The 56,327-nt window shown below is 72.8% G+C and carries 55 protein-coding genes and 1 pseudogene (1 of these 56 running past the window's edge); 26 read left to right on the forward strand and 30 right to left on the reverse strand.

Features of this window, described 5'->3' with window-relative positions; all coding sequences use genetic code 11:
* A pseudogene (locus ACFO60_RS34860) lies at positions 1 to 195 on the forward strand (IS110 family transposase); the annotation flags it as partial.
* Between the two features lie 519 nt (positions 196 to 714).
* Here the strand turns inward: ACFO60_RS34860 and ACFO60_RS34865 are convergent.
* The 5 genes from ACFO60_RS34865 to ACFO60_RS34885 form a co-directional block, all read right to left on the reverse strand.
* Entirely contained in the window at positions 715 to 843 is a 129-nt protein-coding gene (locus tag ACFO60_RS34865) for a hypothetical protein (protein WP_380849575.1), read from the reverse strand.
* A gap of 1,210 nt (positions 844 to 2,053) precedes the next feature.
* The gene (locus ACFO60_RS34870) at positions 2,054 to 2,182 is read right to left on the reverse strand and encodes a hypothetical protein (protein ID WP_380849575.1); all 129 of its coding nucleotides are present in this window, start codon (positions 2,180 to 2,182) and stop codon (positions 2,054 to 2,056) included.
* A gap of 384 nt (positions 2,183 to 2,566) precedes the next feature.
* Positions 2,567 to 2,794, reverse strand: coding sequence for a hypothetical protein (locus ACFO60_RS34875; protein ID WP_380849578.1), 228 nt, complete (start codon positions 2,792 to 2,794; stop codon positions 2,567 to 2,569).
* Positions 2,795 to 3,264: 470 nt separating this feature from the next.
* Positions 3,265 to 3,675, reverse strand: coding sequence for a VOC family protein (locus tag ACFO60_RS34880; protein ID WP_380849581.1), 411 nt, complete (start codon positions 3,673 to 3,675; stop codon positions 3,265 to 3,267).
* Positions 3,676 to 3,680: 5 nt separating this feature from the next.
* Positions 3,681 to 4,130: a helix-turn-helix transcriptional regulator gene (locus ACFO60_RS34885; RefSeq protein ID WP_380849583.1), complete on the reverse strand. Its 450-nt coding sequence runs from the start codon at positions 4,128 to 4,130 to the stop codon at positions 3,681 to 3,683.
* A 298-nt stretch (positions 4,131 to 4,428) separates the two neighbouring features.
* Here ACFO60_RS34885 and ACFO60_RS34890 point away from each other — a divergent pair, with 298 nt between their 5' ends.
* From ACFO60_RS34890 to ACFO60_RS34905, 4 genes are all read left to right on the forward strand, one after another.
* Positions 4,429 to 4,809 carry a hypothetical protein gene (locus ACFO60_RS34890; protein WP_380849585.1) on the forward strand — a complete coding sequence of 127 codons (381 nt, stop codon included), beginning with the start codon at positions 4,429 to 4,431 and terminating at the stop codon, positions 4,807 to 4,809.
* A 112-nt stretch (positions 4,810 to 4,921) separates the two neighbouring features.
* Positions 4,922 to 5,374: an Lrp/AsnC family transcriptional regulator gene (locus ACFO60_RS34895; protein ID WP_380849588.1), complete on the forward strand. Its 453-nt coding sequence runs from the start codon at positions 4,922 to 4,924 to the stop codon at positions 5,372 to 5,374.
* 124 nt (positions 5,375 to 5,498) lie between these two features.
* Complete coding sequence (locus ACFO60_RS34900) at positions 5,499 to 6,554, forward strand: amidohydrolase family protein (RefSeq protein ID WP_380849591.1); 1,056 nt, start codon at positions 5,499 to 5,501, stop codon at positions 6,552 to 6,554.
* A 64-nt stretch (positions 6,555 to 6,618) separates the two neighbouring features.
* Complete coding sequence (locus ACFO60_RS34905) at positions 6,619 to 7,575, forward strand: LysR family transcriptional regulator (protein WP_380849594.1); 957 nt, start codon at positions 6,619 to 6,621, stop codon at positions 7,573 to 7,575.
* 127 nt (positions 7,576 to 7,702) lie between these two features.
* Here ACFO60_RS34905 and ACFO60_RS34910 read toward each other — a convergent pair whose 3' ends face one another.
* The 6 genes from ACFO60_RS34910 to ACFO60_RS34935 form a co-directional block, all read right to left on the reverse strand.
* Positions 7,703 to 8,710 carry an N-acetylglucosamine kinase gene (locus ACFO60_RS34910; protein ID WP_380849597.1) on the reverse strand — a complete coding sequence of 336 codons (1,008 nt, stop codon included), beginning with the start codon at positions 8,708 to 8,710 and terminating at the stop codon, positions 7,703 to 7,705.
* Positions 8,707 to 9,981, reverse strand: a complete 1,275-nt coding sequence (locus ACFO60_RS34915) for a family 4 glycosyl hydrolase (protein ID WP_380849765.1) — start codon at positions 9,979 to 9,981, stop codon at positions 8,707 to 8,709. Before ACFO60_RS34915 ends, ACFO60_RS34910 begins: the two co-directional genes overlap by 4 nt.
* Positions 9,981 to 10,868, reverse strand: a complete 888-nt coding sequence (locus tag ACFO60_RS34920; protein ID WP_380849600.1) for a carbohydrate ABC transporter permease — start codon at positions 10,866 to 10,868, stop codon at positions 9,981 to 9,983. Before ACFO60_RS34920 ends, ACFO60_RS34915 begins: the two co-directional genes overlap by 1 nt.
* A complete protein-coding gene (locus tag ACFO60_RS34925) occupies positions 10,865 to 11,830 on the reverse strand; it encodes a carbohydrate ABC transporter permease (protein WP_380849603.1) in 966 nt (321 codons plus the stop codon). The genes ACFO60_RS34920 and ACFO60_RS34925 overlap by 4 nt, the downstream gene beginning before the upstream one ends.
* 4 nt (positions 11,831 to 11,834) lie before the next feature.
* A complete protein-coding gene (locus tag ACFO60_RS34930; protein ID WP_380849606.1) occupies positions 11,835 to 13,163 on the reverse strand; it encodes an extracellular solute-binding protein in 1,329 nt (442 codons plus the stop codon).
* Positions 13,164 to 13,355: 192 nt separating this feature from the next.
* The gene (locus ACFO60_RS34935) at positions 13,356 to 14,591 is read right to left on the reverse strand and encodes an ROK family transcriptional regulator (protein ID WP_380849609.1); all 1,236 of its coding nucleotides are present in this window, start codon (positions 14,589 to 14,591) and stop codon (positions 13,356 to 13,358) included.
* Between the two features lie 289 nt (positions 14,592 to 14,880).
* Between ACFO60_RS34935 and ACFO60_RS34940 the strand changes: the two genes are divergently transcribed.
* The 10 genes from ACFO60_RS34940 (at position 14,881) to ACFO60_RS34985 (ending at position 27,659) form a co-directional block, all read left to right on the forward strand.
* Positions 14,881 to 17,178, forward strand: coding sequence for a HelD family protein (locus tag ACFO60_RS34940; RefSeq protein ID WP_380849768.1), 2,298 nt, complete (start codon positions 14,881 to 14,883; stop codon positions 17,176 to 17,178).
* 1,014 nt (positions 17,179 to 18,192) lie between these two features.
* Positions 18,193 to 19,908 (forward strand): apolipoprotein N-acyltransferase, encoded by a 1,716-nt coding sequence (gene lnt / locus ACFO60_RS34945; RefSeq protein WP_380849612.1) that lies wholly within the window; start codon positions 18,193 to 18,195, stop codon positions 19,906 to 19,908.
* Positions 19,908 to 20,654 carry a polyprenol monophosphomannose synthase gene (locus ACFO60_RS34950; protein ID WP_380849615.1) on the forward strand — a complete coding sequence of 249 codons (747 nt, stop codon included), beginning with the start codon at positions 19,908 to 19,910 and terminating at the stop codon, positions 20,652 to 20,654. The genes lnt and ACFO60_RS34950 overlap by 1 nt, the downstream gene beginning before the upstream one ends.
* A gap of 76 nt (positions 20,655 to 20,730) precedes the next feature.
* Positions 20,731 to 21,357, forward strand: a complete 627-nt coding sequence (locus tag ACFO60_RS34955) for an ABC transporter ATP-binding protein (RefSeq protein ID WP_380849618.1) — start codon at positions 20,731 to 20,733, stop codon at positions 21,355 to 21,357.
* The gene (locus tag ACFO60_RS34960; protein WP_380849621.1) at positions 21,354 to 22,868 is read left to right on the forward strand and encodes a DUF6297 family protein; all 1,515 of its coding nucleotides are present in this window, start codon (positions 21,354 to 21,356) and stop codon (positions 22,866 to 22,868) included. Before ACFO60_RS34955 ends, ACFO60_RS34960 begins: the two co-directional genes overlap by 4 nt.
* Positions 22,869 to 22,929: 61 nt before the next feature.
* Positions 22,930 to 23,499 carry an FxsA family protein gene (locus tag ACFO60_RS34965; protein ID WP_380849624.1) on the forward strand — a complete coding sequence of 190 codons (570 nt, stop codon included), beginning with the start codon at positions 22,930 to 22,932 and terminating at the stop codon, positions 23,497 to 23,499.
* Positions 23,500 to 23,814: 315 nt separating this feature from the next.
* Positions 23,815 to 24,480, forward strand: coding sequence for a hypothetical protein (locus ACFO60_RS34970; protein ID WP_380849627.1), 666 nt, complete (start codon positions 23,815 to 23,817; stop codon positions 24,478 to 24,480).
* Between the two features lie 107 nt (positions 24,481 to 24,587).
* Complete coding sequence (locus tag ACFO60_RS34975) at positions 24,588 to 25,376, forward strand: DinB family protein (protein WP_380849630.1); 789 nt, start codon at positions 24,588 to 24,590, stop codon at positions 25,374 to 25,376.
* The gene (locus ACFO60_RS34980) at positions 25,376 to 26,674 is read left to right on the forward strand and encodes an MFS transporter (protein ID WP_380849633.1); all 1,299 of its coding nucleotides are present in this window, start codon (positions 25,376 to 25,378) and stop codon (positions 26,672 to 26,674) included. Before ACFO60_RS34975 ends, ACFO60_RS34980 begins: the two co-directional genes overlap by 1 nt.
* A gap of 46 nt (positions 26,675 to 26,720) precedes the next feature.
* Entirely contained in the window at positions 26,721 to 27,659 is a 939-nt protein-coding gene (locus ACFO60_RS34985) for a GNAT family N-acetyltransferase (RefSeq protein WP_380849636.1), read from the forward strand.
* 151 nt (positions 27,660 to 27,810) lie between these two features.
* On the opposite strand, the gene ACFO60_RS34990 is transcribed toward ACFO60_RS34985, so the two are convergent.
* The 8 genes from ACFO60_RS34990 to ACFO60_RS35025 all read right to left on the reverse strand — a co-directional run bounded on the left by ACFO60_RS34990 (position 27,811) and on the right by ACFO60_RS35025 (position 34,983).
* The gene (locus tag ACFO60_RS34990; RefSeq protein ID WP_184981820.1) at positions 27,811 to 28,155 is read right to left on the reverse strand and encodes an RNA polymerase-binding protein RbpA; all 345 of its coding nucleotides are present in this window, start codon (positions 28,153 to 28,155) and stop codon (positions 27,811 to 27,813) included.
* A 183-nt stretch (positions 28,156 to 28,338) separates the two neighbouring features.
* Positions 28,339 to 29,682, reverse strand: coding sequence for an MFS transporter (locus ACFO60_RS34995; RefSeq protein ID WP_380849639.1), 1,344 nt, complete (start codon positions 29,680 to 29,682; stop codon positions 28,339 to 28,341).
* Between the two features lie 69 nt (positions 29,683 to 29,751).
* Entirely contained in the window at positions 29,752 to 30,555 is an 804-nt protein-coding gene (locus ACFO60_RS35000) for a glycerophosphodiester phosphodiesterase family protein (RefSeq protein ID WP_380849642.1), read from the reverse strand.
* A gap of 145 nt (positions 30,556 to 30,700) precedes the next feature.
* Complete coding sequence (locus ACFO60_RS35005; protein WP_380849645.1) at positions 30,701 to 31,285, reverse strand: TrmH family RNA methyltransferase; 585 nt, start codon at positions 31,283 to 31,285, stop codon at positions 30,701 to 30,703.
* A gap of 7 nt (positions 31,286 to 31,292) precedes the next feature.
* On the reverse strand, positions 31,293 to 31,892 hold the full coding sequence (locus tag ACFO60_RS35010) for a class I SAM-dependent methyltransferase (protein WP_380849771.1): 600 nt from the start codon (positions 31,890 to 31,892) through the stop codon (positions 31,293 to 31,295).
* A 120-nt stretch (positions 31,893 to 32,012) separates the two neighbouring features.
* Entirely contained in the window at positions 32,013 to 32,960 is a 948-nt protein-coding gene (locus ACFO60_RS35015; RefSeq protein ID WP_380849648.1) for a VWA domain-containing protein, read from the reverse strand.
* On the reverse strand, positions 32,957 to 33,958 hold the full coding sequence (locus ACFO60_RS35020; protein WP_380849774.1) for a DUF58 domain-containing protein: 1,002 nt from the start codon (positions 33,956 to 33,958) through the stop codon (positions 32,957 to 32,959). The genes ACFO60_RS35015 and ACFO60_RS35020 overlap by 4 nt, the downstream gene beginning before the upstream one ends.
* On the reverse strand, positions 33,955 to 34,983 hold the full coding sequence (locus ACFO60_RS35025; RefSeq protein WP_380849651.1) for an AAA family ATPase: 1,029 nt from the start codon (positions 34,981 to 34,983) through the stop codon (positions 33,955 to 33,957). Before ACFO60_RS35025 ends, ACFO60_RS35020 begins: the two co-directional genes overlap by 4 nt.
* 82 nt (positions 34,984 to 35,065) lie before the next feature.
* On the opposite strand from ACFO60_RS35025, the gene ACFO60_RS35030 reads away from it, so the two are divergent.
* Positions 35,066 to 35,809 carry a hypothetical protein gene (locus tag ACFO60_RS35030; protein WP_380849654.1) on the forward strand — a complete coding sequence of 248 codons (744 nt, stop codon included), beginning with the start codon at positions 35,066 to 35,068 and terminating at the stop codon, positions 35,807 to 35,809.
* A 196-nt stretch (positions 35,810 to 36,005) separates the two neighbouring features.
* Here ACFO60_RS35030 and ACFO60_RS35035 read toward each other — a convergent pair whose 3' ends face one another.
* Entirely contained in the window at positions 36,006 to 37,220 is a 1,215-nt protein-coding gene (locus ACFO60_RS35035; RefSeq protein WP_380849657.1) for an MFS transporter, read from the reverse strand.
* A complete protein-coding gene (locus ACFO60_RS35040; protein ID WP_380849659.1) occupies positions 37,217 to 37,969 on the reverse strand; it encodes a DeoR/GlpR family DNA-binding transcription regulator in 753 nt (250 codons plus the stop codon). Before ACFO60_RS35040 ends, ACFO60_RS35035 begins: the two co-directional genes overlap by 4 nt.
* Before the next feature lie 54 nt (positions 37,970 to 38,023).
* On the opposite strand from ACFO60_RS35040, the gene ACFO60_RS35045 reads away from it, so the two are divergent.
* The gene (locus tag ACFO60_RS35045; RefSeq protein WP_380849661.1) at positions 38,024 to 39,046 is read left to right on the forward strand and encodes a helix-turn-helix transcriptional regulator; all 1,023 of its coding nucleotides are present in this window, start codon (positions 38,024 to 38,026) and stop codon (positions 39,044 to 39,046) included.
* Here ACFO60_RS35045 and ACFO60_RS35050 read toward each other — a convergent pair.
* From ACFO60_RS35050 to ACFO60_RS35070, 5 genes are all read right to left on the reverse strand, one after another.
* Positions 39,024 to 39,614, reverse strand: a complete 591-nt coding sequence (locus ACFO60_RS35050; RefSeq protein WP_380849777.1) for a universal stress protein — start codon at positions 39,612 to 39,614, stop codon at positions 39,024 to 39,026. The genes ACFO60_RS35045 and ACFO60_RS35050 overlap by 23 nt on opposite strands.
* Positions 39,615 to 39,744: 130 nt before the next feature.
* Positions 39,745 to 40,200: a redox-sensitive transcriptional activator SoxR gene (gene soxR, locus ACFO60_RS35055; protein WP_380849662.1), complete on the reverse strand. Its 456-nt coding sequence runs from the start codon at positions 40,198 to 40,200 to the stop codon at positions 39,745 to 39,747.
* A 241-nt stretch (positions 40,201 to 40,441) separates the two neighbouring features.
* Entirely contained in the window at positions 40,442 to 40,807 is a 366-nt protein-coding gene (locus tag ACFO60_RS35060) for an STAS domain-containing protein (protein ID WP_380849664.1), read from the reverse strand.
* Between the two features lie 212 nt (positions 40,808 to 41,019).
* Entirely contained in the window at positions 41,020 to 41,427 is a 408-nt protein-coding gene (locus tag ACFO60_RS35065) for an ATP-binding protein (RefSeq protein WP_380849666.1), read from the reverse strand.
* 279 nt (positions 41,428 to 41,706) lie between these two features.
* The gene (locus ACFO60_RS35070; RefSeq protein ID WP_380849668.1) at positions 41,707 to 43,710 is read right to left on the reverse strand and encodes a cellulose binding domain-containing protein; all 2,004 of its coding nucleotides are present in this window, start codon (positions 43,708 to 43,710) and stop codon (positions 41,707 to 41,709) included.
* Positions 43,711 to 44,007: 297 nt separating this feature from the next.
* Between ACFO60_RS35070 and ACFO60_RS35075 the strand changes: the two genes are divergently transcribed.
* Positions 44,008 to 44,988: an ATP-binding cassette domain-containing protein gene (locus ACFO60_RS35075; protein WP_380849670.1), complete on the forward strand. Its 981-nt coding sequence runs from the start codon at positions 44,008 to 44,010 to the stop codon at positions 44,986 to 44,988.
* Between the two features lie 76 nt (positions 44,989 to 45,064).
* Positions 45,065 to 45,898 (forward strand): ABC transporter permease, encoded by an 834-nt coding sequence (locus ACFO60_RS35080; protein ID WP_380849673.1) that lies wholly within the window; start codon positions 45,065 to 45,067, stop codon positions 45,896 to 45,898.
* A 260-nt stretch (positions 45,899 to 46,158) separates the two neighbouring features.
* Here the strand turns inward: ACFO60_RS35080 and ACFO60_RS35085 are convergent, their stop codons facing one another.
* On the reverse strand, positions 46,159 to 46,500 hold the full coding sequence (locus tag ACFO60_RS35085; RefSeq protein WP_380849676.1) for a YciI family protein: 342 nt from the start codon (positions 46,498 to 46,500) through the stop codon (positions 46,159 to 46,161).
* 166 nt (positions 46,501 to 46,666) lie between these two features.
* On the opposite strand from ACFO60_RS35085, the gene ACFO60_RS35090 reads away from it, so the two are divergent.
* From ACFO60_RS35090 to ACFO60_RS35105, 4 genes are all read left to right on the forward strand, one after another.
* Complete coding sequence (locus ACFO60_RS35090; RefSeq protein WP_380849679.1) at positions 46,667 to 47,494, forward strand: alpha/beta fold hydrolase; 828 nt, start codon at positions 46,667 to 46,669, stop codon at positions 47,492 to 47,494.
* 158 nt (positions 47,495 to 47,652) lie between these two features.
* Positions 47,653 to 48,228, forward strand: coding sequence for an RNA polymerase sigma factor (locus ACFO60_RS35095; RefSeq protein ID WP_380849682.1), 576 nt, complete (start codon positions 47,653 to 47,655; stop codon positions 48,226 to 48,228).
* Positions 48,221 to 48,937, forward strand: a complete 717-nt coding sequence (locus ACFO60_RS35100) for a hypothetical protein (RefSeq protein ID WP_380849685.1) — start codon at positions 48,221 to 48,223, stop codon at positions 48,935 to 48,937. The genes ACFO60_RS35095 and ACFO60_RS35100 overlap by 8 nt, the downstream gene beginning before the upstream one ends.
* Before the next feature lie 198 nt (positions 48,938 to 49,135).
* Positions 49,136 to 49,504 carry a nuclear transport factor 2 family protein gene (locus ACFO60_RS35105; RefSeq protein ID WP_380849688.1) on the forward strand — a complete coding sequence of 123 codons (369 nt, stop codon included), beginning with the start codon at positions 49,136 to 49,138 and terminating at the stop codon, positions 49,502 to 49,504.
* 155 nt (positions 49,505 to 49,659) lie between these two features.
* On the opposite strand, the gene ACFO60_RS35110 is transcribed toward ACFO60_RS35105, so the two are convergent.
* The 3 genes from ACFO60_RS35110 to ACFO60_RS35120 all read right to left on the reverse strand — a co-directional run bounded on the left by ACFO60_RS35110 (position 49,660) and on the right by ACFO60_RS35120 (position 52,777).
* Positions 49,660 to 50,457 (reverse strand): TetR/AcrR family transcriptional regulator, encoded by a 798-nt coding sequence (locus ACFO60_RS35110; protein WP_380849691.1) that lies wholly within the window; start codon positions 50,455 to 50,457, stop codon positions 49,660 to 49,662.
* Positions 50,458 to 50,621: 164 nt separating this feature from the next.
* Entirely contained in the window at positions 50,622 to 51,287 is a 666-nt protein-coding gene (locus ACFO60_RS35115) for a response regulator (protein ID WP_380849780.1), read from the reverse strand.
* Positions 51,288 to 51,397: 110 nt separating this feature from the next.
* Entirely contained in the window at positions 51,398 to 52,777 is a 1,380-nt protein-coding gene (locus ACFO60_RS35120; protein ID WP_380849694.1) for a sensor histidine kinase, read from the reverse strand.
* A gap of 167 nt (positions 52,778 to 52,944) precedes the next feature.
* Here ACFO60_RS35120 and ACFO60_RS35125 point away from each other — a divergent pair, with 167 nt between their 5' ends.
* The 3 genes from ACFO60_RS35125 to ACFO60_RS35135 form a co-directional block, all read left to right on the forward strand.
* Complete coding sequence (locus ACFO60_RS35125; protein WP_380849697.1) at positions 52,945 to 53,862, forward strand: ABC transporter ATP-binding protein; 918 nt, start codon at positions 52,945 to 52,947, stop codon at positions 53,860 to 53,862.
* 333 nt (positions 53,863 to 54,195) lie between these two features.
* Complete coding sequence (locus ACFO60_RS35130) at positions 54,196 to 55,146, forward strand: GNAT family N-acetyltransferase (RefSeq protein WP_380849700.1); 951 nt, start codon at positions 54,196 to 54,198, stop codon at positions 55,144 to 55,146.
* 319 nt (positions 55,147 to 55,465) lie between these two features.
* Positions 55,466 to 56,327: the 5' portion of an anhydro-N-acetylmuramic acid kinase gene (locus ACFO60_RS35135; protein WP_380849703.1), read on the forward strand. It continues 320 nt past the right edge of the window; only the first 862 of its 1,182 coding nucleotides appear in the window; it begins with the start codon at positions 55,466 to 55,468; its stop codon lies beyond the right edge, outside the window.

The following is a 56,327-nucleotide window of genomic DNA, read 5'->3' on the forward strand; positions in this document are numbered from 1 at the left end:
TCGGTGGCATTGCGTGTCTCGCCCGGCGCCCGCGCCTACTACGACAGGCAACGCGCCCGCGGAGTCGGCTACAACACCGCCCTGCGCCAACTCGCCAACCGACTCGTCGGTATCCTGCACGGCTGCCCGAAGACCGGCACGCCCTACAGCGAAACGACCGCCTGGTCGCATCACGCTCAGAGTGCTACGGCTTGACATTCAAACTCCTGGGATGTCTTTCGGGCGGCCTGCGACGGGCGCGTGCGGGGTCGTGGCGGGCGGTTCTGCGATTGGGCGGATCCCCGGTCACGCCGTCAGGGCGGGTCCTTCTGGCCGGCTTCGGCGCCCGTGGATCAGCGAGGCGACTCCAGGCCGCGACGTCTGGGCATGGGGGGACGCGGTGCGTGGGGGTGCTTGGCGGAGAGGGGTCCTGGCGGGGCCGCGGGTGTGATGTGCGGCGGCGGGCCGGGGGAGGGAGCCTGGTGTGCGTCGGCCGGTGCTCACGATGGTCGCCGTCTCAGATTCCGGCGTTTCCATTATTCGTGGCTTCGACGCTGCCGTGGCCGTCGGCCGGGATTGTCGTTTCCGGTCCTGGGCGTTGGGCTCGGTGTGCGCGGGTGGTGCCGTTCTCGTGATTTCCGGTGATGGTGCCGGGTTTTCGCGAGTCAGGTGCGGGGAGTGTTTTCTTTTTTCTGTTGTTCGTTGGTCGCCGGGTTTGTGCGGCTCGCTGGTGTTTTAGTCCCAGGTGGTTCCGGCGGCGCGGGAGTAGCCGTCCCAGGTGGTGCCCGCGGTGCGGGTGCAGGAGTCCCAGGTGGTGCCGGCGGAACGGGCGGTGATGGCGGGGGAGTAAGCGTTGGCGGTCATTTTGTTTCTCTTTTCTGGAGGGCTTGTTGTTTCGTCCTTGTGAGAACAACTCTCCGGCATTGCAAGCCCTTGGAACAGAGAATTCGGCGGCAGCAAGCTGCATGCCCTTGACCGCTTCCTGCCATCGGGAGGGCGGCGTTGGCGCCCGACAGGTCACCGTTCGAGTCGTCGCAGGTCACCGGCGTTGTCGCCGGGCTGCGTGAGCGTCCTGCGGGCGGGTTGCGGGTGGGTCGAGGGCGGATTGGAGGGGGTGGCGCCGTGCGGGCAGCGCGACTTGCTGTGCCGCGTGTCCGGTTATTCGCGCCGGGTTGTGCGCCGTCCCCTGTGAGCGGCCTGCCGCTCGCGCGCTGGTAAGGGTGGTGGAATCCTTCTTCGCGCCGGTGTGCGCTTGGGGGAAGCGTGTGCGGGGGTGGTGGTCCCACCCGTTGCCGATGCCGCCGGTTGCCGTTGCCGCGCCCACCCGAAACCCTCGCTGCGGATCGCGCTGCGGATCGAGGTCGGTAGCGGTGGCCGTAGTGGTCGTCGTCATGATGGCGGCGGTCACGGTGGCGGTCTGACGGCGATGGCGGTGACGGTCGTGGTGGTGGCGACGGTCTTGACGGTGGCTGCCACGGTGGTCGTGGTCGTGGTGGCGGTGGCGGTGGCGGTGGTGGTAGTGACGGTCGTGGTCGTGGCGATGGCGATAACGGTCCGGCGGTGGCGGTCTGGTGACGGTCGTGGTCGTGGTGGCGGTAGGACGGGATGGTGTGGGTGAGGTCGGTAGTTGGAGGGATTTATCGCGTTCGGGTAGGGCTGAGGGGCTGTTGGAGTGGCGGGTGGCCGGGGCGCGGCAAGGGGGTGGCCTGGTGCGGGGGTGTTCGGGAGGGCTGCGCGCCGTGTGCGGCGGGGCCGGGGCGGGACTGAGGAGCGGTGGTGCGCTCGCGTCGCCGGGACGCCGGTGCGGAGGGGGCCGGCCGGGTGTCGGTTCTCCCGGTTGAACGGGTGCCGGGCCGGTGGTGCTCTGTTTTCCGCTGTCGTGGCGAAATCGTGTTTTTCGTTTCGCTCGGCGGGGGTGGTGCTTTCTTTTCGTCGGCGGGGTGTGCGGCCGGTGTTTCGGTGTGCGGGGTTCGGTGGTCGGTGGGTTGGAGGTCGGTGGTTGGAGGTCGGATGGCGGGTTCTGGTGGTCGGTTTACGGCTTTTAGCGATTATGTCTGACGGGGTTATGAGGAATTTAGTCCCAGGTGGTTCCGGCGGCGCGGGAGTAGCCGTCCCAGGTGGTGCCCGCGGTGCGGGTGCAGGAGTCCCAGGTGGTGCCGGCGGAACGGGCGGTGATGGCGGGGGAGTAAGCGTTGGCGGTCATTTTGTTTCTCTTTTCTGGAGGGCTTGTTGTTTCGTCCTTGTGAGAACAACTCTCCGGCATTGCAAGCCCTTGGAACAGAGAATTCGGCGGCAGCAAACTGCACGCCCCTGACCACTTCCTGCCACCCGATGGGGCGGTGATTCCCTCTCACGCCGTTGACCGGTGTCACCGCAGGTCAGCGTGCTGTTCCAGGCCCTCGGCGGGATCGTGCGCTGCCCGTCCGGTCCTGGCCGCCATCGTGCTCGTCACCATCTCCACCGGCTCCCGCCTGGCGCCGGGCTCCCGCCCGGTTCGGCTCCTGTCCGGTGCCGGCTTCCGCCCGGCTTCGGCCGCCGCCAGGCGGCGATCGCGCGGGTGGGCGCGTCCTTGACGAGGACACCCCGGTCATATCTCGAGAGCGGTGCGCCGCCGCCCGCTGCGCCACTTGGCGGTATAGGGCAGCGCGAACAAGTACAGACCGCTGAACAGCAGCAGGGCGAGCGGGAGCAGTGGCGTATAGAACACCCAGAAGGGCAGGACTCCTGTCAGGGCGACGAAACAGATGATCACGGTCACCGTGAAGGCGATGGAAAGCCAGCGGTGGGTCTGCCGCACCAACTTGTTCAAGTTCAACGGGATCTCCTATCCGATATGGGCAACTCGCGGGACCCGGCGGTCTGCCGGGTGGGACGTCCAGCCGGTCGCGGACGTCGCGGGTGAAGGGCGGCGCCTCGCCGTCCCGGTCGAAGGGCAGCGGCACCAGGTACGGCGCCGGCGCGCGTCGTCCGCGGGCAACCGGCGCCCAGACCTCAGGTGCGGTGGGTGAGCTGATGCTCTGTGTCGCGGTGACGCTCAGAGCGTGAGCGTGAGCGTGAGCGTGCGCGTGCGTGAACGTGAGCGGGCGTGGGCGAGGCGAGGGCCGGCGCTCGACGGGGTCCGCGAACGGCCCGGGGACGTCGTTCGGAGGTCGGCGACGGCGGCCGCCGGGCGGCAGTCACCGACCGCCGTGCGCGGGCTCCGCCTCGGTGCGGCCTGTGCGGCCTGTGCGGCCTGTGCGGCCTGTGCGGCCCATGTGCGGGCCGTGCCCCGCGATCGCCGGACGGTTAGCGCCGCTGCTGGATGCGGATCAGGTTGCCGGCGGGGTCGCGAAAGGCGCAGTCGCGAACTCCGTACGGCTGATCGATCGGCTCCTGGACGACCTCGGCGTCGCCGGCCTGCAGCTTCTCGAAGGTGCCGTCCACGTCGGAGGTCGCCAGCAGGATCCAGCCGTAGGTGCCCTTGGCCATCATCTCGACGATGGTGCGGCGCTCGTCGTCGGTGATGCCGGGGTCGGCGGCCGGCGGCGCCAGGAGGATGGACGTGCCGGGCTGGCCGGGAGGACCGACCGTGATCCAGCGCATCTTGCCGTGCCCGACGTCGTGGCGGACCTCGAAGCCGAGGACGTCGCGGTAGAAGGCCAGGGAGACGTCCGGGTCGTCGTGCGGGAGGAAGCTCGTGTGAATGGTGATGTCCATGGCGGTCACGCTAGGTGCGGCTCGAGGGCCGGCGCTTCTCGATTCCTGATCGGTCTGGTCACCTGCTTCGCCACGCACGACGGCATGCCCGCCGCCGCGCGCGCGGCCTCGCGCCGGTAGGTGCTGGGCGGCATGCCGACCAGCTCGGTGAAGCGGGTGCTGAAGGTGCCCAGCGACGAGCAGCCGACCGCGAAACAGACCTCGGTGACGCTGAGGTCGCCACGGCGCAGCAGCGCCATCGCGCGCTCGATGCGCCGTGTCATCAGATAGGCGTACGGCGCCTCGCCGTAGGCGCGCCGGAACTGGCGGCTGAGATGCCCGGCCGACATGTTCACGCCGCGGGCGAGCGCCTCGACGTCCAGCGGCTGCGCGTACTCGCGGTCGATGCGGTCACGGACGCGGCGCAGCCGCGCGAGGTCGCGCAGATGCTGCGCCGCGGCGGGTGTGCTGGTCACATGCCCAATCGTACGTCGCCCCCTCACCCCCCTCGCCGACGGCTCGGGGCGACCGAGGCCGGGCCGATCGTCGTCCGCGACCCTCGCTGGGAGGAGGCGCCGACCGCTCCCGCGCGGCCGGTGGCCGGAGGGTCGCCGCCCCGGCTCACGCCATGTGGTCCGACGATGACAAAGAGGTGACAATTGTTCGTGCCGGGAGCCGCTCGGACGGGGCCGGGGCGCGGCTTTCGGGTATGGGGTTGACCAGCGCCGATGCCCGATCAGATCGGCGGGCCGGTGAGCGACTTCGGGAGGCAAGGTGCGAAACGCTACGGGCCGCCACCGCGTGGCCGCCCCGCCCGCCCAGAGGTCCCCGGGCGCGAGGTGGCCGGCGTGCGCCGCGCTCCTGATCACGGTGGCCGCCGTCGTCGCCTCGCCGCAGGCGCCCGCGAGCGCCGCGGCGGCCCCTTGGGGTGCGCGCGCGAGCCTCGCGACCGGCGACCGGGGGCCCATCGTGATCGGCAACGGCCGGCGCAACCTGAACTATTCGCAGGTGATGAGCCCCACCAACATGCGGGGAGTCCAGCACGTGTCGAACGCGAGCGTCACGGGGAACGCCCCTTCTCAGGTCGGCTTCTGCCGGAAGCGCCACCGCATCTGCCACATTTCGGAGAAGTTCTGGATCAAGGGCCGTCGCTGAGCCGCCACCCCGCCGGCGGGGACGATCAGTGACCACGTAGGGGGATCGGTTGGAACCATGACGTGACCGGTTAGATGACGAAACGGGTTCATGGGGCGCTACCGTTTGCGGAGTGGAGGAGATCGATCGTCGAATCGTGATGTTGCTGGCCGCGGACGGCCGTATGAGCTTCACCGACCTCGCCAAGGAGACCGGCCTGTCGGTGTCGGCGGTACACCAGCGGGTGCGCAGGCTGGAGAAGCGCGGTGTCATCCGCGGGTACGCGGCCCTGGTCGATCACAACGAGGTCGGCCTCCCGCTCACCGCGTTCGTGTCGATCAAGCCGATCGATCCCTCCGCCCCCGACGACGCGCCCGAGAAGCTCGAGCATCTGACGGCGATCGAGGCCTGTCACAGTGTCGCCGGCGACGAGAGCTACATCCTCAAGGTGCGCGTGGACTCCCCGATCGCGCTGGAGCACCTCCTGCAGCAGATCCGGGCGTCGGCGAACGTCTCCACCCGCACCACCATCGTGCTGAGCACTCCCTACGAGCACCGCACCCCTGGTCTGACCGCGGGCTCCTAGGGATCGCCACACGTCCGGGCTGCCGATAGACGGGCTTTATGTCGGTTATCGGCAGAATTGGCTTCCTTTGTCGCGTTTCGCCGCTCAGGATGGTGGGCGTAACCCATCCTGGGAAGAGGCGATCATGCCTTTCGGAACGACCAGCGGCGTCTTCCTGACCGTGGACGTCCACGCGCATGTATGGCTGCCCGAGGTCCAGGCTCTCGCCGAGGGCCGCGCGGGCCACACCCACCACGAAGCGCTCCAGCGGAGGCGATGGGGCCCGGCCTCGGCCGAGGTCAGCGCACGCCGCTTCGGCGAGTCCCGGGACCGGCTGACCGATCCCGGTGCCCGCCTCGCGGCGATGACCGCGGCGGGCGTCGACGCCCAGGTCGTCTCCGTGGCGCCCCAGCTGTACCAGCCGTGGGCCGGCCCCTGCCTGGCGTGGGACATCGCGCAGGCCACCAACGAAGGCGTCGCCGCCCACTGCGCCACCCGCCCGGAGCGGCTGTGCGGCCTGGGCGTCGCGCCCCTGCGGCATCCCGAGGTCGCCGTCGCGGCGCTGGAGGACGCCGTCCACCGCTGCGGCCTGCGCGGCGTCGAGATCACCTCGCACGCCGACGACCCGGAGGGCGGACCGCCGATCGAACTGTCGGACCCGCGGCTGGACCGGCTGTGGCGGCGCGCCGAGCAGCTCGACGCCGTGATCTTCCTCCATCCGTGGGGATGCACGCTCGGCGACCGCCTGAACCGCTGGTACCTGTCCAACAGCGTCGGCCAGCCCGTCGAGCACGCCGTGGCCCTGTCCCACCTGATATTCGCCGGAGTGCTCGACCGCTTTCCCGCGCTCCGCTTCCTGGCCGCCCACGGCGGCGGATACCTGCCCGCCTTCGCCGGGCGCATCGACCACGCCTGGCTCGTCCGCCCCGAGGCGAGGTCGTGCCTGCACCTGCCGAGCCGCTACCTGCGCCGCCTGTACTACGACTCCGTCGTGCACGCCCCCGACGCGCTCGTCTCGCTGATCCGCACCGTCGGCGTCGGCAGGGTCGTCCTCGGCTCCGACTACCCGTTCGACATGGGCGTCGAGGACCCCGTGCGGCGCCTGCACGAGGCCGTGCCCGACCCGGCCGCCGCGTCGGCGATCAAGGGCGGCAACGCCGCCGACCTACGCCTGCTGCCTCCCGGCTGCCCGCCCGCGTAGCGCCTCCCTCCGTGGAGGCCGGGCACCGGGGCGGGGCCGATGGAGCGGCGCGTAGGGTGCTGACGTGGGCACCGAGCAGCCGGACACGCCCGTGGAGGCGCAGTGCGCGTACACGCACGGCCTGGACACCGTGCACCTCCAGGCGCTGCACGCGCTGCTGGTGGAGCGCACGGTCACCGGGGCCGCGCTCCGGCTGGGACGCACCCAGCCCACCCTGTCGGCCGCGCTGGCCCGGCTCCGCCGACACTTCCGCGACGACCTGCTCACCAGGGTGGGCAACCACTACGAGCTGACGCCCTTCGCCCAGCAGCTGTGCCCGCTCGCCGCCGTCGCCGTCGCCGCCGTGGAGCGGGTGTTCTCGGCCCAGGCGGGGTTCGACCCCGCCCGGTCGGGGCGCACCTTCAGCATCGTGTCCTCCGACTACGGGATCGGGGTGGTGGGGGAGCACCTGGTCGGAGTGCTGGAACGGTCGGCGCCGCACGCCCGCGTCCGCTTCGAACCGGTGACCGCCGAGGCGTTCTCCCGCAACCCCGACTTCTACCGCACCGTCGACGGCGTGTTCATGCCCCAGGGCTACATCGAGCTGCCGCGGCGGCTTGATCTCTTCCGCGACCGCTGGGTCTGCGTCGTCGCCGAGGACAACCCGGTCGTCGGAGACCGGCTGACGATGGCCGACCTGGACGTCCTGCCCTGGGTGACGACGTTCCAGGACCCGATGGGCCGGGCGGCCGCGTGGCGCCAGATGGAGCTGCTCGGGGTGACGCTCAACGTGATCGCGGTCGTCGACTCCTTCCTCGCCGTTCCCCGTCTGGTCCGGCGCACCGGCGCCATCGCCCTCGTGCAGGAGAGGCTCGCCCTCCGCGTGGCCGAGGCGCTGGGCGTGCGCACGCTCGACTGCCCGTTCGAGGCCGTCCCGCTGGTCGAGGCGTTCTGGTGGCACCCGATGCACGACGCCGACCCCGGGCACGCCTGGCTGCGCCGGCACCTGGCCGACATGCGCGACCGCCTCGACCGGCAGTGAAGATCCAGGCGAGCGCCTCCCGGCGGAGGGCTCGGCCGCTACGACCGGCGGTGACGGGCCAGCGAGCGTCCCCCGATGGGCGCGGCCGCTTCCACCGGCCGCGCCGGGCCGCCTCGGCGCGCGTCCGTCAGGCCGAAGGCGCGGTGGTGGGCGACGGCCTGCCGGCCGGGGTGGCGGCGAAGGCCTCCCTGAGCCGATCGGCGGCGGCGGGACCGGCGCCGAGGCGGTCGAGGCCGAGCAGCGCGGCCCCCGCGATGGGCGGCAGCCCGGCGACCACCAGCACCGCCCTGGGCGCCTGCGCGGCGTACCGCTCCTCCACCAGCGAGGTCAGCAGGGGATCGCGCGCGGTGAGCACCCCGCCGCCGAGCACGACCTCGCAGGGGTCGTCCAGCATGCCGAGGCGCCGCATCGCCGCCACGCCCATCACGGCCACCTCGTCGGCCTGGCGCTCGACCACGCCCCGGGCGACGGCGTCGCCGCCGCCGGCGGCGGCCAGCAGCTCGGGCACCAGCCCGAGGAGCCGGTCGGCCCGCAGCTCGCCGAGATGCAGGGCGATGGTGACCTCCTCGGCCGTCCGCGCGCCGAAGAACCGGCGGACGACGTCGAGCAGGACGGTGGCGGGGCCCCGGCCGTCCTCGGCGCGCACGGCGTGCCACAGGACCTCCTCGCCCAGGCCCAGACCGCCGCCCCAGTCGCCGCTGATCCTGCCGAGAGCCGGATACCGGGCCACCTGGCCGGCGGGGGAGACGCCGACCGCGTTGATCCCGGCGCCGCAGACCACCGCGACGCCCCACGGCCGGGAGGTCCCGGCCCGCAGCAGCGCGAAGGTGTCGTTGCCCACCACGGCCTCCCTGCCGTACCCGCGGGCCATGATCTCCTCGCGGAGCAGGTCCTCCTCGACGGGCAGGTCGGCCCCGGCCACGTACGCCGCCACCAGGTCGGCGTACGGCGGCTCCGCGTCGGGGCCGAGCGCCAGGCGCGTGGTCTCGCCGAGGACGTCGATCGCGGCGGGCACGCCCGCGGTCTGCGGGACGAACGCCCCGCCCCTGCCGGTGGCGAGGACCGTCCCGTCCTCCGCCACCAGGGCGACGTCGGTCTTGCTGTTGCCGCCGTCGACGGCGAGCACCGTCCTCACGCGGGCACCGCCCCGTCTCCGGCCCAGGGCAGGAAGGCGCGGTTGGCCGCGACCAGCCGCCCGGCCAGCTCGGCCGACAACGACGCCTGCCCGACCAGCGGGTGCGCCAGCAGCGCGTCGGTGACCCGGTCCACGCCGCCGTGCAGGGCGGCTTCCAGGGCCAGCGCCTCGTAGGCGGTGACGTGCGAGATCAGCCCGGCGTACAGCGGCTCGACCGGGTCGACCGGCAGGGCCGCGGCGCCGGAGGACCCGATGCGCGCGGGCACCTCGATGACCGCGTCGTCGGGCAGGAAGGGCAGCGTGCCGTCGTTGCGCAGGTTGACCACCTGCACGTCGCCGCGGTCGCCGGCCAGCGAGGCGATCAGCGCCACCGCCGCCTCGGAGTAGTACGCGCCGCCGCGCCTGCCGAGCAGCTCGGGCTTGGTGTCCACGGCCGGGTCGGCGTACATCCGCAGCAGCGACTCCTCGAGGGCCGCGACCTCGGCCGCCCGCGAGGGCTTGTCGAGCTGCTCGGCCACGACGGCGTCGTGCTCGTAGAAGAAGCGCAGGTAGTACGACGGCACGACGCCGAGCCGGCGGACCAGCGCGGCGGGGAGGCCGATGTCGGCGGCGATCTTCTCGCCGTGCTCGGCCAGCAGCCGGGGCAGGACGTCCTGCCCGTCCAGGTGGACCGACCGCTCCCACGTCAGATGGTTGAGCCCGACGTGGCCGAGCGAGATCCGCTCGGGGGCGACGCCCAGGTGGGCGGCGAAGCGCCGCTGGAATCCGATGGCCACGTTGCACAGGCCGATGGCGCGGTGGCCGGCCTGGAGCAGGGCCCGGGTGACGATGCCGACCGGGTTGGTGAAGTCCACGATCCAGGCGTCCGGCGCGGCCTTGGCGACGCGCTCGGCGATGTCGAGGACGACCGGGACGGTGCGCAGCGCCTTGGCCAGCCCTCCGGCCCCCGTGGTCTCCTGGCCGACGCAGCCGCAGGCCGGCGGCAGCGTCTCGTCCACGTTGCGGGCGGCCTGCCCGCCCACCCGCAGCTGCAGCAGCACGGCCTGCGCCCCGGCCACGCCCTGGTCGACGGTGGCGGAGGTGGAGACTGTGGCCGGATGGCCGGCCCGCCGCAGCATCCGCGACGCCATCGCCGACACCAGCGCCAGGCGCCGCTCGTCGGGGTCGATCAGAACGATCTCCGAGACGGGCAGTTCATCTCGAAGACGGGCGAAACCGTCGATCAGCTCGGGCGTGTAGGTCGAGCCGCCCCCGACAACGGCCACTTTCATCATTTGACTCCCGTCAGCTTGACGCCCTCGATGAACGCCTTCTGGGCGAAGAAGAACACGACGATCACCGGCGCCATGGCCAGCAGGGTGGCGGCCATGGTGAGGTTCCACTGCGTGTGGTGCACGGCTCTGAAGGATGCCAGGCCCAGCGACAGCGTCCAGTTCGCGGGTTCGGTGCCGGCGTAGAGCAGGGGGCCGAAGTAGTCGTTCCAGCAGTAGAAGAACTGGAACAGCGCCACCGCGGCGATCGCCGGCCGTGCCATGGGCAGGATGACCCGCACCAGCGTGCGGAACTCCCCGCATCCGTCGACCCGGGCCGCGTCGGAGTACTCCCGGGGGATGGTCACCAGGAACTGCCGCAGCAGGAAGATCGAGAACGCGTCGCCGAGCAGCATGGGCAGGATGAGCGGCCACAGCGTCCCGGTGAGGTGGAACCGGGCCCACAGGATGTAGATCGGCACCGCCACCACCTGCGGTGGCAGCATCATGGTGGTGATGACCAGCAGGAACGCCAGCCTGCGCCCCGGAAAGCGCAGCCGGGCCAGCGCGTAGGCCACTGGAATCGAGGACAGGAGCATGAACGCGGTGGCCAGCAGCGCGTACAGCAGCGTGTTGGCGATCCAGGTGAGCAGCGGAGCCCGCCGGAAGATGTCGGCGAAGTTGCCCCACTCCCAGTGCTCGGGCCACAGCCGCGAGGTGAGCGCCTGGTGGTCGGTCATGAGCGCGGTCAGGGCGATGAACACCAGCGGGCCGGCGAACATGATCGCAAGGGCGATGGCGAGCGCGTGGGTGGCGATCCACCCGAGGACGGCCCGCCGGCGGCGGCCGCGCGGGGTGTGCGGACGGGTGCGGCGGGCGGCCGGGGCCCGCTCGGCCGTGAGGGTCATGACTCCTCCTCGACGCCGCGGAACTGGCGGAGCAGGAACAGCGTGAACACCATGGAGACCGCGAACAGGATCAGCGCCAGGACGCACGCGTAGCCCATCGCGAAGTCGCGGAATCCCTGGTGGAACAGCCACTCGGGGAAGGTGAGGGTGGACTGGTCGGGGTAGCCGGGCACGAAGACCGACCCGGCGGAGTCGGTTCCCCCGGAGGCCACCCGGGCCGCCACCATCGCCTGGGTGAAGTACTGGAGCGTCTGGATGACCCCGGTGATCGCCGCGAACATCAGCACCGGCCGGATGACCGGCAGCGTGATGTGGAAGAACTGCTGCCAGGCGCCGGCGCCGTCCAGCGCGGCGGCCTCGTACAGCTGCCTGGGCACGTCCAGCAGCGCCGCCAGGAAGATGACCATCAGGTCGCCGACCGACCACAGGGCCAGCAGCGTCAGGCCGGGCTTGGCCCACGCCGGGTCGCCGAACCAGTCGGGGGAGGGCAGGCCCACCGCCGACAGCAGCGCCGGCACCGGCCCGGTGCCCGGGTTGAGCAGGTACACGAAGCCCAGCGTCCCGGCCACCAGCGGCACCAGCGACGGCAGGTAGAACACCGTGCGGAAGAAGCCCGCCCCCGCCTTGAGCCGGGTGACCAGCTGGGCGACGCCCAGGCCGAACGCCACCCGCAGCGGCACCATCACCGCGACCAGCCACAGCGTGTTCCTGATGGAGGTCCAGGCGGCCTCGTCCTGCAGGAAGTACCGGTAGTTCAGCAGCCCCACCGGCTCCAGGCTGAACAGGTCGTAGCGCTGGAAGGAGAAGTAGACGGTCGCCAGCAGCGGGTAGGCGAAGAACAGCCCGAAGCCCACCAGCCAGGGGGACAGGTACAGCAGGGCCACCACGCCCGGGCGGTGCCGGAACGACCGTGCCCGTACGGGCGCCGCGCCACCGCGGCGCCCGAGCGTCGTCGTCGTCACCGGATCAGCCGCCCGCCGTGAGCTTCAGCTTGTCGTCGATCTTCTTGTCGACGTCGGCCAGCAGCGCGTCCAGGTCGTCCACGCGGCCGGACTCCCACTTGATCTGGGCCTCCTGCAGCGTCTGCTGGTTGAACGCCGAGTTGATGTGCGCGGGCAGGGTGCTGCTCGCGGGGTGGGCGAAGATGTCGAGGAACGTCTGGAAGTTCGGGTCCTTGTCCAGCTCGGGCGACTCCAGCGCCGGCAGCGTGCTCGGCACGTTGCGCAGGGCGTTGGACAGGGTGACCAGGGCGCCGGTGTCGGTGGTCAGGTAGCGCACCAGCTCCCAGGCGGCCTGCGCGTTCTTCGCGCCCCGCGGGATGCCGATCACCGTGCCGGCGATGAAGCCGCCGCCGTACAGGTCGGGCCGGTTGTCGGAGACCGGGAGGGGAGCGGTGCCGTAGTCGAGGCCGGGCGCGTCGGCGGCGATCATGGCGTTGCGCCATTCGCCGTCGATCGCCATGGCGACCTTGCCCTTCATGAACGGGTTGTCGGCCGACCACTCGTCCCCGAAGCTCTTGCGGAACTTCTCCAGCTTGTCGTACCCGAACCAGCCGACCAGGTCCTTCTGCCAGGTCATCAGCTCCTTCCACGCCGCATCGCCGCCGATCGCCGACGTGCCGTCCGGGTTGGTCCACTTCGCGCCGACCATCGTCCCGGTGTGAATCGGGGCGTTCTCGTACATCTGGCTGCTCGGCACGAACCCGGCGACCTTGATGCCGCCACTGGAGTCGCGCACGGTGAGCTTCTTGGTCAGCGCGGCCAGCTCGGAGAGGGTCTGCGGGGGCTGCTCGCCCTTCATGAGCTTCTTGTTGTAGTACAGGCCGTAGGTGTCGGCGAGCATGGGCATCACGCACCGCCGGCCCTTGTACTGGGTGTATTCGGCGATCACCTTGGGGAACAGCGACTCGTCCACCTTGCTCGCCGCCATGTACGGCTCGAGGTCCTGGAAGATGCCGGTCTTGCAGAACGTCGCGACGCTGTCGGTGGTGAACGACAGCGCCACGTCGGGCGGGGTGCCGCCACGCGACGCCTGGATGATCTGGTCGTCCTGGACGGCCTTGGTGGTCTTGACGGTGATCCAGGGGTACCGCCGCCGGAAGCCCGCGAGGGCGTCGTCGAACGCCTTGAGCTCGTTGTCGGCGACGAAGCCGTGCCACATCGTGACGGTGACCGGCGTGCGGTCGGGTGTGCTCCCGGCCTTGGGCTTGGCGGGCGCGTTCTCGGTGCCGGCCGTGCAGGCGGCCGCGGCCAGCAGGGCCAGGGCCGCCGCCGCGAGCTTCGGAAATGGTTTCACGGGGGTGCCTCCCATGGGGCTGGACGATCAGGAGGGGGAGCGGGGGAGGATGCGGGCCGGGGGCGGGTGGCGCCGGGACGGCCCGGGGTCGGGATGGATCGGTGACGGGGCGGCGGTCGACAGGCGGGCGTGGGGGAGAGGGACGGGGGAGAGCGCGGGTGAGATCGGACGGGCCGTGGACCGGTGGGGCGGTCAGGCGGGGCCGGCGGCCCGGGTGGAGACGGTCGAGCCGAAGACCTCCTCGCGGGTGACGGAGAGAGCGAGGCCGAGAGCGCCGGTGAGCACGGGGGAGCCCTCGACCGCGGACAGCCGCACGGGCGGGCGGGGCAGGGTGAGCGCGTGCAGCTCCTCCTCGACGAGCGCGGACAGCACGTCGCCGCCGGCCAGCAGCATGCCGCCGGTCAGCACCACGATCTCGGGATCGGCCACCGCGACGATCGGGGCGAGCCCCACGGCCAGCCGCGCCGCCAGCTCGCGCAGCGCACGGCAGGCCCGCTCGCCGCGCTCGCCTTCCCGCGCGGCGTCCCGGACGGCGGCGCGCACGGCGCGGGACGGGTCGCCCCCGCGCAGGCCGTGCGAGCGCAGCATCCGCAGCACAGCGGGGCCGCCCGCCAGGGCCTGGAACCCGTGGTCGCCCCGCTTGCCGGTCTCCTTGGCGGTCGGCGCGCCGGCGATGGGCATGTACCCGACCTCGCCCGCGCCGCCGGTGGCGCCCCGGTGCAGCCGGCCGCCGAGCACCAGCGCCGCTCCTATGCCCTCGTCGGCCCACAGCAGCACGAAGTCGGCGTGGCCGCGGGCGACGCCGTGCGACCGCTCGGTCAGGGCGACCAGGTTGACGTCGTTCTCGATGTCGACCGGCACGCCGAGACCCTCGCGGAGCGTGCCGGCCAGGTCGGGGATGTGCCAGCCGGGGATGTGGGCCGCGTACCCCAGGCGGGCGGTGGCGGGGTCGACCGCTCCCTGGATGCCGATCACCACCCGGTGCAGGTCGTCCGAGGTGACGCCCGCCCGCAGGCAGGCGCCTTCGACGGCGGCCCGCACCTTGGCCACGACGTCGCCGCCGCTGCGGCCGGGGGTGGGGTGGAGGTGGTCTCCGAGCACCGCGCCGGTGATGTCGGCCACGGAGGCGGCGATGCGGGTGCGGGTGACGTCCAGCGCGGCGACGTGCGCGGCGGCCGGGTTGATGCGGTACAGCTCGGCCGTGCGGCCGGGCAGGCCCTCGCGCACCCCGTCCAGCACGACCAGCCCGGCGCTGCGCAGGCGGGCCAGGAGCTGGGAGGCCGTGGGCTTGGACAGGCCGGTGAGCGCGCCCAGCTCGGGACGGGTCAGCGGCCCGCGTTCCAGCATGACGCGCAGCGCGGCGCGGTCGTTTATCTCGCGCAGCAGCTGAGGTCGTCCCGGTCGCGCGTCCGTGTTCGTGCTCGGCACGGGCTCCCCCTCGGCGGCCGTCGCGGCGTCCGGCATGGGCGGCGTCCGCGTCTCTGGAGTTAGGAAACCTTCCTAACTAAGAGGAACGTACAGCCGGGGCCCTGAGCGCGGTCAAGAGGCGCTACCAAGCTGTGACAAGGAGGTCCGCGGCGAGAGCCGGCCGGAAAGCAGAAAGCCGCCCCGGGAGGGCGGCGCAAGAGACGGAGAGACCGGTGGCCGGTCTGCTATTCTGGGCCCTTGTCCTCATATTCGCTATTAAGCACATAAAGGCCCGGAGTTTCACATTACCATCAATAATAATGAAGCAGGGGCTTCCCGTCAAATAGAGCTCGCGAAGGAGCAGGAATACCTCACCGCTCTCTACCAGCGGCTCGACGTGCTGCGCGTGCGCACCCGTGCACAGCTCGACGACGTGCTCGCGCAGGGCGGAGGCGGCGGCACCCACCAGAACCGCTCCGAACGCGACTCCTTCGCCGGGATGTACGCCGAGCGGCTCGCCCGGCTGTGGGCCGTCGAGAACGGCCTGTGCTTCGGACGCCTGGACCTGACGGAGGAGGGACACCTCTACATCGGCCGGCTGGGCCTGTCCGACGACGACCAGGCGCGGCTGCTCATCGACTGGCGCGCCCCCGTCGCCCAGCCGTTCTACCGCGCCACGCCCGCGGCCCCCATGGGCGTCACCCGAAGGCGCCATCTGCAGACCAAGGGCCGGCGCGTGACCGGCGTCGACGACGACCTTCTCGACCTCGACGGGCTGAGCGAGGCCGACCGCGCCACCCTGAACGGCGAGGCCGCCCTGCTGGCCGCGCTGGACGAGAAGCGCACCGGGCGCATGCGCGACATCGTCGCCACCATCCAGGCCGAGCAGGACCGCGTCATCCGCAGCGACCTCAACGGCATCCTGGTCGTCCAGGGCGGCCCCGGCACCGGCAAGACCGTCGTGGCCCTGCACCGCGCCGCGTACCTCCTCTACACCCACCGCGAGCGGCTGGCGCGCCGGGGCGTGCTCATCGTCGGCCCGAACCTCACCTTCCTGCGCTACATCGAGCAGGTGCTGCCCTCGCTGGGCGAGACCGACGTGCTGCTGTCCACCGTCGGCGAGCTGTACCCGGGCGTCAAAGGCACCGCCCGCGAGGCGGCGCGGGCGGCCGCGGTCAAGGGCTCGGCCCGCATGGCCGAGGTGGTGGCGCGGGCGCTGCGCGACCGCCAGCGCATTCCCCGCGAGCCGGTCGACATCCCCCTCGGCAACTACACCCTGCGCCTGGACCAGCGCACCTGCGAGGCCGCCAAGAGCCGCGCCGTGCGCAGCCGCAGGCCGCACAACCAGGCCCGCGCGGTGTTCGTCCGGCACGTGCTCAACGTGCTGGCCAAACAGGCCGCCAAGGCGCTCGGCCGCGGCATGCTGGAGGAGGACGAGCTCGCCGACCTGCGCGAGGACCTGCGCACCGAGCCGGCCGTCAAGACCGCGCTCAACCGGCTGTGGCCCTACCTCACCCCCCAGCAGCTCCTCATCGGCCTGTTCGGCTCCCGCGAGCGCATGGCCTACGCCGGTCTCACCGACGCCGAGCAGGACGCCCTGTTCCGCGAGGCGACGCGCGGCGGCGCCCAGTGGACCGAGGCCGACGTGCCGCTGCTGGACGAGGCAGCCGATCTGCTCGGCGACATCGACCCGCACGTGCTGCGCGCCACCGCCATGCAGGCCGAGGAAGAACTGGCCGCCGCCCGGCGCGCCGAGGAGGCCGAGCGCGACTCCGAGCTCACCTACGCGCGCGAGGTGCTGGAGCTGACCGGCATGTCCGACATGATCGACGCCGAGCGTCTCGCGGCCCGGCACAGGGGCGACGACAACTACCTGACCACCGCCGAGCGCGCGGCGGCCGACCGCACCTGGGCCTACGGGCATGTCATCGTCGACGAGGCCCAGGAGCTGTCGCCGATGGCATGGCGGATGCTCATGCGCCGCATTCCCACCCGTTCCATGACCATCGTGGGGGACATCGCCCAGACCGGGTCGGCCGCCGGCGCGGCCTCCTGGGGGCAGGTGCTGGACCCCTACGCGCGCGGTCGCTGGCGTGAGGAGACGCTGACCGTCAACTACCGCACCCCCGTCGAACTGATGGCCGTGGCCGCGGACGTGCTGAAACTGGTCGGCCCCGGCCTGAAGGCCCCGGACTCGGTCCGCGAGACCGGGGTGCGGCCGTGGGCCAGGAAGATCGACGACACGCGCGAGATCGGCCCGATCGTGAACGGCGAGGTCGTGGAGGGCGGCAGGCTCGTCGTCATCGTCCCCGGCTCGCGGGCCGCCGAACTCGGCGAGGCCGTCACCTCGGCGGTGCCGGGCGCGGTCGCGGGCCCCGTGCCCGGGGCCCTGGAGGCCCCCGTCGTCGTGCTCACCGTGGCCGACGCCAAGGGCCTCGAGTTCGACGCCGTCCTCATCGTCGAGCCGGCCGAGATCCTCGGCGAGTCCTCACGCGGCCCCAGCGACCTCTACGTCGCCCTGACCCGCGCCACCCGCCGCCTCGGCGTCCTCCACACCGGCGACCTCCCCCCGGTCCTCTCCCGCTGCGAAGAGACCCCCATGCCCTGACCGCGAGCACCGCGTTCGGGCGCCGCCCCAAGCGCGCCCGGACGCCGCGCGAGCGGAGCGAGCGCCATGAGCACGGGTTCGGGCGCGCCGGTGTCCTGACCGAGGAAGGAGGAAGTGCGAGGAACGAGCGCTTCCGAGTGACGAGGGAAGGGCGCCGGCTCAAGGGCGCCCGGACGCCGCGCGAGCGGAGCGAGCGCCATGAGCACAGCGTTCGGGCGCGCCGGTGTCGTGACGAGGAGAGAGCGAGTGCGAGGAACGAGCGCTTCCGAGTGACGAGGGAAGGGCGCCGGCTCAAGGGCGCCCGGACGCCGCGCGAGCGGAGCGAGCGCCATGAGCACAGCGTTCGGGCGCGCCGGTGTCGTGACGAGGAGAGAGCGAGTGCGAGGAACGAGCGCTTCCGAGTGACGAGGGAAGGGCGCCGGCTCAAGGGCGCCCGGACGCCGCGCGAGCGGAGCGAGCGCCAAGAAACACTGTAAGATTGATCTCCTTAATGACCACATGGCGGCATTGACGGCACTCACGTCTCATGTCCTAGCTGCGAAAACTTGGTGTTTCCGCTGATCGGGACACGGTTGACATCTGAGCTGAGGTCGGTAGTTTGCTGGACAGTCCAGCACGGGACTACCGGTTGGCCGTCTTCAGACATCGCCGGACTCTGCGTCATGACGGAGCACGACTCCGTCTGCTCAGCCAGGCGCAGCGCCGGCGTTCCGTCGAGTCGGGGCACCCCAGCCGGATGGGGGGTTGGACCCGGGAGGGGCCTGGACACCCAGTAGACAACGGATTTCCGAGCTCGCCGCCGACGAGACGGATCCGGTCCGAAGGGTCGTCCGGGCCCTCTTCCCGTCTCGTGTCAGAGCCGCAGCGTGGTTCCTGGGTTCCCGCCTGAACGGGGAGACCCAGGGATCACCATGCGTGATCTCTCGCCGCCGCGCATGCCCGGCGGTTGGACCGGGCTCGGTTGGGCGGTAGCGTTCGGTGGTTACCGAAGACCCCGAAAAGAGACCCGCCCCTGTGGCCCAATCCAGTGTGCAGGACATCGAGCGGGCGCCGGTCGTTTCCGGCGTGCCGCCGGTTTCGCGCGCCTTCGGGCGGCTCGCGGCGGCTCTGGCCGGCGGGGTGCTGCTCTTTCTGGCCTTTCCTCCCATCGACCTGTGGTTTCTCGCGCCGCCCGCCGTCGCGCTGCTGACCTTGGCCGTGTACGGCGCGGGGGCGCGGCGGGCAGCCCTGCTGGGGGGTCTGGGAGGCGCCGCGTTCCTGCTGCCGGCGCTGGCCTGGGTGCGTCCCATCGGCGACGACGCGTGGGTGCTGCTGGTGGCCGTCGAGAGCCTGTTCTTCGCCGCGATGTCGGCGGCGGTGGCGCTGGTGACCCGGCTGCGGGCCTGGCCGCTGTGGGTGGCGGCCCTGTGGGTGGCCCAAGAGTGGGCCAGGGGGGCGTTCCCCCTCGGCGGATTCCCGTGGGTGCGGGTGGCGTTCAGCCAGGGCGGGTCGGTGTTCACCCCGTACGCCGCGCTGGGCGGCGCCCCACTTGTAACTTTCACGGTCGTCCTGTGCGGCACGCTCCTGGCCTCGGCGCTCGTCACCCTCGCTCATCTCGTACGACGCGAGGCCGCACGTGGTCGGGCGCCCGCGGGAGGCGGGCCGGCGGCGGCCGTCCCCGGCGCTTCCGCCTTTCCGTCTCGTAGCATCGGCGCCGTACGACGCTGGTTCGGTGCGGGTGCTTCACGGGGGGCGGTGTGGACGCTGGTGGGAACGCTGGCGGTGCCGTTGCTCGGGTACGCGGTGCCGCGGCCGAGGGCGGAGGCGGCGGGGCGCACGGTCAAGGTCGGGGTGATCCAGGGTGACGTCCCCGGTACGGGCATGGGTTTCCTCGGCGACCAGCCCGCCGTGGTGCTGCGCAACCACGCGGGAAAGACCCACGAGCTGGCTCAGGCGGTGCGCGAGGGCAAGGTCGAGCGGCCCGACATCGTCGTGTGGCCGGAGAACTCCACCGACATCGACCCCTACCGGGACTCCTACGCCCGTTCGGTGATCGATGGCGCGGCGCGCGACATCGGGGTGCCGGTGCTGGTGGGCGCGGTGGTCCGCGCGGCCGACGGTGAGCACAGGTACACGCGCGGCGTCGTGTGGGATCCCGCGACCGGGCCCGGCGCCTACTACGACAAGCGGAAACTCGTGCCGTTCGGCGAGTTCGTCCCGTTCAAGGACCTGCTGGCGACGTTCGTCAAGCGGGTCGAGCTGGTCGGCCTGCAGTCGCTGCCCGGCGACCGCGAGGGCGATCTGAAGATCGGGCCGGTGACGGTGGGCGCGGTGGAGTGCTACGAGGTCGCCTTCGACGACATCGTGCGCGGCACCGTCCGCACGGGCGCGACCCCTTTGGTCGTGCAGACCAACAACGCGACCTACGCGCTGACGAACCTGCCGCCGCAGCAACTCGCCATGTCGCGGCTGCGGGCCGTGGAGCACGACCGCGCGGTGATCACCGCCGCCACGACCGGCATCTCGGCCTACGTCGACCCCGACGGGGAAGTGCGCTGGAGTACCGCCGAGGGCGTGGCCGACATGGCGGTGGTGACCGTGCCGCTCAGCACGGGCGAGACGATCGCGACCCGCGTGGGGGCGGCGCCCGAGTGGGCACTGGTGCTCGCCGGGGCCGGCGCCCTGGCCGTCGCCGTCCTCCGGCGGCGTCCCGCGCCGAAACACCGTAGTTCCGACGGAGAGGATGGGTGATGGAGGAGCGGATTCTCGGGCGGGTACTCGTCATCGTGCCGACGTACAACGAGCGCGAGAACCTGCCCATGATCACCGAACGGCTGCGGGCCGCGGTGCCGGACGCCCATCTGCTGGTCGCCGACGACAACAGTCCCGACGGCACGGGCGAGATCGCCGACCGGCTCGCCGCCGAGGACGACCACGTCCACGTGCTGCACCGCCCCGGCAAGCAGGGCCTCGGCTCCGCCTACATCGCGGGGTTCCGGTGGGGTCTGGCCGAGGGGTTCGACGTGCTGGTCGAGATGGACGCCGACGGCTCCCACCAGCCCGAGGAACTGCCCCGGATGCTGGACGCCCTGGCGCAGGGAGCCGACCTGGTCATCGGGTCGCGCTACGTGCCCGGAGGCAAGCTCGTCAACTGGCCGGCCTCGCGCAAGGCCCTCTCCAAGGGGGCCAACACCTATGTCCGCATCATGCTCGGCGTGCCCACGCACGACACCACGGCGGGGTTCCGCGCCTACCGGGCCTCGGCGCTGGAGAAGATCGCGCTGGACGAGGTGCAGTCCCAGGGGTACTGCTTCCAGGTCGACCTGACGCTGCGCACCGTGCGGCAGGGGCTGCGGGTCGCCGAGGTGCCGATCACGTTCGTCGAGCGGACGGCCGGGGCCAGCAAGATGAGCCGCGCCGTGTTCGCCGAGGCGCTGTGGCTGGTCACCCTGTGGGGGCTCGCCTCCCTGCCGCAGCGGCTGCGGCGATCCCGCTGACCTCTCGGACGGCCGCCTGCCCGTGGTGAGCCTCCTGGCGCCGCGGAGGCCGGCCACCGGCACGTAGGCTCGGTCCATGTCAGAAGTGATCATCGCCGCCCGCGGTGTCGAGGTGCGGTTGGGCGGCACTCCCGTCCTGCGGGACGCCGGCCTCGTGGCCGCCGCGGGGGAGATCCTCGCCGTGGTCGGGGAGAACGGCGCGGGCAAGTCGACGTTGCTGCGCTGCCTGGCCGGTCTGCACCCGCCGCTCCGCGGGCGGATCGAGGTCCTCGGCGGGCCGCCGGTCGATGCCGCCGCCTTCTGGAAGCAGATCGTCCTGGTCGGCGACGAGCCCGCCTGGTATCCGGGACTGAGCGTCGAGGAGCATCTGGAGCTCGCGCGTGTCGTCCACCGGGGCGGCCGCCTGACGGTGGCGGAGGCGCTGGAGGTCTTCGAGCTGGGGGGACGGGCGAACCTGTCGCCACTGTCCCTGTCCACCGGCCAGCGGCAACGGCTGTCACTGGCCATGGCGCTGCTGCGGCCGAGCCGGCTGCTGCTGCTGGACGAGCCGGAACGCGGGCTTGACGCGGCGTTCAGGGAACGCCTGGCCGCGATCTTGAACGGCTATGCCCGTGACGGCGGCACGGTGGTCATGGCGACGCACGACCTGCGGCTCGCGACGGCCACCCAGGCCCGCCTGGTCACTTTGGAGGCCGCCGCGTGAACCCCGCGCGCGCCTACCTCCGCTCGCGCCGGGGGCGGCCGGCGACCTGGTCCGATCGTTACGCCGCCGGATTCGGCCTGGCCCTCGCCGCCGCGGTTCTGAGCCACCCCGTCACCACGGTTCTCAACGGGGCGGCGCAGGCCGGCGCCTCGCGGCCGGGCGCGGGGCTCGCGCTGGTCGCCGCGCTCTACGCGGGATACCTCGCCCTGGCCCGGGCCCTTGGACCCGTCGTGCTGCCCGCCGCCGATGCCGCCTGGCTGGTGCTGTCTCCGTTGCCGCGCCGCTCGGTGCTGGGCGGAACCGTGCTGGTCCTGCTGGCGATCGCGGCGGGGGGCGGAGCGGTGCTCGGCCTGGCCTGCCTGGGCGCGCTCGGTGCCCCCGACAGCACCGCCCTCCGCCTGGCCGCGGCCCTGGTGCTGGGCGTGGGCGCGGCGGCCGGGGGCATGGCGATGGCGGTACTCGCGCAGGCGTCGCACACCTGGGACTCCTGGCTGCAGGCGGTGATCGCGGGCACCGTGCTGGTGGCCGTGCTGGTGGCCGTGCTGGGCGGCGGCCCCGGCAGGGCGGTCCTCGTCGCCGCGGCCGGCGCGCCGGTCGCAGCGGCCGGGGCCGCTGCCGGGCTGGCCGCCGCCGTGGCCGCCGTACTCCTGCGCCGCGCGTGGGACGCGCTCGACCGTATCCCCGCTCGACGGCTCCTCGGCTCGGCGGCCAGGGGCGGGCGGGTGATCTCGGCGGCGGTCACCATGGACCCCGGCGCGCTGACCTGGACCGCGGAGGACGACCACTGGCGTGCCCGGGCGCCGGGCTCCCGGCCCTGGCCCGATTTCACCGCCGTCCCGGGCGGGTGGGGCGAGGCGCCGGCGTCGGCCTGGCAGGAGTGGCGGCGCGTCGGCAGGCGCCCGGGCCGGCTGGCGGTGCTGTTCGGCTCCGCCGCGCTGCCCGCCATGGCCGCGCAGGCGGCGGGAGGCATGTCCGCGCTGCCGATCGGCCTCCTGCTGTGCGGGGCGCTGACATCCGCCGTGATGTGCACCGCGGGCGCCCGCCGTGACAGCGAGAATCCAAGCCTCGCCCGGTTGCTGGCCGTGGACGCCCGCGCTCTGCTGGCCGCGCGTGCGGTGCTGCCCGCGTTGCTGGCGGCCCTCTGGTCGGCCCTCGCCCTGGCCGGACTCGCGGCGGCCGGCGCCCTGCCCGGCGGTCCATGGTGGTCGCTCGGACCGGCCGCCGCTCCCGCCATCGCCGCGGCGGCGCTGCGGACGGCCCGCCGGCGTCCGATCGACCACTCGCTGCCGGTCGTCATGACGCCGATGGGCCCCCTGCCGGCGGGGCCGGTGATCTGGGCGGTGACCGGCGCCGACCTCGCGCTGCTCGGCTGCCTACCCACCCTGGCGGCGCTGGCCGGCCCGTCCGCGCCGCCGGCGCCCTCGGTGATCACGCAGGCGCTGGCCGGCGGCGCCGTGCTCACCGCCTACCTGTGGCGCCAGGGCCGGGGCCGCCGCCGGCGCGACAGGTAGGCGGAGGCGGGAACCCTCGGCGGGGGCCGGTCGTTTTCAGGTCGGGAGGTGGTGTGAGGCCATGCTGCGTGTGCTTTTGTTCCTGACGTTCCTCATCGTGCCGGTGCTGGAGATCTGGATGCTCATCCAGATCGGCCAGGTGATCGGCGGGTGGCAGACCGTCGGGCTGCTCATCTTGGACAGCCTGCTCGGCGCCTGGCTGGTCCGGAGGGAGGGCCGGCGCGCGTGGCGGGCCCTGCGGCAGGCCCTCGAGTCGGGCCGCATGCCCGACCGCGAGCTCGCCGACGGCGCGCTGATCGTCGCGGGCGGCACCCTGCTGCTGACGCCGGGCTTCATCACCGACGTGCTGGGCTTCATCCTGATCCTGCCCCCCACCCGCCCCCTGGCCCGCCGCGTCCTCGGGTGGTTCCTCGGCCGCCGCGTGCGCGCCATGGCGTCGGCGTCGCCGTTCGGCGTGATGTTCTCCGGCGCCGGTCCCGGCGGCCCCGCACGGCGGCCGGGCGGTGTCCGCGTGGTGAACGGCCAGGTCGTGGACGAGCGTGAGACGCCCCGCGACTCCGCCGCAGGCCCGCGCCTCGCGCCCGGCGCGGCACGGCCCGCCGACGAGGGCGGGGACGGGCCTCCGCGCTGATTTCGGGCGCGGCCTGGGGGCACCCCAGTCCCGCCCCGCCGACCCCTACGGCGTATCGACCCTCCGGCGGAGGACTGCGAGACTCCAGAGATCCAACCGCCGCCGGACGGGGACCGGCCGGCCCGCACATCCGACGATCGAGCACGCCGGGACAGGCGCGCCGCCGCGCGCGCCGCTGAGCACTCTTCGATCCCGTCCCGGCGCCGATTCCGGCCGTTTCCCATGGCCGCGTCGAGGCGAGCCCGCCGGCCCAGCCGGTCGAGGCGGCGGGGAGCCGCCGGCCGCCGCCGGCGCCCAAGGGAATGGAGTGAGGCAATGACCACCGCCCAGGCCGAGCCCGATCTGATCATTCGCCCGTGTCTTCCCCCGTTCGGGGGCATCTTCGACCTTCCCGGCCGGGAGACCCCGGTCGCCACCCACATGCCGCACGGGCCCTTCGAGAACCTCGAGGAGCACCTGCACGAGCACCTTCCGCACCTGCACATCAGCTACGGGTTCGAGATCGCCCAGCACGAGCTGGAGCAGCTCCCGGAGAGCACGCACCTCGAGGTCGTCATGGCCGTCAAGAAGGAGCACCGGGTCGACTGCAACCCCATCTTCATCAACCGCAAGAACGCCAGCGAAGGCGAGTGCCTGAAGATCGGCGGCGACGACGTCCACTGGATCCACAGCGAGGAGACCGCCCGCAAGGCCACCGAGCTGTTCGCCCGCACCGGCCGCAGGCTGCCCGACGACATGTACTTCTCCGGCTTCTTGACCAGCACGCCCGACGAGCGTGAGACCCGCGCCTACAGCCGCGAGGAGCTGCACGAGGCGATCGGCACCGGGCTGCTGGTCGAGCAGCACTTCCAGGCCACCTGGCTGGAGCCGCGCGAGGAGCCGATCGACCCCTACGACGTGATCATCTACCTCGGCAGCACCGACACCAGGTATCACACCTTCTTCCGGCTGCCGGCGATCGTCCCGCTCGGCGTCTCCTGAAGGCTCCCCGAACGCGTGTCACCGTCCGGGCCGCCGTCGCGGCCCGGTCGGTGACACCCCCTTCGTTTCGTCCACCACAGACAACGGCAACGGGAGTGATCGCCTTCATGTCCGAGATCACGATGACGGGCACGCTGATGGGAGTGCGCAGGTCACCGGGCAGCGGCACCACCGAGAAGATCGTCTACATCGACGTGGAGCAGCGGCCCGGCGGCGGTCCGGCGACGCCCAGCATGGTCAGCGTCCTGGAGCAGGACGGCAGGCGGGTCGCCGGATACGTCCCCTGGATCAACTACTACGACATCGACGAGGCCGCCCGCCAGGAACCCGGGGCGTGGAGCACCGTCGAGCCGGCCGAGCACTACAGCGCCCTGGTCGAGTGGCGCCCCTACGGCATGCGCACCGGCGGGCGCGCCGCCTCACTCGAACTGGCCGGGCTGCTGGCCGACCTCGCCCAGACGCCCGCCAAGCTGCGCCGCACCGCCGCGATGGTCGGCCAGGACGCCGTGACCCGCACAGAGCCGGGCGAGTGGACGATCACCGAGGTGGCGCTGCACGTCATCGCCGCCGACTCGATCATGGCGCCGCGCGTGCTGCAGATCCTGACCCAGCCGGGGGTCACCCTGCCCGACATGGACGTGGCCGAGGTGCAGCGGGTGCTGGGCCGGGCCAGGACGCCGCTGGAAGAGCGGCTGGCGGCCTTCGAGGCCCGGCGCAAGGAGTGGATCGCCGCGCTGGACCAGATCACCGCGGAGGAACTGGAGTACGCCGGCGAGCACACCCGCGACGGCACGGTCACCATCCTCGACATCTGCCGCGCCATGTCCCAGCACGAACTGGAGCACAAGAAGCAGACCGAGTCGATCGCCACCGCCCTCGGCTACACCCTCGGCTGATGGCGCGGCACACCCGCGCCGGGCTGGGCAGGCCGTACCAGGTGTTCCTGGCGGCCCAGTCGGTCTCCAACCTGGGCTCTGCCGTGTCACTGGTGCTGATCCCCCTGCTGGTGCTGCGGCTCACCGGCTCCCCGCTCCACCTGGGGATCACGATGGCCGTGGAGTTCCTGCCCTACCCGCTGTTCGGGCTGGTCATCGGCGCCTACGTGGACCGGCTGTCCCGCCGCCAGGTCATGATCGCCGCGGACGCGGGGCGCACGGTGCTCATCGCCTCCATCCCCGTCCTGGCGCATCTGGGGGCGCTGGAGGTGTGGTGGATCTACCTGACCGGGTTCGCCGTCTCGACGCTGACGATCGCCTTCAACGCCGCTGAGTTCGCGGTCATGCCGTCGCTGGTGGGACGCGACCGGCTCGACACGGCCAACGCCCGGCTCTCGGCCGCCTACTCGGCCGTGGGCGTCCTCGGCCCGGCGCTGGCGGGCGCGTCCTTGACGGTCATGCCGGTGGGCACCGCGCTGCTGCTGGACGCCGCGTCGTTCGCCTTCTCCGCCTGCTGCCTGGCGGGGCTGCGCCGCTCGCTGCCCGGGCGGGTCGCCGGCGGCGGCGGGGGCGAGCCGGTGCGCCGGGCCATCGCCGAGGGTGTGCGGTTCGTGTTCGGACACCCGGTGCTGCGCGCCTGCGCGATCATGCTGGCGCTCACCAACCTGCTGGTGGGGGCGACGGCGGAGAAGCAGATCGTGTCGCTGGCCAAGCAGCACTACCTGGCCGCCGACAGCGCCGTCAGCTGGCTGTTCGTCGCGGCCGGTGCGGGCACCGCGCTGTTCTCGCTGCTGAGCGACCGGCTGAGCCGGCGCCTGAGCGCCGGGCAGGCGATCTTGATCCCGTTCTTCGGCGGCGCGGTGTGCATGTTCTGCATCGGGATGGTGGAGTCCTTCCCGGCGGTCGTACTGCTGTGGGCGCTCGGGTCGGGACTCGGCATGTTCTTCGTGGTCAACCTGCGCACGCTGCGGCAGCGGCTGGCGCCGGAGGCGATGCTGGCCCGGGTGGTCACCGTCAGCCAGGTGCTGTCATGGACGCCCGTGCCGCTCGGGGCGGTGCTCGGCGGTTGGGTGACCGCCCGCGTGGGGGACGCCGCGCCGGTGTTCGCCGGGCTCGGCGTCATCCAGCTCGCCGTCGCCGCCGCCTTCCTGGCGAGCCCGCTGCGCCGCGCCGGCGCCTACCTCGGCGCCGCGGAAGGGCGGCCGCCGGCCACGGCCGCCGCGCGCGCCGCGCCCGTGCCGGCCGAGTCCGGCGTCTGACACCAGGGGTTCCAGACCGCCGGCGTGCCCGGCGCGAGGAGGGACGATGGAGATCACCGAGTTTCGCGGCATCAGGATCGGCCTGGTCGACGCGGCCGAGGCCCTCGGCGGCGACTGGCGGGCCTACCGCGGGCGCCTGGACGTGGTGCGGGTGCCCGACCCGCCCGTGGGCCACTGGCCGCTGCTGCGCGAGGCCGGGTTCTTGCCCAAGCCGTTCCTGGTGACCTGGGTCGCGGGCACGGGCGCCGGCGAGGAGGAGTTCCTCGCCCGCCTGTCGGCCAAGGAACGCCAGAACATCAGGACGGCGCGCCGCCGCGCCGCCGCCGAGGGACTCACCGTGCGCACCCTTCCGGTGGACGGGCGACTGCTGGAGGCGTTCCTGCCCCTGTACGCCGCGCGCGTCGCCGGGATGCGGCACGGCTGGGCGGTGGCCGCCGAGCAGAAGGAGACGCTCATGCGCGCGGCGGGGGAGCACTTCGCGGTGTGCGCCTACGACCGCGGGGAACTGGCGGGCTGCTGCCTGGCCTGGGAGCGGCCGCATCTTTCCGCCGTCCACCTGCGGTTCTCGGCCGTCGACCCCCGCCGCAGGGAGTCCAGCCTCGCCCGGGTGCTGTACCTCGCTGCCGCCCAGGCGGCCAGGGAACGCGGCTACCCGACGATCACCCTGGGGATGGACCCGAACATCTACGGTCACGTCGCCAAGCCCGGGCTGTTCGGGTTCAAGTGGCGGCTCGGCTTCACCGGCGTCCCGTCCCAGAGTGTCGACCCCGAGACGGGCGCCGACCACGCCGACCTGCTGCTCGACCTCGACCGGCTGTCCGACCCGTCGTTCTTCCTCGCCTATGCCGGCCCTCGCCCGGGCCGTGACCTGCGCCTTGAGGTGTTCAGCCGGGGCGGGCACGTCGACACCCGCCCCTTCGAGGCGCCCTTCGTCCGCGGCCGGACGATCCACCTCGTGCCGGAGGAGGTCGCCGTGGCCCGATGAGACGGCCCGAGGACCGGACACGCGCGGACGCCCGGACCTGTGGACGGCGGGCGGGGGACGTGCGCGGGCGGGGGACAGGCGGGGCGGGACAGAGAAAAACGATGCCCCCGTGGCCACCCGTGAGGGTGGCTCGGAGGCATCGGCCGGTAGGTCAGGCGCTCTTGCGCCGTTGTGCCCGAAGGATCGCCAGTCGCTCGTTGAGCACTTCTTCGAGGTCTTCGATCGTGCGGCGCTCGAGTAGCATGTCCCAGTGAGTGCGCGGTGGCTTGGCCTTCTTCTGCTGCGGCTGCTCGGCGTCCACCCTTAGGGCGGTGGCACCGCAACTGCGACACTCCCAGGTCGCCGGGATCTCCGCCTCCGCGGCAAGGGGCACGTCGAAGCGATGACCCTTCGGGCAGGTGTAAGGCACCTCCTGGCGCGGGGCCAGATCGGTGTTGCGGTCGTTCTCGTAGCTGGTGGCTCCGAGACGGGTACCGCGAAGTGCACGCTCGCCCATGTTTCAATGCCTCCTGAGGGCCCCATCTTGAGGGGTGGGTCTCCACGGCTTACAACGCTTGATACCGTGGATGGATTCCCACCCTGAGGGTGATCCAATCGCGCCATTTCGCACAGCCCTCGATATCCGCCGATCTTCCGTGCCCCGCCGGCCGGGCCGGCGGGGCGCCCGGCCGGCGAAGCGCTAGATGTGCGAAGGCACCTGGTTTCCGGCCTCCCTGATGGTCCGGGGAAGGTTCACCGCCAGGAGCAGCGCGAACCCGGCCACGAAGAACACCAGCAGCGACAGGATCGCCACGCGGTAGCTGCCGGTGAGCTGCAGCGCCAGGGTCAGCGTGAACGAGCCGAGCAGGGCCGAGCCCTTGTCGCTGATCTCGAAAAGGCTGAAATACTCAGCCTCCTTGCCCGGGGGGATCACCAGCGAGTACAGCGACCGCGAGAGGGCCTGGGTGCCGCCGAGCACGATCGCGATGAGCAGCGCGATGGCGAAGAACTGCGGGGCCGCGCCCTTCGGCAGGAAGTACGACACCGCGACGACGCCCGTCCAGACCACCAGGCTGGCCAGCACCGTGCGCTTGGTGCCGTACCGCGAGGCCAGCCGCCCGAGCAGAAGGGCGCCGCCGAAGGCGAAGAACTGCACCGCCAGGATCGCACTGATCTGCACCGTCTTGCTCAGCCCGAGTTCCTGGTCGGCGTAGGTCGCCGAGAACGAGATCACCGTCTGGACGCCGTCGTTGTAGATCAGGTAGGCCAGGAGGAAGAGCAGGCTGCGCGGGTAGCGGCGCAGTTCGGCGATGGTGCGGCCGAGCTGGCGGAAGCTGCCGGTGACGGCCCGGAGAGGTGTGGCGTCGTGGCCGTCCACCGGGCGGTTGCGCAGGCGCAGCAGCGGGATCACCGTGAACACCGCCCACCACAGGCCCGCCGAGGCCAGGCTGATGCGCACGGCCAGGCCCTCCTCGATGCCGCTGCCCAGGTAGAGCGCCAGGTTGATCGCCAGCAGGACGAAACCGCCGAGGTAGCCGAAGGCCCACCCGCGCGAGGAGACCGCGTCGCGCTCCTCGGCCCCGGCGATCTGCGGCAGGAACGAGTTGTAGATCACCATGGCGGCGCCGAAGGAGGCGTTGGCGACGATGAACAGCACGCCGCCGAGCAGGTAGGCGTCGCCGGCGACGAAGTAGAACCCGAGGGTGGCCGCGGCGCCGAGGTAGGCGAACAGGGTGAGCAGTTCCCGCTTGCGTCCGGTGTGGTCGGCCAGGGCGCCCGCGACCGGCATGATCAGGATCTGCAGCACCACCGAAGCCGTCACCACCGCGGAGAAGTACGCCTCGGCGCGGACGTCGAACCCCAGGAAGCCGACGAAGCCGTCAGGGCCGGCGGCCCGCCTGGCCAGCGACGTGAGATAGGGGCCCAGGAAGACCGTGATGACCGTCGACTGGAACCCCGAGTTGGCGAAGTCGTACCAGTACCAGCCTCTTTGCTCCCGCTTGCGCATCTCTGGGGGGTCTTCGGCGACGACGGAGGTGCTCATCGGGTCTCCTGATGGGGTCACAGGGAAATCGGGGGGCGATAGCGGCGGAGAGGAAGCGGCTGGAGCGGGTCAGGCGTGCGCGGCGGGCTGCCGGGGGTGCCACTGGCCCCGGGCACGCAACACGTCGCGCAGCCCGGAGATGTTGTCGGTCATGATGCCGTCGACGCCGATGTCGAGCAGGTGCTCCATGACGCGCGGCTCGTCGACGGTCCACACGTGCACCTGCATGCCGAGGGCATGGGCCGTGCGCACCAGCGCCCGGGTGGTGACCCGCATCCCGCGGAACCCGACGGGCACCTGCGCGCAGGGGACGCCCTCCCGGGCCAGCCCGCCGAGCAGGCGGCCGTACCCCGAGCCCATGGCGGCGGCCCGCAGCCGGGCGACCCCGCGCGGGCCGAGCGCCGAGCAGATCGGGCGGCCGACGGCCATGCGGGCCCGGGCCAGGCGCATGTCGGAGAAGGAGGTCAGGCACACCCGGTCGTAGGCGTTGGTGCGGCGGATCGCCTCGGCCAGCGGGCCGATCGCCGAGGCCTCCTTGACGTCGATGTTGACCCGCACGTCCGGCCAGGTGCCGAGCACGTCCACGAGCAGCGGGATCTCCTCCACGCCGCCGATGAGGGCCCTGCGCACCTCGCGGTAGGGCAGGGCGGCGACCCGGCCGTGGCGGTCGGTCACCCGATCGAGGGTGTGGTCGTGGAAGGCCAGCAGCACCCCGTCGGCCGTGGCGTGGGCATCGGTCTCCAGGTAGGAGTACCCCATCTCGACGGCGCGGGCGAAGGCGGCCATGGTGTTCTCCCGGCCTTCGGCGGCTCCGCCCCGGTGGGCGAAGGCGAGCGGTCCGGGATGGTCCAGGAACGGGAAGCGGCGTTGCACGACGAGGAGTATCCCCTGTGTAAGGCTGTCACGTCAGCCTACCCGGGTGAACATTCGGGCACGAACCGCGCCCAACCTCCATCGCTCGGCGTCTGGCTGGTCGTCAAAGGATTCACCCCAAGGCCCGTCGAGGGCGCCGGTCGCCTCAGTCCGTGAGGTCGGCGTCGGCGTCCGCCGCCTCGGAGGGGTCGGCGGCGGCCCATTCCTGGCGGCGGGCCTCGGCCAGGACGATCGCGGCGGCCACCCCGACGTTGAACGAGCCGACCCGGCCGACCTGGGGGATGTAGAGGACCTCGTCGGCCGCCTCCAGGAGCGCGGGGGAGCAGCCGTGGTCCTCGCTGCCCAGCACCAGGCACACGTCGCGGTCGAGCCTCGCCCGGTGCAGCGGCACCGCGTCGCCGGTCAGCTCGACGGCGATCACGGTGTAGCCGTCCTCCTTGGCCGCGCGCACCGCCTCCAGAACCGGGACGGGGTCGTGCCAGGTGACCAGCCTGTCGGTGCCGAGCGCGGTCTTCTGCACCTTGAGGTTGGTGGGCGGGACGGCGTTGCCGGCCAGCCACAGCTGCTCGGCGCCGAACGCGGCGGCGGTGCGGAAGATCGAGCCGACGTTGAACGGGCCCGTCACCGACTCCAGGATCAGCGACAGCCGGTTCGCGGTGCCCCGGCGCCAGACGCGGTTGAGCCGCTTGACTTCGGTGGGGCGCAGCTGCCTGCGGGTGCCTGTGCTCATCGGGCGTTCAACGCTCCTTGTCGTCTGTGGCCGGGCCACCTTCGGAAACCTCGTCCGCGGACGCCCGCGCGGCGACCCGCAGCACGCGGTAGGCCGACCGGGAGGCCGCGCGCGTCGTCTCCCAGCCCCGCTCGCCGAGCCACCGCTGCAGGGAGTCGGAGCCGAGGTGCTTCTGCACCACCAGATACGCCGCGCCGTCGGGGGTGAGCCGGTCGAGCCAGCGGGTGAGCATCGCGTGCAACGCGGGCTTGCCGATGCGGATGGCCGGGTTGGACCAGATCAGCGAGAACCGGACCCGCGGCGGGACCTCGTCCACGTGCACCGCTCTTACTTTGTAAAGGCCGCTGCTCTTGGCGTTGCGCTCACACAGCTCCAGAGCCCGCCGGTTGACGTCCACCGCCCACACCGTCGCCTCGGGCGCCCGGGACGCCATGGTGAGCGCCACCGGCCCGTACCCGCAGCCGAGGTCGAGCAGGTCGCCCTCATGAGGCGGCGGCGGCACGCTCTCGAGCAGCACGCGGGTGCCCGGGTCGAGCCGGCCGGGGGAGAAGACCCCGCTGTCGGTGGCCAGGCGCAGGTGCAGATCGGGCAGCACGACGTCGACCATGCCCGGCCTGGCCGCCGCGCCGGGCCGCTCGTCGAAGTAATGTGCCCCCTTGGACGTCACGTGCAGAGACGTTACCAACCGCGCGGCGGTGCTCGTGATCCGGCGGCGCGCCCCGCCTCGTCAGGGCAGGCGCGTGCCGAGGAGCATGGCGGCCCCGGCCACCAGCAGTCCGGCGAGGACGCCGGCCACGGTGAACCACTGGCCGACCTCCTGGTGCACGACGCGGTAGCCCAGCGAGCTGCCGATCTGGCTGTAGACCTCGCGCAGCTCGTCCCCCGACTCGGCGGTGTAGGCGCGCCCGCTGGTGCCGTCCGCCAGCGACTGCAGCGTGGTCTTGTTGACCGGAACCTGCACGTCGCGCCCGTCGATGCTGACCGTGCCGTCCGGAGTGCCGTAGGCGATGGTGGAGACCGGCACGTGCAGGCCCGCCGCCGCCTGGACGGCCTCGTTGACCGAGCGGCCCGAGGTGTTGTCGCCGTCCGACAGCAGCACGATGGCCGAGGGCGGCGGGTCGGTCACCGCCCGCTGGTCGAACGACCGCACGGAGTCCAGCGAGTTGAACACCGCCTCGCCGATCGCGGTGCCGGGACGGGTGGACAGGTTGCCGATCGCGGTGATCACCGCCAGGTGGTCGGTGGTCGGCGAGATGACCACCGCGGCCGAGCGGGCGAAGGAGACCAGGCCCACGTTGAAGCGCTCGGGCAGGTCCTTGACGAACTGCTGGGCCGCCTGCTGGGCCGCCACCAGGCGGGTCGGGGAGACGTCGGCGGCCTCCATCGACAGTGAGATGTCCACCGCGATGATGATCGTCGCGCGGTCCCTGGGCACGCGCGTGGCGTCGGCGGGGCGGGCGGCGGCCGTGATCAGCAGGGCCATCATCAGCAGGAACAGCGCCGCGGGCACATGGCGCCGCCACCCGGGCCGCTCGGGGGCGACCAGGCTGAGCAGCGCCAGGTTGGTGAACCGCATGGCGTACCGGCGGCGGGCGAACTGCGTGTAGACGTACGCCGCCACGACAAGGGCGAGCGCCGCGAACAGCCACAGCCATCCGGGAGACAGAAAGATCACGCGCCCGCCCTCCTGGTGGGGTGCCGCCCGGCGAGGTGGGCGGTACGCCGGTGCCTGAGGGTGTACTGGACGATGTCGTACACCCAGTCGCGGTCGGTGCGCAGGACGAGGTGGCCGACCCCGCAGCGGCGTAGCGCCACCTGGTTGGCCGCCCGCTGCGCCGCCGCCGCCTCGGCGTACGCGCGACGGATCTTGGGGGTGAGGTGGATCTCTCGCATCCGCCCCGTCTCGGGGTCGGTCAGGGCCACCAGCCCCACGTCGGGGAGCTCGAGCTCGCGCGGGTCCAGCACCTCCACGGCGAGCACCTGGTGGCGGGCGGCCAGGCGGCGCATCGGCCGCTCCCAGTCGCGCTCGGTCTCGGGATCGCCGTCGCGGCCAAGGTCGAGGAAGTCGGAGACGACCACCCGCAGGCCCCGCTTGCGCCGTGCCTTGCCCAGCAGGTCGATGGCCTCGGCCAGGGGAGTGGGACCGGAGACGGGGGCCCCGCGCGGGGCGTCCAGCAGGCTCTGCAGCAGCGCGTACATGGCCGGGCGGCCGGTGCGCGCCGGCATGCGGTGGATCTGGTCGCCGTGGATGACATAGGCGCCGAATCGGTCGCCGATGCGGCTGGTCAGAAAGCCGATGGCGCCCACCGTGGCGACGACCAGGTCGCGTTTCTCCATCTCGGCGGTGCCGAAGTCCATGCTGGGGGACAGATCGGCCAGCACCCAGGTCTCCAGCTCGCGGTCGGCGACCAGGTCGCGGACGTGCGGGACGGTCGTGCGGGCGGTGACCGACCAGTCCATGCGGCGCACGTCGTCCTCGCCGGGCACGTACACCCTGCTGTCGCCGGGCTCGCTGCCAGGGCCGGGCAGCAGGCCCTGGTGCTGCCCGTGCAGCAGGCCGTCCAGGCGGCGCACCACGGTGAGCTCAAGGCGCCTCAGGGCGTGCTCGGGGCTCGCCGCGTGCCCGGGTGCCGGTTGCCCGGCGCCCGCCGCGGGAGCCTGCGGGCCGCTCATCGCTGTGCCTGGTTCCACACGACGAGCGGAGGCGGCACGGCGGCAAGGATCTGGCGCACCACATCCTCGGGCTCGACGCCGTCGGCCAGCGCGTCGAAGGTCAGCATCAGGCGGTGGCCCATGACGTCGACGGCGACGTCGCGCACGTCGTCGGGCAGCAGGTAGTCGCGGCCGCGCAGCAGCGCCAGCCCGCGCCCGGCCGCCACCAGGCCGAGCGTGGCGCGCGGGCTCACCCCGATCTCGATGGCCTCCTCAAGCTCGCGCAGCCCGTACTCGGCGGGGGAGCGGGTGGCCATGACCAGGCGCACGACATAGTCGGCGACGAGCTGGTGCACCGAGACCTGGTCGGCGAGCTTCTGCAGCGCCATCAGCCGGTCCGGGTCGAGCACCCGGGAGGGCAGCGGCGGCGAGACGCTCATGCGGTGCAGGATCTCCAGCTCCTCGCTGGCGGTCGGATGGGCAACGGCCACCTTGAACAGGAACCGGTCGCGCTGAACCTCCGGCAGCGGATAGACCCCCTCGGACTCGATGGGGTTCTGGGTGGCCAGCACGATGAACGGCCGGGGCAGCGGGTGGGTGCGCCCCGCCAGGGTGACCTGCCGCTCGGCCATGACCTCCAGCAGCGCCGACTGCACCTTGGCCGGCGCCCGGTTGACCTCGTCGGCGAGCAGGAAGTTGACGAACACCGGGCCGAGCTCCACGTCGAAGCTCTCACTCGAAGGGTGGTACACCCTGGTGCCGACGATGTCGCTCGGCACCAGGTCAGGGGTGAACTGGATGCGCGCGAACGTGCCGCCCACCACGGTCGCCAAGGTGGAGGCGGCCAGGGTCTTGGCGACACCGGGCACTCCCTCCAGCAGGCAGTGACCGCGTGCGAGCAACGCCACCAGCAGCCGTTCGATCATGTGGTCCTGGCCGACGATCACACGCCGGACCTCGGCGAGGGACTGCTGGAGGAGACGGAGGTCCGCGTCGGCACCTTCGTCCGGCCCGGGCCCGTCACTGCGCTCTTCGGCAACGGTCATGCGGCCATTCCATCAAACACGACGCAAAGGTGCACGGCACCGTCGCGGTGAGCCGGGTGTCGTGGTGTGCTTTCATGGCTGCGTGGCCACTCCGCTCCAGTACGGTGACCCGCCCCGGCTGGGTTCGTACGTCGTGCAGGCGCGACTCCAGTCGCTCGCCACGGGGTTCGTCTACCTGGCGCAGGACGGCGAGGGGCGCGCCGTGTCCGTCGCGCTGCTCACCAGCGGCGCCGCGCTGGACGCGGCGGCCCGCGAGCGGTTCCTGGCGGCGATCCGGCAGGCGGCGCCCGCGCGCGGCGGGGTGCGCGGATGGATGGCGCGTGCGCGCGGCCGTGGGCCCCTTGGCGCGCCGCAGGTCATCGCGATGGACGACGGCCCCACGCCATGGGTGGCGGTGCCCTACACGCCCGGCGGTGTCGGCGCGGCATGGTTCCTGCGGTCGGTGCTGGTCAGCGGCACGCTGATCGGCGAGACCCACGGGCCCGACTTCGTCCCCTACTGGCTCGGCGACCGGTCGCCGGCGGTCCCGGCGCCGCCCCCTCCCGCGCCGCCCGCGACCGAGACCAGGCGCGCGGTGCTGGTGGCGCTTTCGACCCTGGTGGTGCTGCTCGTGCTGACCGGGGCCATCGCGTGGCTGCTGCTCGGCCGCGACGACGACACCGCGCCGCCCACGCGCCCGCTGCCGCCGACGATGTTCGTGCCGACGCCGCCGCCCCTGCCCTCGCCCAACGACACCCTCAAGCCGTCGCCGACCCCCTCCCCGGGAAACAGCGGCACCGTCTCCCCCCGCCCGACCCTGCCCGACGACAGCGGCGAGCCCATCTGAGCGTGTTCATGACGCTCGCTGTGTTCATGGCGCTCGCTCCGCTCACGCGGCGTGCAGCCGCCCTTTGAGCCGGCGTCCTTCGCTCGTCAGGCTGAAGCGCTCGTTCCTCACACTTCACCCTTCCTCCTGACACCGGCGCGGCCCCACGCGCACACTCGCGCGGCGGGGATCGCACGGGAGGGCATGGGGTGAGGGGTCAGTGGCGAGGGGCGCGGACGGCGGGGGCGGCCAGGGCGACGAACAGGGCGAGCAGGGCCGGGATGGCGAGCGCGCGCGGCAGGTCCAGCAGTTCGGAGGCGGCGCCGATCAGCACCGGGCCGGTCAGGAACCCCAGGTATCCGAGGCTCGCCACCCGGGCCAGGGCCTGCCCGGCGCGGGCCGGGTCGCGGTTGCCGGCCGCGGAGAACACCTGGGGGACTATGCACGACAGACCCGCCCCGAAGCAGCCGAACCCGATCACCCCGGCCAGCGGATGGCCGATGAGCAGCGCCGAAGCCAGCCCGGCGCCGGCCAGCGTCCCGCAGCAGCGCACCAGCGCGACCGGGCCGAACCGGGCCGCCAGGCGGTCGCCGGCCAGGCGGCCGGCGGTCATCGCGATCGAGAAGGCGGCGTAGGCGGCGGCGGCGAAGCCGGGCGAGCTGCCGAGGTCCTCGCGCAGGTAGACCGAGCCCCAGTCGGCCGAGGCGCCCTCGCCGATCATGCAGCAGAAGCCGAGCAGACCGAGCAGCAGCACCCCGCCGAGCCTTCCGCCGGGCCCGCTCTCGCCGGTGTCCGGGCCGGCCCCGGGCGGGGCGTCCGCCGCGCTCTGTGGTCGCGGCCGGGTGCCGGGCCGTGGCGCGCCGCCCGGCAGGCGGCGCGCGGTCAGGACGGCCAGCGCGGTGAGCAGGACGCCGACGGCGGCGAAGGCGGCCGCCGGGCCGATCCCCGCGTGCGCGGACAGGCCGCCGAGCGCGGCGCCGAGGAACCCGCCGATGCTGAACACGGCGTGGAAGGACGACATCAGCGGCCGTTCCCACTGCCGCTCGACCTCCACGGCGCACGCGTTCATCGCCACGTCCAGCATGCCGTGGACGGCGCCGAACAGGGCGAGCGAGGCGGCCAGCGACGCCAGGGAGGGCATGAGGGCGGGCAACGGCAGGACGGCGGCCTGGGCGAAGGCCAGCGGCACCGTGACGCGGGCGCCGCCGAACCGGTCGACCAGCCGCCCGACGACCTGCATCCCGGCGAGCGCGCCCGCCGCGATGGCCAGCAGGGCGAGGCTGAGCTGCCCGTCGCCGAGCCCCAGGCCTTCCTTGAGCGCGGGGATGCGCGAGGTCCACACGCCGATGGCCATGCCGGGGATGAGGAAGGCGAGGCGCACTCCGAGGCGGGATCGGCGCAGGGCGGCGTCGCGGCCGAGGGTGAGCGTCATGCGGCGACGCGCACGATGACGCCGGCCGCGCTGAACGCCTCGTGCTGGTCGCGCGGGATGCCCTCGTCGGTGACCAGCACGTCGATCTTGCCGGGCGGGCAGACGGCGGCGAAGGCCGTCTGGCGGAACTTCGCGGCGTCGGCGGCGACGACCACCCGGCGGGAGGAGGCGATGGCGGCCTGCTTGACCGCGACGTCCTCCAGGTCGTGGGCGGTGATGCCGTGCTCGGCGGAGATCCCGCAGCAGCCGATGACCGCGGTGTCGAAGCGCAGGGAGGCGATGGTGTTCACGGTGAGCGGCCCGGCGATGTTCAGCTCGCCGTGCCGCACCTCTCCGCCGGGCAGCACCAGCCGGACGCGGGGGGCGTCGCTCAGCGACTGGATCGCCTGCACCGACAGCGGCAGGACGGTCAGCCGGCGGTCGTGGATCTCGCGGGCGACCGCCAGCGTGGTGGTGCCGCCGTCCAGCACGACCGCCTCGCCGTCGGCGAGCAGGGCGGCGACCTCGGCGGCGATGCGGCGCTTGGCCTCCGCCGCCTCGTGCTCGCGCACGCCGAAGGGCGGCTCCTCGCCGCGCAGCAGCAGGCTCTGGGCGCCGCCGCGGACGCGGCGCACGACGCCCTGCTGAGCGAGTTCGTCCAGGTCGCGGCGGATGGTCATCTCCGACACGCCGTGCCGTGCCGCCAGTTCGGCGACCGACACGCTGTCGGCGGTCATCAGGGCGTCCATGATCGCCCGCAATCGATCCATTTGTTCATATGAACATCTTTGGTGTTTGTTTGGCAAATCATGGAGACTGGGGGAGTGCGTGCGAGCCGGCTGATCGCCCTTCTGCTGCTTCTCCAGGCGCGCGGCCGCATGACGGCCGCGGAGCTGTCGGAGGAGCTCGAGGTCTCCGTGCGCACCGTGTACCGCGACGTGGAGGCGCTGTCGTCGGCGGGCGTCCCGGTCTACGCCGACCGGGGCCCGGCGGGCGGCTACCGGCTGCTGGACGGCTACCGCACCCGGCTGAACGGCCTGACGGCCGAGGAGGCGTCGTCGCTGTTCCTGGCCGGGCTGCCCGGCCCGGCCGCGGAGCTGGGCCTGGCCGAGGTGGCCGCCGCCGCCGAGCTCAAGCTGCTGGCCGCACTGCCGCCCGAGCCGCGCTCGCAGGCCTCGCGCATGCGCGAGCGGTTCCTGCTCGACGTCCCCGGCTGGTACCGCGACGCCGACGACGCGCCTCACCTGGGGAAGGTCGCCGACGCGGTGTGGGAGGGGCGCAAACTGCGCATGGTCTACCGCCGCTGGGGGCCCGCCGACGTCGTGCGGCAGGTCAGCCCGTACGGCCTGGTGCTCAAGGGCGGCTCGTGGTACATGGTCGCGGCGCCCGACGAGGCGGTGGCGCGCACCTATCGCGTCTCGCGCATCGTGTCGCTGGAGTCGCTTCCCGACCTCTTCACCCGCCCGGAGGGCTTCGACCTCGGCGCGTACTGGCAGACCTACACGGCCGGGTTCCGCGACCGGATGTACACCGCCGAAGCGACCGTGCGGCTGGCGCCCGGCTGCGAGGAACTGCTGTGCCACACGCTCGGAGCGCGGCCGGTCAACGCCGCGCTCGCGGAGGCGGGGCCTCCCGGCGACGACGGCTGGACGGTGCTGCGGCTGCCCGTGGAATCGATCCGTCACGCTCGCTGGCTGCTGCTGCGCATGGGCGCGGATCTCGAGGTGCTCGGGCCGCCGGAGCTGCGCGAGCTCATGGCCGCCACGGTGTCGCGCCTCTCGGCCATGTACGGCGCCGTCGCCGCCCGCGACGACCCCGGCGAGATCATCCCGTCGGCGCCACGCTGAGGGTGACGTCGTGGGAGGGGAAGGCCGGCCGGGGCACCGACTTGGGAGAGACGACCACGACCGGGCACGGGGCGCTCATGATGCACGCTGAGAGCACCGCGGTCGCGGCGACCGGCATGCCCGGTTCGGGGTCGCGGATGCCGAGCACCAGCATCTCGGCCCCCTCGCACTGGGTGAGCAGCACCTGGGCCGGCGGCCCGTGCGTCACGATCGGCTCCAGATAGGGCGCCACGCGGGCGACGACGCGCCGGGTCTGCTCCCTGGCCGCCGCGTACTCCTCGTCGTGGGAACGCCAGGTGCCCATCGGCGCGTACGACGCGCGGTGCTGCCCCGACCACTGCCAGGCGTGCACCGGCTGGATCGTCGCCCCCCGGAGCCGGGCCTCGCCGATCGCCCAGCGCAGGGCGGCCGTAGCGGCGGGGGAGTGGCTCACGCCCACGACGATGCGTGGCCGAGTCGAGTTGTGCGTCACGGGGACCTCCTCCCCATCGATCATCGCGCGAAGGAGGTGACGGGCCGCCAAAGTTCCGGGAAAATGCTCACTAAATGTCACAATACTCGCACGCATCGTCACTGATCGTCGCGTGGCGATCACTCATCCGACATCGATCACTCGTCCGGCGTCGCCCCGGCGATGCCAAGCGCCGCGCGCGGCCCACCGCCTGATCTACATTGTAAAGGCGGTGGACCATTTCAGATCATGATCCGATCAGCCGGTGCGCACCCGGGCCCCTCTCACCGAGAGCGTCCTCAGGATTGGCCAGAGCGCAGACATCGATCGACAGGCAGCCGCAGCCGATGCAGTCGGCGAGGCGGTCGCGCAGCTTCTCCAGTTGCTGGATGCGGGTGTTGAGATCATCGCGCCAGCACTGGGACACCCGGGCCCAGTCTTCGCGCGTCGGGGTGCGCTCCTCGGGAAGCAGGCCGAGAACCTCCCGGATCATGGCGAGCGGGATGCCGACGCGCTGGGACGCCCGGATGAAGGCGACCCGGCGCAGGGTGTCACGGCTGTAGCGTCGCTGGTTGCCGGCCGTGCGGTTGCTGCGGATCAGGCCTTGCCTCTCGTAGAAGCGCAGGGCCGACGCCGGCACCCCGCTGCGCTCGGACAGTTCCCCGACCGTCAGTTTCGTCGCCTGCCAGGAGACTCGTGTCATGACGCCAAGGTTAGCCGGACCTGAACAATGGTTCAGGTCTGGGCGGCGGCCGGACGGCGGGCGCCGCGGACCGGTCATCGACGCGGTGACGGTCTTCTCTCCCAAGGCCGGTCAACGGTCGTCTTACCGGCGGAGAGGGTGTCATCCAGGGCGATGAGGCCGGAGGCGGGCCTCGCCAAAGGCGCGCGGTCATGGTCCCGGTCAAGATCCTCGGCCAGGGCGTGCCGTTCGAAGGGCCTCCTCAGGAGGCGGAGAGCGCGGCGCGGGCCTCGTCGGCGGTGGAGTACGTGGAGAAGGCGTCGGCCACGCCGGTGAGGCGGAAGGTGCGCTGGACGCGCGCGTTCAGCCCCGCGAGCGCGACGTTCCCCTCGCGCGCGGCCAGGGCCCGCCGGGCGCCGAGGAACACGCTGATGCCGGTGGAGTCGCAGAAGGCCAGGCCGGTGACATCGATGATCAGATGCCGGCACTGATCGGCGTAGGCTCCTTCCAGCGCCTTCTGCAGGAGCGGGGCGCTGCCGTGGTCCAGTTCCCCCGTCAGGACCAGCGTGCGCACCGGAGAGATCGGGCCGTCGGCGCATCCGCCTTCGACATGCACGGTGAAGTTCATGGGCGACCTATTCGCGGGGCGAGCACTGGACCGGCGGGGACGGCTGGACAGGGTGGTGGGGGCGGGCGCGCGGTGCGGTCACCGGGACCGGCCCGCGATCTAACAACTGATGCTCCACATCGGTGACGATATGCGAAGCGGCCACGCCTGCCCACAGATAAGCCATGCTTGATCGGCAGGTCGGGGGGTGACCCCTGGGCCGGCGGCGGCGGTCAGGCCCGCGGCGCGTCGCCGATCGCCTGGCGCAGCACCACGGCCGAACCGTGGGCGTCCCTGGTGATGCGCACTTCGTCGCACAGCTGGCGCATGAGCCACAGGCCGCGGCCGCGCAGCGTCGTCACGCCTGGATTGCCGGCGTCGGCGTGGGCGGGCACGAGCTCGCCGAGGCGGTCGTGCACGGCCACGACGACGGAGTGGTCGTCGTGCCACGCCTGGACGTGCCCCTCGCCGCGGGCGTGGTCGAGGACGTTGGCGGCGGCCTCGTTCATCGCCAGCACCAGATCTTGCAGGCGGACCCCGGAGAGACCGGCCTTGGCGGCATAGTCGCGCACCTGCCCCCGCAGAGTGCTGAGATCATCGGTGATCGGCCACTGCGCGGACGCATGCCCCCTGCGATCCACCGGCACCCTCCTGCCACGCCGCCAGTCGTCCACCTGTCAGAACTCCGTCACCGGCTTGACCATAACGCCTGCACGTCCTGGTTCGCGCACCGGCCACTCTTCCATTGACGGCGACATGGCGTGCGCACAACGGGTCGATGTGGGCGATTTGCCATGCAATGCTGCGGTTCGGGAGCTACCACCTGCTACCCGATATGCGTCCTGCTAACGGAAAGGCGGCCCCGTCGTCATCGCCGGGGGCCTCGCCGGCGCGGCGAGGCCCCCCGCGCGTGTCCGGCGCTACGAGGTCGTGCAGACGGTTCCGTTGAGGGTGAAGACGGCGGGCAGGACGTTGGGGCCGCTGTAGTTGCCGACGAAGCCGACCGTCGCCGTGGCCCCGGTGGCCAGCGACCCGTTGGAGGGTTCGTTGACGACCTTGACGTCCGAGCCGTCCTGCGTCCACACGGCGCCCCAGCCGCCGCCCAGGCTCTGCCATGCTCTCGGCCAGGCGAAGTTCAGCGTCCAGCCGCTGATCGGCGCGCCGTTGTTGGTGATCTCGATGGCGCCGACGTAGCCGCTGGCCCAGTCGTTCTGGTTGGTCAGGCGCACCGTGCAGGAGCTGGAGGCGGGCGTGCCGGTGGTGAACGTGAGCGGCGGGGAGGCCCATGAGACGCCGCCTCCGCCGTCTCTGGCGATCACGTTGACGGTGTAGCGCGTGCCCGGCTTGAGGTTGCCGACGGTGTAGGAGGTGCCGGCGGTCTCGCCGAGCTGCTCGCTGGTGACTCCGTTCTGGCGGTGGACCTCGTACTTCACGATCGGGCGCGCACCGGCGGAGGCGGCCGGCCAGGTGATCGTGGCCGTGGTGTCGGTCACGGTGGAGGCCGCCGGCCGTCCGGGGACGCCCGGCAGCCCGGCCGGGGAGGAGGCGGGGTGCAGGACGATCGTGGTCATCGACAGCGGCGGCAGCGTCCGGCCGGTCGCGCTTCCGCCGGTCGAGCCGGTGATGTCCGTGGCGCCGTTGGTGTGGGTCAGCACGGCGGGCGCGCCGGCGGCCGGGGTGAAGCCGGCGTAGCCGATCGTGACGGGGAAGGCGGTGTCGGGGGAGGTGTTGAGCAGCAGCACCGCCAGGTCGCCGTTGGGGCGGCGGGCGGCGTGCGCGACGACGTTCGCCTGGCCGGTGGCGGCCCGCACGAACTGGTCGCCGGGACGGGCGAACGCGCTCAGCATCCGCAGCGCGAAGTACGGCGCGAAAGGCGTGTTCAGCGGCGGCTCGCAGACGTCGCCTCCGGAGGTGCACGTCGCGCTCGACAGCAGGCCGAAGTCGCCGTAGTCGGTCTGGCCGGCGACCTGCGTGACGGTGCCGATGGAGTTGTGGGTGTTCCACCAGTCGACCGTGAACACCCCGTTCTCCAGCAGCGTCGCGTAGGTGTCGGCGGCGGCCACCGCGCCGGGCTGGGTGGTGGTGCCGGTGCTGCTGCTGCCGGTGTTGAACTCGGTCATCGCGATGCCGATGCGTTCGGAACCGGCCCCCGCGTACGTGGCGATCTGCCGCCGGGTGAGGTCGATCATGTCGGGGATCTGGCCGGCCCGGTCCAGGGCGCCGGGGTACCAGTGCAGGATCACGAAGTCGATCTTCGGTCCGGCGGCCGACAGGACGACCTTGTTCCAGGTGCCGTCGTCGCCGGCGGCGACCAGCCCGTCGGGCCAGTTGGCGGGGGTGGTCAGCACTGCGCCGATCTTGATGGACGGGTCGGCCGCCTTCATCGCGTCGGCGTAGGCGACGACGTGGCGCGCGTACTCGGCCGGGCTCTTGTCGGCGTGGTCGTCGGCCTCCCACGCGCTGCCGTAGTGGCCGTTGCCGTAGTTCTCGTTGCCGATCTCCCAGAATTCGACGCCGTAGCCCTTGGTGATGTTGGCGTGGCGCACCCAGGCCGCGGCCTCCTCGGCGGTGCCGGTGCCGTAGTTGGCGGTCACCATCGCCTGCGCCCCGGTGCGCCGCACACCGCGCATGAAGGTGTCGAAGTCGGTGTTCGGCGCCACGTAGCCGCCCGGCGCGGTGTGGTCGGCCCAGTGGTAGATGTCGGAGTAGGAGCCGCCGGGATAGCGCAGCAGCTTCACGCCCGCGTCCTTGAGCCGGTCGGCGGTCTCGTCCGTGCCCAGGTTGGTGTCCCAGATCGCGTGGTTGGCGCCGATGCCTGTCTCGGGCACGGTGGCGAGCGCGGCGCGGGCGTTGACGGTCACCGCGACCGGGGCGGGCTCGTCGGCGTGCGCGGCGGGCACGTTCAGGCCGGCCAGCGTCAGCACGGCGACGGATGTTAGCGCTAACAGGGCTTTCCGCATCGGCACCCCTCGTGATGGACGGTGTCACGCCCCCTATGGGAGGCACCATGATCCTGGGAGGTGACGGCCGCGCCGTCAACGGGCGGTGAAACTTTCACTCCGGAGGGTCACCTGATGGCCGTCGTCCTCGTGCCGCCGAACGTCCTCCCCTCAGGCCCGCCCTCACCGGCGCACTGGCGTACATACCTGCGCGAGCCCGGCGATATCTTTCTCCGTATGCTGTACGGTACAACGTACGGAGAAACGACCGAGGAGGGTGAAGTGGGGTCCACAGGACACGCGATCTTCGCCGAAGGACTGCGGAAGCGGTACGGCGGCACCGAGGCCCTCGCCGGCTTCGACCTGGCGGTGCCGGAAGGCACGGTGTGCGGGCTGCTCGGGCCCAACGGCGCGGGCAAGACCACGGCGGTCCGCATCCTGACCACGCTGCTGCGGCCCGACGGGGGACGGGCGGAGGTGGCGGGCTTCGACGTGGTGCGCCAAGCCGAGAGGGCCCGCTACCGCATCGGGCTCGTCGGGCAGAACGCCGCCCTGGACGAGGTGCTGAGCGGCCGGCAGAACCTGGTGATGTTCGGCCGGCTGTACCACCTCGGCACGGCGCGGGCCCGCCGCCGTGCCGACGAGCTGCTCGAACGGTTCGGCCTGGCCGACACCGGCGACAAGCCGGTCAGGCTGTACTCGGGAGGCATGCGCCGCCGGCTCGACCTGGCGGCGAGCCTCATCCTCACCCCGCCGGTCCTGTTCCTGGACGAACCGACCACCGGGCTGGACCCGCGGGGGCGGGGAGAGGTGTGGAAGGCGGTCGCCTCGCTGGTCGCCGGAGGGACCACGGTGCTGCTCACCACCCAGTACCTGGAGGAGGCCGACCGGCTGGCCGCCCAGATCTGCGTCCTCCAGGCCGGCCGGGTGATCGCCGAAGGCGCCCCGGAGGAGCTGAAGTCGCTCATCGGCGGCGACCGCGTCGAGCTCGTGGTGCGCGAGGCAGCCGACATGGGCGCCGCGGCCTCGATCGCCGAGCGGGTGGCGGGGGCGCGCCCGGAGTGCGATCACGACCGGCGGCGCGTGAGCGTGCCGGTGCGGGACCGGATGGCCGCCCTGACGGCCGTGATGCGGGCCCTGGACGAGGAGGGGGTGCCGGTCGAGGACATCGCCCTGCGCCGTCCCACCCTCGACGAGGTGTTCCTCCACCTCACCGGCCACCGCGCCGGCGCGACGGACAAGACGGAAGAGGTGGCGGCGTGACGACGACCACGACGGCGTTCCGCGACCCGGCCGGGCGCCGCGGCGCGACCGCGGAGCCGGTGCGGGAGGTGGCGGCGTGACGGCCATCGACTCGGTGGCGGCGCCGCCTCGCACGGCGGCGAGCCGGCTGCGGTGGGCTCTGGCCGACGGCTGGACCATCACCCACCGCGACCTGTCGCACCGGGCCCGGCGGCCCGCCCAGGTCGTCGTTGAGCTGATGTTCCCGGTCATGGTCGTGCTGATGTTCGCCTACCTGTTCGGCGGCGGCATGGCCATCCCGGGCGGAGGGGACTACCGGGAGTTCCTCATGCCGGGCATGTTCGCCATGACCATGGTCTTCGGCGTCGAGGCCACGTTCACCGCGGTCAGCGCCGACGCCGCCAAGGGCGTCACCGACCGGTTCCGCTCCCTGCCCATGGCCCCGTCGGCGGTGGTGAGCGGGCGCTGCGCCGCGGACATGCTGAACTCGGCGCTCGGGCTGGCCGTCATGATCGTGTGCGGGCTGGCGGTCGGCTGGCGGTGGAACCACGGCCTCGGCCCGGCCCTGGCGGCCGTCGGCCTGCTGTTGCTGCTGCGGTTCGCCCTGCTGTGGGCGGGGGTCTACATGGGGCTCGCGATCAAGAATCCCGAGGCCGTGATGGCCGTGCAGATCCTGGTGTGGCCGCTCGGGTTCCTGTCCAACACCTTCGCCTCGCCCGCCACGATGCCGGGCTGGCTCGGCGCGGTCGCCGAATGGAACCCCATGTCGGCGACGGTCTCGGCGACCCGTGAGCTGTTTGGCAACCCCGGCTGGGGCGGTGACTCCTGGGCGGCGCAGCACGCGCCCTTCCTGGCGCTGGCCTGGCCGCTGCTGCTCCTGGCGATCTTCTTCCCCCTGTCGGTCCGCCGGTACAGGACGCTCGACCGCTGACGCCCCCGCCGCCTCGCTCCGCTTTGCCGCGGCCGAACGGGCGGGTCCGCCCGAGGGCCGCACCCCGCACAGCGAGGCGCGTTCTCGCTGTGCAGGGTGGTGGCGGCCAGGTGACGGAGATCCACGGCCACCTTGTGTGGGGCGCCCGCCGGGTACGCGACACCGGTGGCACGGCCGCGATCACGCCGCACGTGTACGGCGCGGACCGCGAGGAGAGGATCCGGCCGAGGCCGGATGCGATTTCCCGAGGTCGATGCCCGTCAGCCGGCCGGGTCGTACTGGAACGCGCGGACCTCCTGCGCGCATCGGCACGCGACCGCCATCTTCGCGCCCCACTCCAGGGCCGCCTCGCGGGACGGCAGCTCCAGCACCGTGTAGCCGCCTTCGAGCTGCCGCGTCTGCGGGTATGTGCCCTCGGTCACGGTCCCGTCCCCGTCCACCATGACGGGCGGGACGCTCTCGTCGATGCCACCGCCGAACACCCAGACGCCGGCGTCCTTCGCCTCCTGCACCACAGCGTGCGCCGCATCCGCGACCGCCTGCAGGTCCTCGCGGGGAAAGACCATGGCGCCACTCGGGAACGAGATCAGGTACTTCGTCATCGCGTCGGCTCCTTCTTCGCGCTTCAGAGATCACGACCATCCTCGCGGACGCCGGCGCGCCGCGCATGAGATTGACCGCTCTTTTTCGAACAGTTCGATCGGCTCCGGGCTGAAGATCGAGATCGTGGCGTGACGGCCGCCGGGGCTGCGATGCGAGGATGCGGAGATGATCAGTTTTGCTTCATATGACGGGACCGTGCTCGTCTGTCATGAGCGAGGAGAAGGGCCGGCGCTGGTGTGCCTGCCGGGCGGGCCGGGGCGGTCCTCGGGATACTTGGGAGACCTCGGCGGCCTGGCGGCTCGGCGCCGGCTCTTCCTGCTGGACAATCGAGGAACCGGCGCGTCCGCGGCGCCACTTGATCCGGACACCTATGCGATGGACCGCATGGTCGAGGATGTCGAGGCGCTGCGTGTGCGCCTGGGGTTCGAGCGGATGGACCTGCTCGCGCATTCGGCGGCCGGAGGGCCGGCGTTGCTGTACGCGGCCCGGTACCCCGAACGGGTAGGGCACCTGGTGCTGGTCACACCGATCGTGCACCCCGTGGGGATCGAGATCACCGAGGAGCAGTGGTGCGCCCAGATCGAGCGCCGAGCCGATGAGAGCTGGTACGAGAGCAGGCTGCCGGACCTGAAGGCGTGGGACGCGGGCGATGAGAGCCGGCGCCTGAGGGCGCAGCCGTTCTTCTACAGTCCTTGGAACGAGGCCGCAGAAGCGCACGCCACACGGTTCGCCGAACGCTCGGCCGAGGCGGCGAAGCGCTTCCACAGCGACATGCCCGCTGCCGAGAGGACCCGGGCGAGTCTGGCGAAGGTCACCTCGCCGGTCCTGGTGATCGCGGGGGAGCGGGATCCAGGACCATTGCCCGCGCACGCGGCCGAGCTGGCCGGGATCTTCCCGCGCGGGACCAGCATCGTGCTGCCCGGGGCTCACTACCCCTGGGTCACCGCTCCGAGGACCTTCGCCGAGGCGGTCGAGGGATTCCTCGGCAGGTAGCCGGCCGTCCGTGGCCGGCGCGGCAGGAGTCGGCGCCGCGGGAGCTCCGAGGGCCGACGCCTGGACGGCCCTGCCCGAGGCTCGCCCCGGACGCGTGAAAGCTTTCCGGCCCGTCGGGCAATCAGAGGTGACCACCTTTCCGAATCGGATGGAGAGCAGTGCGTGACCCAATCACGGACGCCGGCGGGGCGGCCGGCATGAGCGTTCCGACCCATGTGGGCATCGACCTCGATCGGATCTTCGACGCGCACTTCGCCGAGATCCACCGCTACATCGCCCGCCGGCTTTCCACGGACGACGCCGACGACCTGGCGGCCGAGGTCTTCCTCGTCGCCGCCAGAGGCGGATACGAGTCTTCGCGGGGGCAGGCCAGGCCCTGGCTGTACGGCATCGCCACCAAGCTCATCGCCAGGCATCACCGCGGCGAGATCCGCAGGTGGAAAGCGCTCAGCCGGACCTCCGAGCGCGAGGCGCAAAGCCATGAGGACGCGACGCTCGCGCGCGTCACGGCCGGCAGGCTCACCGGCAGGCTCGCGGGGGCGCTGGCCGGCCTGAACCGCGGCGACCGGGACGTGGTGCTGCTGGTCGCGCTGGGCGGGCTGACCCACCGGGAGGTCGCCGCCGCCCTGGAGATCCCCTACGGCACCGTCGCGTCCCGGCTCAACCGGGCGCGCAAGCAGCTTCGCAAGGCACTGGGCGACGTCAACCCGCTGATGGAGGCGCACGATGGATGAGTTCACACTGCTCGCCCGGGCGGTACCGGACGTGCCGCCGCCGTCCGCCGAGACCGTGGCGAGAGCGCGCGAGCGGCTGGCCACCCGCCAGGCGCCCGCGAGGCGGCCCCGCACGCGCCGGCACTGGGGCTGGCCGGTGGGCGCCGCCGTCGCCACCGCGGTGGTCGTCACGACGGTGGTCATCGTGTCGAACCTCGTCGGGGTCTCCGGACCCGCGCCCTCGCCCGCGGCCCCTCCGGCCTTCGAGCAGGCGCCGCGCGCCTACAAGGGGCTTGATCATCTGGCGGGAGCGAGGATGCCACGGTCGGCGACGAAAGTGAGCCTCCGGTTCCGTCCCTCGAGCGTGAAGATCGCGATCGTGGTCTACTGCCAGACGCCCGGCTCGATCTTCTACAGCAATGAGGGAGGGAGCAGCGCGGGCGGCGTCTGCGGCCCGGACGGCGCGCTCAGCATGCTCGCGGACAAGGCGCACGAGCCGGGCTGGCTCGGCCGCGATCACACGATCACGTTCTGGGTCTTCCCCCCCGACGCGCCCGTCGCGCGCGGGCGCGGGGCGTGTGTGCCCGAGGGGGCGTGCGAGGGGAAGTACGACCTGACCAGCCCGAAGACGGCCGACCGGCTGGCCGCCGACCTGGGTGAGCGTCCTGGAGCCTGGTCGGTCGCGGCGTACGACGCCCCGGCCGCGCCGGCGATCTCACCCGCCGGGTGAGCGTGTTCCCCCATGTGCTCGGCCGCCGTGCAACGCCCGGCGAGAGGCGGGGGCGCGTGCGGCCCGGTTACCCGGCGCGTAATCGATTTTGCGGCGCGAGGCCGCCATCGTTGAGGCATCGGGCGGCTCGCCGCCGCCGATCGCGGGCACGGACGCCGCCGGCGCCCGTGCCCGGCCGGACATGAGGGAGCGACAACGATGAGCGACGTCAACGAACTGGTCAACCAGTACATCGCGGTCTGGAACGAGACCGACCCGGCCGCCCGCCGCGCGGCCATCGACCGGCTGTGGGCCGAGGACGGCACCTACGTGGACCCCCTGGCGGCCGCGGAGGGACACGCGGCGATCGACTCCGTGATCGCCGCCGCGCAGAGTCATTTCCCGGGGTTCGTGTTCCGCCTGTCGGGGCCGGTGGACGCCCACCACCACCTGGCCCGGTTCGGCTGGAGCCTGGCCCCGGACGCCGCCGCCGAGTCGGTGGTGGACGGGTTCGACGTGGTGGTGCTGACCGAGGACGGCCGGCTGCGCGACGTGCTCGGATTCCTGGACAAGGTGCCCACCGCCTGAGGCGGATGGACAAGGTGCCCACCGCCTGAGGCGGATGGACAAGGTGCCCACCGACTGAGGTTCCCGGACAAGGTGCCCACCGCCTTGAGGTCCATGGACGAGACGCCCGTCGCCTGAGGCTCCTGGGCCGCCCGCCCGGACAGGGCGGCCAGGCGTCAGGACGGCGGGTCGAGGGCGGTGCCGCGGCGTTGCTCGATGAGGACACCCAGGCCGTCCAGGACGCGCAGGAGGCCGAACTCGTAGGCGTGGCCGGGGCTGTAGGCGGCGTTGTGCGCCTCGCCCGCGGCCGCGCCGACCCGGGCGGCCGTCGGGTACTTCTCGGCGTCGAAGACGCGGGCGAGTATGGGGGCGCTCGCGTCCCACCACTGCTGGTCGGTCATCGCGCCCTCGTGCTGGATGGCGCGCGCGTCGGCGGCCGACCGGGCCGAGGAGTGGACGAAGCCGAGCAGGTAGGTCAGGGCGTCGTCCATCTCGACGTCGTCCAGGCCCAGGCCCTCGAAGGCGCGCAGCTCGTGCTCGTACTTGGCGAGCAGGCCCGGGCCGAGCGGCGGGCGGCTGGTGGAGACGGCGGTCACCCAGGGGTGGCGCTCGTACAGGTCGCGGTTGTCGCGTGCCACGGCCTCCAGGCGCGCGCGCCAGGGCAGGCCCGACAGATCGGGACGGGGCATCTCGCCGAACACCATGTCGAGCATGAGGTCGAGCAGCTCGGCCTTGCCCGGGACGTAGGTGTACAGCGACATCGCGCCCACGCCGAGCTCCTGCGCCACCCGCCGCATCGTCAGGGCGGCCAGGCCCTCGGCGTCGGCGAGCCGCACGGCCGCCTTCACCACCTCGTCGAGGGTCAGCCCCTGGCGGGGCCCGCGGTGCGGCGGGCGGGCTCCTGGCCGCCTCCAGAGCAGTTCGAGGGTGCGCACCGGATCTCCGGCGCCGCTGCGGTCGATCGTAGGCGGCACACGGCCATCCTCCCATCAACCATGCTCGGCACAAAGTACGGTGTACGACGTACGAGTTCGCGTGGCCGCCGCGGAGCTCCGGCACCCTAGTCACGAGGCGCCGCGACCGGCTCGCCCGTGGCCGGCTGGCCGCGCCGGCCTCGCAAAGGACTCCCCGGCTCGCGCTAGCCGGCGGGCGGGGCCGTGACCAGGCCGCTGTCATAGGCGACGACGACGAGCTGGGCGCGGTCGCGGGCATGGAGCTTGGCGAGCAGCCGCCCCACGTGGCTCTTCACCGTCGCCTGGCTGAGGTGCAGATGCTCGGCGATCTCGCCGTTGGACAATCCCCGGGCGATATGGGTGAGCACCTCGCGTTCCCGCTCGGTGACGCCGTCGAGCCGGCGCGGCAGCGCGCGGGCCGGCTCGGGCCTGCGGGTGAACTCGGCGATCAGCCGCCGGGTCACGGTGGGGGCCAGCAGGGCCTCGCCCGAGGCGATCACATGGACGGCGGCCAGCAGGTCGGCCGGGCGGGTGTCCTTCAGCAGGAACCCGCTGGCCCCGGCCCGCAGCGCCGCGTAGATGTAGGCGTCCAGATCGAAGGTCGTCAGGATCAGCACCCGCACCCCTGCGGTCAGCGGGTCCCCGCAGATGCGGCGGGTCGCCTCGATGCCGTCCATCTCGGGCATCCGCACGTCCATCAGCACGACGTCGGGCCGCTGCCCGCGGGCCAGGTCGACGGCCTCGGCGCCGGTTCCGGCCTCCCCGACGACCGTGAGCCCCGGCGCGGTGTCGATCAGCAACCGGAAGCCGCCGCGCAGCAGCGCCTGGTCGTCGGCGATCAGGACGCGGATGTCACCGGCCCCGCCACGGCCGCCCTCCCCGGCCTCGCCCGCCGTCGTCCGGGGGCTCCCCGCAAGGCTCTCCCCGATGTCCGCCGGCGCCGCGCCCGTGATGTTCTCGCTCACCGCGCGGCTCCGGAGGCGGTCTCAGAGGCCCGGCCGCCGCCTGCCGACGCCCCGGCCTCGCCGCCGGCCGCACTCCTCGCGCCACCGGCCGAGCCGTCCTCGCCGCCTGCCGCCGCCCTGCGCCCGCCGCGGGCCGGACCAGGCGGGTCCTGCGCCGCCGGCTCGTACGGCAGGGTGGCGGTGACCGCGAAGCCGCCTGCGGCCAGCGGGCCGGCCTCGAAGGAGCCCCCGTACATCACGACCCGCTCTCGCATCCCCACCAGCCCGTGGCCGCCGCCCGGCCCGCCCGGGCCGGGCAGCACGCGCGCCCCCGGCCCGTCGTCGACGACCCGCACCCGCACCTCGCCACCGCCGCCGCGGACCGTCACCCGGCAGTGCGCGGGCGCGGCGTGCCGGACGACGTTCGTCAGCGCCTCCTGCACGATGCGGTAGGCCGACAGTTCCACGCCCTCCGGCAGGCCGCCGGCGCCCGTCACGTCCAGCTCGACCCGCACGCCCGCCAGGGCGGCCCGCTCGGCCAGCTCGGACAGCTCGGACAGCCCCGGCGCCGGGCACAGCTCGGCCGCCGTCTCACCGTCGCCCTCCGAACGCAGGACGCCCAGCATGTGCCGCATCTCGACGAGCGCGCCCCGGCTCACGGCCTCGATCTCGCGCAGCGCCTTGCGGGCCTCCTGCGGCCTGACCTCGGCGACGTGGTCGGCCACGCCCGCCTTGACGGTGATCAACGTCATGCTGTGCGCGACGACGTCGTGCAGCTCGCGGGCGATGCGCAGGCGCTCGTCGGTGACCGCCCGCCGGGCGAGCTCGCTCGCCGAACGCTCGACGTACAGGCGGCGCTCCCGCACGGCACGGCCGACGGTCCAGGCCAGGCCCATGAGCGGCGCGCCGAACAGCACGCTGGGGAAGGGGAAGCCGTCGACCCCCCAGCTGACGGGTCCGGCCACCGTCGAGCCGGCGACCAGGACGGCGCTCACCGCGCCGATCGTCCGGGTGGGCACCCAGCGAAGCCCGGGACGGGTGAGCGCGACCGTGTACAGCGCGAAGGCGGCCGCGGCGAAGGCGTCGTGCACCATGTCGGTGAACAGCGACAGCACCGTGATCGTCAGCACCACGCCGAAGACCGGGGCCGGCCACAGGCGCCGCACCGCGAGGGGGAGCCCCATGCCGGCGATGATCAGGCATTGCACCGCCGGCGGCAGCGCGCCGGGAGCCGGGTCTCGCGCCAGGGCGACGCTCACCAGCGGCAGGACGTAGACCGTCGCCGCCAGCGCGTCCAGGCTGATCAGCCGGCCCGGCCGTGGCCCGGGCGGCCACTCCGAGGCGGAGCGGCCCGCGATGGGGGAGGGCCGCAGCCCGGCGGTCTGCGCGTCGTCCACCCTTGGAGGTTAGCCGGTGCCCGCCGCCGGAGCCTCCCACCGCGGGATGTCATCCTCCAGGCGGACATCCGGCCTCCACGCCCGCCGGCATGCGCCCGCGGCAGCACGGCGAGAGCGCGGCCCAGGGCCGATGCGGCGCCCCGGCCCGCCGGGGGAGCCTGGCACTCGTGATCGAAGTGAGAGAACTGACCAAGCGGTACGGCCGCGCCCTCGCCGTCGACCGGCTGTCCTTCGAGGTGCGGCCGGGGGAGGTGACCGGCTTCCTCGGGCCGAACGGCGCAGGCAAGTCCACCACCATGCGCGTCGTCCTCGGCCTGGCCGCCCCGACCTCCGGAGCGGCGCTCGTCGGCGGCCGCCCGTACACGTCGCTGCGCCGCCCGGCGCGGCAGGTCGGCGCCCTGCTCGACGCGGGGGCCCTGCACCCTGGCCGCAGCGCCCTGAGCCATCTGAGGTGGCTGGCCCGGGAGAACGGCATCGGCGACGCGCGTGTCGCCCAGGTGCTCGAACAGGCCGGGCTGGCCGGCGTCGCCCGCCGGCGGGCCGGCGGCTTCTCCCTGGGCATGAAGCAGCGGCTGGGCATCGCGGCGGCCCTGCTGGGCGATCCGGGGATCCTGCTGTTCGACGAGCCCGTCAACGGCCTGGACCCCGACGGTGTCCGCTGGATCCGCGAACTGATGCGGGAGATGGCCGCCGAGGGGCGCACCATCCTGCTGTCCAGCCACCTGATGAGCGAGATGGAGCTGACCGCCGATCGGCTGATCATCATCGGGCGCGGCCGGCTCATCGCCGACACCTCCGTGCGCGAGCTGGCCGACAGGTTCGGGCAGGGCGTGCTGGTGCGCTCGCCGCGCGCGGCGGACCTGGCGGAGGTCCTGACCGGGGCGGGAGCGGCCGTGGCGTCCGGCCCGGCCGGGTGTCTCTCCGTGAGCGGGCTGGAGGTGAGCGACATCGGCGACCTGGCCGCCCGTCACGGCATCGCCGTGCACGAGATGTCACCGCGCGGAGCCTCCCTGGAGGAGGCGTACCTGCGGCTCACCGCCGGGAGCGGCGACCACGCGGCCCCCGGGCACGGGACGGCGCGCTGACCGGCCCGCCCGCCGGGCGGCGCGGCGACGGTCGGGCGGGAACGGCGATCGTCGGGAGGGGGTCACGGCGGGCGAGGCGGAGTGATCGGCGGGGGAGGGCGCGACGGCGAGTGGGGGGAGGCGTGACGGCGGGCGGGGCGGGCGGAAAAGCGGTTGCGCCGCGGGTGCGCGTGCCGGTAGAACTTGCGGCCGGACCTCCCGCCGACGGCGGCGGGACCGAGACGAGAGGAGGGAAGAGGCGATGACCACCGTTTTCACCGCGCTCATGTCCTCCGAGGTCGCGCCCCGGCGCTGACCTGGAACCGGGCGGGCGCGCCTCCACAGGAGAGTGTTGTGACCGCTGTACAGCAAGATCTGATCATGCGCCCGATCACCGGGCCCGAAGAACTCGGCCTTTTCACCCGGCTGCCCTACGTGCTCGACCACGAGCTGGCCGGCGACCTGGACTCCGGCAGGAGGCGGCCCGGATGGATGTGGGTCGCCCTGCGTGGTGACCGGCTGGTGGCCAGGCTCGCGTGGTGGAGCAGGCCCGGCGAGCCGGCTCCCTTCCTGCTCGACGTCTTCGACGTCGCGGACGAGGCCGGCGGTCCCGGCGAGGCGGACGACGGCGTCCGGCTGCTGCGGACGGCCATGGCGCACGTCCTCCCCGAGGGCGCCCGCCCACCTGAGTACATCCGCTACGCCTCACCCGGCTGGCGTGACGACGCGGCGGAGCGCCGTGCCGTCGAGACCAGGACCGCCGCGCTCGAGCGGACGGGCGCCCGGCTGTTCGTGGAGCGGCTGCGCCTGGAATGGCGGCCGGGCACCCCGATCGCCGCTCCCACCGGCCGCCTGGAGTTCCGCCCGGTGGCGGGGCGCGACGAGCTCGTGGCCCTGATGGTCAAGGTGCTCGAGGGCACGCTGGACGCCCACAGCCGCGACGAGCTGACCCGGATGACCGCTGAGAAGGCCGCCGTGCGGCAGTACGAGGAGGAGCTGGAGGGCTACCTGAGCCCCCGCGACTGGTGGCGCGTCGCGACGCTGCCCGGCGGCGATCCGGTGGGCTTCGTCATCCCGGCGCACAACTCCTACAACCCGATCATCGCCTACATCGGGGTCGTGCCGGCGCATCGCGGCAACGGTCACATCGGCGAACTGCTCGCCGAGGGCACCCGCATCCTCGCCGCTCAGGACGTCCCGCGCATTCGCGCGGCTACCGACGTCGCCAACGTCCCCATGGCGAAGGCCTTCCACCGCGCCGGGTACGCCGTGTTCGAACGCGAGCTCAACCACACCTGGCCGTAGAAGCGGTCTCGCGGCACGGCGGGGCGATCCCGCCCCACCGTGCCGCTCCGCCGCGACCGCTCCGCCGCGACCGCTCCGCCGCGACCGCTCCGCTCTGCCCGCCCGCCGCGACGCCGTGCCGGACGGCTTCACCGGCGGCCCGGGGCGCCGCCCGCCGTGCAGCCCGCAGCCGGGCCCGGTCCGCCCGGTGACGGCCCGCCCGATACGCTCGAATCCGAGGAACCGGCGCGGGCGCCGGCCGTCGGCTCGCGCGAACCGGCCCGCCACGGCGGGCCTCCTCCGCAGGCGGCGGGCCGTGATCGGCACGCGGAGAGTCATCATGAGAATCCTCGGCATGATTTCCGGCACCTCCCACGACGGCGTCGACGTGGCCCTGGTCGACTTCGACCCCGCGTACGGCGGTGGCACGCTCAGCGGGGTCGTCGAACTCACCGCCTCCACGTCCTACCCGCCCGGGCTCCGAGGCCGCCTCGTCAACGCGCTCCCTCCGGCGGCGACCACGCTCGGCGAGGTGTGCGAGCTCGACACCCTCGTCGGCCAGAGCTTCGCCGGAGCCGCGGCCGGCGCGATCGAACGGGCCGGGCCGGTCGACCTGATCGTCTCCCATGGGCAGACCGTGTTCCACTGGGTGGACGGCGCGCGCGCCCTGGGCACCTTGCAGATCGGCCGGCCCGCGTGGATCGCCGAGCGCACGGGCGCGCCCGTCCTCTCGGACGTGCGCATTCGCGACATCACAGCCGGCGGGCAGGGTGCTCCCCTGGTCTCCCTGCTCGACGTCCTCCTGCTCGCCGGGCACAGGGGTATCGCCGCAGCGCTCAACCTGGGCGGCATCGCGAACCTGACGGTGGTGCGCGGTCCCGCCGATGTCGTCGCCTACGACATCGGCCCGGCGAACGCGCTCATCGACGCGGTCGTGGTGAGCCGGGGGCTCAACGGCCTCGGTTTCGACGAGGACGGGCGGATCGCCGCCTCAGGCGTGGCCGACGAACGCCTCCTCGCGGTCCTGCTCGACGACCCCTACTACCGGCTTCCCGCCCCGAAGAGCACCGGCAAGGAGGTGTTCCACCTGGGGTATGTCGAGGCGGCGATTGCGGCGGCGGGAACCCGGCCCGGCACGGCCGACCTCATGGCGACCCTCACCGAGCTCACCGTTCGCGCGGTCGCCCGGGAGGTGGCGGCGA

This window comes from Sphaerisporangium dianthi (genome assembly GCF_042654065.1).
GTDB lineage: Bacteria > Actinomycetota > Actinomycetes > Streptosporangiales > Streptosporangiaceae > Sphaerisporangium > Sphaerisporangium dianthi.

Bases quoted from the DNA above. Each gene is read 5' to 3' on its own strand.
- ACFO60_RS34865 (WP_380849575.1), bottom strand. From the start codon at position 843: ATGACCGCCAACGCTTACTCCCCCGCCATCACCGCCCGTTCCGCCGGC.
- ACFO60_RS34870 (WP_380849575.1), bottom strand. From the start codon at position 2,182: ATGACCGCCAACGCTTACTCCCCCGCCATCACCGCCCGTTCCGCCGGC.
- ACFO60_RS34880 (WP_380849581.1), bottom strand. From the start codon at position 3,675: ATGGACATCACCATTCACACGAGCTTCCTCCCGCACGACGACCCGGAC.
- ACFO60_RS34900 (WP_380849591.1), top strand. From the start codon at position 5,499: ATGCCTTTCGGAACGACCAGCGGCGTCTTCCTGACCGTGGACGTCCAC.
- ACFO60_RS34915 (WP_380849765.1), bottom strand. From the start codon at position 9,981: ATGAAAGTGGCCGTTGTCGGGGGCGGCTCGACCTACACGCCCGAGCTG.
- ACFO60_RS34920 (WP_380849600.1), bottom strand. From the start codon at position 10,868: ATGACCCTCACGGCCGAGCGGGCCCCGGCCGCCCGCCGCACCCGTCCG.
- ACFO60_RS34950 (WP_380849615.1), top strand. From the start codon at position 19,908: ATGGAGGAGCGGATTCTCGGGCGGGTACTCGTCATCGTGCCGACGTAC.
- ACFO60_RS34955 (WP_380849618.1), top strand. From the start codon at position 20,731: ATGTCAGAAGTGATCATCGCCGCCCGCGGTGTCGAGGTGCGGTTGGGC.
- ACFO60_RS34965 (WP_380849624.1), top strand. From the start codon at position 22,930: ATGCTGCGTGTGCTTTTGTTCCTGACGTTCCTCATCGTGCCGGTGCTG.
- ACFO60_RS34970 (WP_380849627.1), top strand. From the start codon at position 23,815: ATGACCACCGCCCAGGCCGAGCCCGATCTGATCATTCGCCCGTGTCTT.
- ACFO60_RS34975 (WP_380849630.1), top strand. From the start codon at position 24,588: ATGTCCGAGATCACGATGACGGGCACGCTGATGGGAGTGCGCAGGTCA.
- ACFO60_RS34980 (WP_380849633.1), top strand. From the start codon at position 25,376: ATGGCGCGGCACACCCGCGCCGGGCTGGGCAGGCCGTACCAGGTGTTC.
- ACFO60_RS34985 (WP_380849636.1), top strand. From the start codon at position 26,721: ATGGAGATCACCGAGTTTCGCGGCATCAGGATCGGCCTGGTCGACGCG.
- ACFO60_RS34990 (WP_184981820.1), bottom strand. From the start codon at position 28,155: ATGGGCGAGCGTGCACTTCGCGGTACCCGTCTCGGAGCCACCAGCTAC.
- ACFO60_RS34995 (WP_380849639.1), bottom strand. From the start codon at position 29,682: ATGAGCACCTCCGTCGTCGCCGAAGACCCCCCAGAGATGCGCAAGCGG.
- ACFO60_RS35005 (WP_380849645.1), bottom strand. From the start codon at position 31,285: ATGAGCACAGGCACCCGCAGGCAGCTGCGCCCCACCGAAGTCAAGCGG.
- ACFO60_RS35010 (WP_380849771.1), bottom strand. From the start codon at position 31,892: ATGGTCGACGTCGTGCTGCCCGATCTGCACCTGCGCCTGGCCACCGAC.
- ACFO60_RS35020 (WP_380849774.1), bottom strand. From the start codon at position 33,958: ATGAGCGGCCCGCAGGCTCCCGCGGCGGGCGCCGGGCAACCGGCACCC.
- ACFO60_RS35025 (WP_380849651.1), bottom strand. From the start codon at position 34,983: ATGACCGTTGCCGAAGAGCGCAGTGACGGGCCCGGGCCGGACGAAGGT.
- ACFO60_RS35035 (WP_380849657.1), bottom strand. From the start codon at position 37,220: ATGACGCTCACCCTCGGCCGCGACGCCGCCCTGCGCCGATCCCGCCTC.
- ACFO60_RS35040 (WP_380849659.1), bottom strand. From the start codon at position 37,969: ATGGATCGATTGCGGGCGATCATGGACGCCCTGATGACCGCCGACAGC.
- ACFO60_RS35050 (WP_380849777.1), bottom strand. From the start codon at position 39,614: ATGCGTGCGAGTATTGTGACATTTAGTGAGCATTTTCCCGGAACTTTG.
- soxR (WP_380849662.1), bottom strand. From the start codon at position 40,200: ATGACACGAGTCTCCTGGCAGGCGACGAAACTGACGGTCGGGGAACTG.
- ACFO60_RS35060 (WP_380849664.1), bottom strand. From the start codon at position 40,807: ATGAACTTCACCGTGCATGTCGAAGGCGGATGCGCCGACGGCCCGATC.
- ACFO60_RS35085 (WP_380849676.1), bottom strand. From the start codon at position 46,500: ATGACGAAGTACCTGATCTCGTTCCCGAGTGGCGCCATGGTCTTTCCC.
- ACFO60_RS35090 (WP_380849679.1), top strand. From the start codon at position 46,667: ATGATCAGTTTTGCTTCATATGACGGGACCGTGCTCGTCTGTCATGAG.
- ACFO60_RS35100 (WP_380849685.1), top strand. From the start codon at position 48,221: ATGGATGAGTTCACACTGCTCGCCCGGGCGGTACCGGACGTGCCGCCG.
- ACFO60_RS35105 (WP_380849688.1), top strand. From the start codon at position 49,136: ATGAGCGACGTCAACGAACTGGTCAACCAGTACATCGCGGTCTGGAAC.